This window comes from Bacillus sp. S71 (assembly GCF_016625265.1).
Lineage (GTDB): Bacteria > Bacillota > Bacilli > Bacillales > Bacillaceae_G > Bacillus_A > Bacillus_A cereus.
This window is the reverse complement of record NZ_JACVUW010000002.1, coordinates 230,687-288,357: the sequence shown is the minus strand read 5'-3', so window position 1 is coordinate 288,357 and position 57,671 is coordinate 230,687. Positions and strand designations below refer to the sequence as shown.

The window sequence follows — 57,671 nt, the reverse complement described above, 5'->3', positions numbered from 1 at the left end:
TCCTTCTGTTTTTATATGAAGAGCTTGTGCTGTTCTCCATACATTCTCTCTTTTTTTCGCTTCTTCTATAATAGTAATTTCTTTTCTAACTTCCTTTAAATCTTTTCCTTCCGTTTTCAATCCAAAATGTTCAGCTTTCGTTCGAAAGTGTTGTTCGATTCTTTGTTGCATCTCTTTTTGTTCAGGATTTTCAGCAGCCTTAACTGGATCAGAACTTATTGCTTTTATTAAAATTAAACAAGTCATAATCGCTAATATGTATTTGTACATGTAAAATCCTCCAACCCAATATAAATTACATATTTACTATGTACAACTAGGGCTTGGAAAATTCGTCCACAAAAATTCTTTTTTCCGCTCAAAAACCAATAATATCAAGCGTTCACAACTATTTATTACATTTTATTTACAAAAAAAGCAAACCCTTTTACAAGTTTGCTTTTTCATCTATCTTATAATGCACATTCTTCAATCTCAAATCCTAAATCTGCAATCATACCCCAGTCCGCAGTCGGCTCTTGTCCAGCTGTCGTTAAGTAGTCCCCGACAAAAATAGAATTTGCTGCAAATAAACCGATTGGCTGTACAGAACGTAAATTGATTTCACGTCCTCCTGAAATACGAATTTCTTTTGTCGGGTTTACAAAACGCATCATTGCCAGTACTTTTAAACATTCTACTGGCGTTAACTCTTTTTGCCCTTCAAGAGGTGTTCCCTTTACAGCAACAAGGAAATTACAAGGGATAGAATCTGCATCTATACGTTGTAATTCAAATGCAATTTCAGCACGCTCTTCAATTGTTTCTCCCATGCCAAAAATCGCTCCAGAGCATGGGGAAATGCCCGCTTGTTTCGCTTTTTGAACTGTATCAACACGATCATCATACGTATGAGTTGAACAAATACTATCGTAATTATTTTCATGTGTATTTAAGTTGTGGTTATAACGATGCACGCCCGCTTCCGCTAAACGTCCTGCTTGATCTTCATTTAAGAAACCTAAACAACAACAAATCTTCAAGTCTGTCGTTTCACGAATTTCCTTAACTGCACCAATTACGTGATTTACCTCTTTATCCGTCGGACGACGACCAGACGCTACAATACAATATGTACCTGCTTTACGGCGTATTGCTTCATGTGCCCCTTCTACAATCTTCTCCTGCGTTAACCATGCATATTTATCAATCGGTGCTTCTGAAATAATAGACTGTGAGCAATATCCACAATCTTCAGGACATAATCCAGATTTCGTATTAATAATCATATTCAATTTTACTTTCTTACCAAAGTGATGATGGCGAATAATGTAAGCCGCATTCATAATTTCTAAAACTTCTGTATCATCAGCTTCTAATATCGCTATTGCATCTTCTTTCGTAATCATCTTCTCTTCCACTACGTCGTATGCAAGTTTTTTCCAATCCCTTTTTGTTTGTACTTGTTTCATTTCATCTCTTCCCCTCTTTTGTTATATGTATAAATAAAGCATGATACGTTGCCATTATCCCTTCATTTCCCGTGAAGTCTCTTTCGTATATGCGTAGCATCGCACGAAAGAGTGAGGGACTTTGACAATATGATCCTTCATTGCTATTAGTCGCTCCTACTTTTCGAATAGAATGTAGAAATTCCTTAACTTCTGTAAAACTCTCTATGTAACATGTTTCAGAAACATGCACATCCCCTGTTTCTATCTTGCATATATGAAGCAACTGATCTTTCGAATAAAAACGTTGACCAATCGATGTTTCATTTTTTATATTTCTTTCTTCTTTCGCACGTTGGAACGAAGCATGCAATTCTTGAAATGTTTCATGTCCAAACGTTGAAAAGAGTAATATCCCATCTATAGACAAATGTTGAAATAAATTTCTTAACACTTGTTGTAAATTATTTAACCATTGAAATGTAGCATTTGAAATAATGACATCATATGATTCTTCTAATCGTAATCGCTCAATATCTTCACAGTGAAACGTTACATTTTTTACATTTTGTCTAGTTTGCGCAATTGCAATCATACTTTCAGCAAAATCAACTGCTGTAATATGTGCTTTCGGAAATAACTTTGATAATTGCTCTGTTACATACCCCGTCCCGCACCCCAGTTCTAAAATACGTATTGATGCTGTTTCACTATATCGTTCCTTTAAGATTGAAAGTAATGAATGTGCCATCTTTTTTTGTACATTTGCATATCGATCGTAAGATACGGCTGCCCCATTAAACCGTTTTTGTAGTAACGTTTTGTTGATCATGTCGTATCCCCTCTACAAATTGAATTATCTCATTTGCGCAATATTCAAAATTCGTTACACATAACGCATGCCCTGCATCACTTACTACTTTCAGCTCGCTGCTGCTATTCTCCGTCATACTACGTGCCGCAGACAATGGGCATATTACATCCTGTTCTCCGTGAATAAGTAGTATAGGTACTTTAATTTCTTTTAGTTCTTCTCTCATATCTGTTTCTATTAAATAATCCAAACCTAGTTGTAAAGACTGAATAGAATCACCTTTAAAACGGTCTACAATGTCTTCAAAGTTTTTATTCTCTTTTAGCTCATCTTTCGTAAACATATTTTCATAAAACCGCTTGAGCGTATCTTCTTTCCTTCTCGCCAAATTCCTTTTCAGCCGTTCTACATGCAAAGCATTCCATCCGTTACTATAGTCGCTCGTATTTGTAAATTTAGCAGTACCACCAATTAATACGATGCCTTTTGCCTGAATCTTTTTATAAGCTTCAACTGCTGCTAACGCTCCTAGTGACCAACCAACTAAAATTACGTTGTCGTTATGCGCTACATCTATAATTCGTTCCACAAATTCACTTCGTTCGTTCACATTACGCCAATCTATGCATTGAACAGGATATCCTTTAAAATACGGAATTACTAAATCCCAAATATTCTCTTCCATTCCCCATCCGGGGATAAAAATAACCTTTAGCTCGTTCATACGAAAATCTCCTCTTCTTTCGCAATGTGAATAATTCGGTCAATAGCCCATTTTAAATCAGCTATTGTATGTTGCGATGTAACTGCAAAGCGAATTCGAGAACTATGAACCGGCACAGTTGGCGGACGAATTGCAATGGCCGCAATCCCTGCCTCTTGCAACCTTTTACTAAACCGTAAAGCATGTTCATTTGAACCGACTACAATCGGTACAATATGAGTTGAGCTATTCCCAATATCAAAACCAGCATCCCTTAATTTAGTTCTGAAGTATTCTCCATTTGCTATAAGGTTCTCTCTTCTTTCGTTATCTTCTTTTACAATTTCAATTGCTTTTTGCACTGCTCCTAACGTACTTGGTGGTAAAGCTGTAGTAAAAATAAAGCTTCTCATCATATTTTGTAAATACTCTATATAAATTTCATCACCTGTCAAATACGCACCATAACACCCTAAAGCCTTGCTAAACGTCCCCATATGTATATCAATTTTTTGAGCAAGATTTTTTTCTATATGAGATAACCCAGCTCCGCCGATTCCATATATTCCACTCGCATGTGCTTCATCGACTATAATGATTGCCCCGTATTTCTCTTTCAGCTGTACTAAATCTCTCAAATAAGCAGTATCACCATCCATACTAAAAATTGTATCAGTTACGATTAATTTCCGCTTTTCAGGTGACGCTGTTTTCAACAGCTTCTCTAAATGATCCAAATCATTATGACGATATCTTTTATGCTCTGCCCCGCTTAATATGATTCCATCAACAATACTTGCGTGATTTAACTTATCATTAAAAACAATATCGTGCCGAGAGGCTAAAGAAGATATGGCACCTATATTTGCCGTATACCCACTATTTACAATTAAAGCTCTTTCAGTACCTTTCCAGTCACATATGCTTCTCTCAACCTCTTCATATAATGGATGATTTCCTACAACGAGACGAGAGGCAGTCGCTCCAGTTCCATATCTTTTTGTACAGGCAATAGCAGCTTCTTTTAACCTTTCATCTCCAGCTAACCCTAAATAATTATTTGACGCTAAATTTAACATCCTTTTTTTATCTCGAATAAGCCAAGTCTCTTCTGCCTTCTCTGTTACATATAAATTTCGATACTGCCCTTGCTCATGTAATTGTTGTAATTTAGATTGAAGATGCGCCCGCCACGTTTGATTCATTTTGGATAAACTCCTCTAATTTTGAAATCATAATATGTTCTTTTGCAGATTCTAATACTTCTTCTTTCGTAAACTCACCTTCAAAGAATGGTAATAATCCTAAAACTGGTACCCCGCTCAGCTCTTCAATCATCTCTTTATTTTCTTGCACTCTTTCCATTTCACATTCTTTGCAACCTGATAAAATGACACCCGCTACGGTTAAGCCATGCGCCTTTGCGTAAGCAATCGTTAACACTGTATGATTTACTGTTCCTAATGTAGGACGAGCTACTACAATAAGAGGCAACTGTAATTCTGTTGCAAAATCTATTACTAAAGCATCTTCTGTATATGGGACAGCAAGCCCACCTGCTCCTTCTACAAATAAGCTATTAAACTCTTTTAATAGTTCATTATAGTAATCAGTAATTTCTTTTAACTTTACTACTCTTCCAGCTCTTTTCATGGCAAGTCTCGGAGCAAGTGGTTCTTCAATAGAATAAGGGCAAATTTCATTTTCTTGTGTCGGTACACCTGATAGTACTTTTAACCTTGCCGCATCTCCCTCAGGGTTTGATGCAACATGCCCACTTTGTAACGGTTTATATACCCCTACGTTATATCCTAATTCTCTAAATACACCTGCTATAGCACCTGCAACTACTGTTTTTCCAACTTCAGTATCAGTTGCTGTTATGAAAAAACCACTCATTATTCTCCCTCCGTAACATCTGAGATTGCCTTATATAAAATGCGTAACATATCATCAATCTCTTCAAAAGTAGAAGCAAGTGGTGGCATAAATACAATCGTGTTACCTAGCGGTCGTAAAATCATACCCAGCTCTCTTGAGCGTTTACATACTTGAACACCGACTCTTTCTGTCCAGTCAAACGCTTCTTTCGTTTCCTTATTCTTCACAAGCTCAATACCAACCATTAATCCGCACTGACGAATATCACCTACATGTTTATAGGCAAAGAGCTTTTCTAATTGCGCTGTCACATAATCCGTTTTACGTGCCACTTCTTCTATTAAATTTGTTTTTTCATATAGTTCTAGATTCGCGATTGCTACGGCACACCCTAACGGATTACCTGTGTAGCTATGTCCATGGAAAAATGTTTTTTGTTCTTCATATTCTCCTAAGAAGGCATTATATATTTCATCTGTCGTTACCGTAACTGCAATTGGTAAATATCCACCTGTTAAACCTTTCCCAGCAGTTAAAATGTCTGGCGTCACATTTTCATGTTCACACGCAAACATTTTCCCTGTACGCCCAAATCCAGTCGCTACCTCATCTGTAATAAATAATACATTGTACTTTGTACATAAATCGCGCAGTCCTTTTAAATATCCTTTTGGCATTGTAATCATTCCGCCAGCACCTTGCATTAATGGCTCTACAATGATGGCAGCTACTTCTTCATGCTTTTCTTTCAACAATTCTTCCATTTCTTCTAAATGGCTTTTTACAATTTCCTCCTTATTATTTCCGTAAGGAGAACGATATGTATATGGATACGGCATTTTAATCGCATCAAATAAGAGCGAACTATACACTTGGTGAAACAAGTCTATTGCCCCTACTGAAACAGCTCCAATTGTATCACCGTGATATGCTTCTTTTAATGTAACAAATCTTTGTTTCTTTGGTTTCCCTTTATGCTGCCAATATTGGAAAGCCATCTTAATTGCAATTTCAACAGCGGTAGAACCTGAATCAGAATAGAATACCTTCTTCAACCCATCTGGTACAACCTCAATAATTTTTTCTGCTAATAAAATAGATGGAACGTTAGCAAGTCCTAACATAGTAGAATGAGCAATTTTATTTAATTGCTCACGAATTGCTGCATCTAATTCCGGTACTTGATGTCCGTGAACATTTAACCATATAGATGAAACACCATCCCAATATTCATTACCATTTACATCGTATAGTTTTCTTCCCTCTCCACGTTCAATAATGACAGGATCTTCTTCTAAATAATCTTTCATTTGTGTAAATGGGTGCCATACGTAAGCTTTATTTTTCTCTGCTAATTCTTCATATGTATAAGATGATTTTTCAATTGTTCTACTATTTATTGTCACAACTGTCACCCCTAATGTTAACTTGTTTATAAATATAGTTAACATTAAATCCGAATGACTGTCAATTATTTTAAAATCAAATAGTTCTTAAAAAAGAACAACTTATCATACGATAAGTTGTTCTACTTTCCATGCTGTATCTTTCCAATTTCTAAAATAATTTCTTCATCTTTTTTCCCCTCTGTATCAATTCCAAGTTGCTTAGCGTGCTCAATTAATAAATCATGGCGCTTCTCAAACCTAGCGGTATTTACTTCTTTCGTAACCTCTTCTTTTGTTTTCCCCTCAGTAGAAACTCCTAGTTTTTCTGCTGCTTTTTCCATTGATTTCTTCTCTTCTATTTCTTTTACTTTCTTCACTTCTGACTGTTGTATTTGCTTTTGTTTCAACTGCTCTGATTCAGCCGCAAAAGCTGTGTAAATTCCAGCACTTCCTCCAATAACTAATAAAGTGGTAAAAAGAATTATTTTTTTCTTCACTCTTTCCTCCCCCTTTCAAATTCATTATAACGTACATTTTTACAGCGTTAAAAACAATTCTCCTTTATTTCCCTAAAAAATATTTAATATTTTTATTGACATGTAAGATGAAAATATGATAAAAATTTAACTAACATCATATGAATCGGCGTTGATAGGATTTAGTAGTATTTCGATTTCTGATTTCAGAGAGCTGGTGGTCGGTGCGAACCAGTACAGAGCGAATTATGAATTACCCCCTGGAGCTTCTTTTACGAAACGTGAGGAGTAGTGAAAGACGGTTATAGACCGTTATGTCTAAAGAGTGGTGAAACGACACTGTTTCACAATTTAGGGTGGTACCGCGAATTTTTCGTCCCTGCATATATTGCAGGGGCGTTTTTTATTTTATAAGCGCATATCATATGACCCTTTATTTTGTGATACATTCATTTCACAAGCTAGGGTGGTACCGCGATTTCTTCGTCCCTGCATAATTATATGCAGGGACGTTTTTTTATCCAATCATTTCCGTATCATATAGAAGGACTAACAATTACCGGTAATTTGTCACAAAATTCTAAATTTTAGAAGGAAATATACAATATTGGCGAATTTTATATAAAAAAGAGCTATTTTACATTACTTAGGAGGGGAAAACAATGGTTTCAAAAATTGAGTCTGTTCTTTTAACAACTTTTATCTTTTTCTGTATTGGTTTTAGTGTTATTCAATTAGAAGTTTCACCACACATCCCAATTTTATTTGGTATCGTTCTTTTATTAGCATTTGGATTCCTGAAGAGAATCTCTTGGTCTACTATGGAGAAAGGGATGATCAGTAGTATTTCAGCTGGTATTCCATCTATATTTATTTTCTTACTTGTAGGCGTATTAATTAGCGTTTGGATCGCAGCTGGAACTATTCCAACTTTAATGGTATACGGCTTCCAACTTGTATCTCCAAAAATTTTCGTTCCAACTGTTTTTGTTGTTTGTGCAATTGTTGGAACTAGTATCGGTAGTGCATTTACAACTGCTGCAACTGTAGGACTTGCCTTTATGGGAATGGGTACTGCCCTTGGATACGATCCAGCTCTTATTGCTGGTGCAATTATTTCTGGTGCATTCTTCGGAGATAAAATGTCTCCTTTATCTGATACAACAAACTTAGCGCCTGCTGTAACAGGTGTAGATTTATTTGAACATATTCGTAACATGCTTTGGACAACAGTGCCAGCTTTCATTATTGCATTTATCGCATTTTTCATTTTAGGAAGCGGATCTGGTGGAAACGTTGATTTCTCAGCATTTATTAACACATTAGAAAAAAATGCAACGATTTCTATCGTTACGCTGATTCCTATTTTATTACTGTTCCTATTCGCATTTAAAAAGGTACCCGCAGTTCCAACATTACTTGCAGGAATTGTGGTAGGGATTATTATTCTCTTTATTTTTAAACCTAGCACTTCTTTAGCTGATTTAATAAAAATTATGCAAGACGGTTACGTTTCTAAAACTGGTATCAAAGACATTGACAGCTTATTATCTCGCGGTGGCCTGCAAAGTATGATGATGTCAATTGCTCTTATTTTCCTAGCTCTTTGTATGGGAGGATTATTACAAGGAATGGGTATTATAGCGCAGCTGATGAATATTATCTCTAGCTTCGTAAAAACTAGTACACGCTTAATTATTTCTACTGCTTCAACTGCAATTGGTGTAAACTTCTTACTTGGTGAGCAGTACTTATCCATCGTTTTAACAGGACAAGCATTTGCTAATAAATACGATGAAGTCGGTTTAGAACGTCGTAATTTATCACGAGTATTAGAAGATGCTGGTACAGTAATTAATCCACTCGTACCATGGGGTGTCAGTGGCGTATTCTTAACAAACGTTCTTAGCGTTCCAACATTCGATTACTTGCCATACGCAATCTTCTGTTTAGCGTGTCCAGTCGTAACCATTATCGTCGGCTTTACTGGATTCGGTCTTTCATGGAAAAAAGAAAAAGCAGTACCAGTTTCATAATATAACAAAAAGGATTACCAAATCGGTAATCCTTTTTATATTTCTCGACTATCTATTCGCTTTCTTTCTTCTAAATAACATAAGTAATCCCGCTCCAACAAACGCAAGACCAGCTCCAATTGTAGAAGCAATACTTGCACCTGTTTTCGGTAAATCACGTTCATCTTTTTCAGCTTCTTTATTTTCACTTACAGTTGTTGTTTCTTTTGTATTTTGATCATCTGTTGTAGTTTGTCCAGATCCGGTATTATTTCCATCTTGCTTTGGTTCATTACCATTATTACCTTCTTCTGTTGGTGGTGTTGGGTTTTCTCCATTACCTGTTGGCGGTGTCGTCGGATTTTCTCCACCACCTGTTGGCGGTGTCGTTGGATTTCCTTCACCACCTGTTGGCGGTGTCGTTGGATTTCCTTCACCAGTTTCTTTATCATCATTCTTCTTCGTTATATCAATTGCATATTTAGCAAATTCATTTTCAGATGGTCCAACATATGAAATCTTTCCATCTTTCTTTATATACTTTTGTGCATTTGGTGAAGAATCAAATGTTGTATTTAATTTATCTGCAACAATCGGTTTAAATGTCCAATTTTGATCAGCTGCTGGATCAATATCTTTTATTTTTTGCATATACTTCACAATGATTTGACGTGTTTCATCTTGTGATTGGTATACAACTTCCCCTTTACTTACACCTGGGAACGTTTGGCTACTTCCACGATAGTTATTTGTAGCGACGATGAACTCTTGCTTGTCAGCTACTGGCTTACCTTCATATGTCATATTTACAATACGATTAGCATTTGCATTTACAACTTTTCCATCTTTATCGTATTTCGCCGGTTGTGTTACATCAATTTCGTATTTTAAGCCATCTAAAATATCGAAGTTATATGTAGGATAGCCTATATTTACTAACGGCTGTTCTTCTGTTTTCTTTGGATCAATTTGATTAAACTGACCTGCAGACATTTCAAGCCATTCTTTCACTTGTGCCCCATTTACTTTTACAGCATATAACGTATTTGGATACACGTATAAATCTGCAACGTTTTTAATTGCTAACGTTCCAGCTGGAATATCCGTATAATATGTAGCACCGTTTCGGCCACCTGCTTTAAATGGTGCGCCTGCAGATAAAACCGGAATATCTTTAATCTCTTCGTACTCTGGTTTTTTAAGTTCTTGTTCTACATACCATTTTTGCGCATTTGTCACAATTTGTACGGAAGGATCATCTTGTACTAATGAAAAATAACTATTAATTGGTGCTTTCGTTTTACCTACAGGTGTATTTACATAGTCGATTGTCGCTTGATGCTCATCTTTAATTTCATTAACTAATTTTTGATCAGATTCTACTAATGGGGTACCTTTACTATTAGCAATCGGGCGAAGTTGTGGCTTAGATTGATCTTTTTGTACTTCCCATTTTCCGTTTACCTTTTTCAATTGCATATCAATAATACCTAAGTTACTTCCAAAGACACCAGGCATTACAACTGGAACACCATTAAATACATCCTTCACTTCAGTATGTGAATGTCCCATTAATACTGCATCTACGCCAGGAACTTCTGTCGCTAAATAAAACGATGAATTTTCCATTCCTTCGTTGTATCCACTCTTATCAACACCTGAATGCGCTAGTGCAACTATAATATCCGCACCTTGCGCCTTCATTTCCGGAACTAATTTTTTCGCTGTTTGCACAATATCTTTTGCCTTTACTTTTCCTTCTAAATTCGCTTTATCCCAATTCATAATTTGTGGTGGAACAAATCCCATTACACCAATCTTCACTATTTGTTTTTGGCCTGCTTCATCCACTACTTCTTTCTCTAAAATATGATATGGTTTATCAAAGTAATGCTCGTCATTCTCATCATTACCATCATGGTCATCTCTGTAGACATTCGAGTTAATAACCGGGAAATCCGTTTTTTCAATCACTTTATTTAAATAATCTAAACCGTAGTTAAATTCATGATTCCCAAGAGAGATGACGTCATACTTCATTAAATTCATTACACGATATAATGGATGTGTATAACTAGGATCCACACGATTCTTCGGATCTTTTATTTTATTCGCTACGTAATCCCCAAGCGGTGTCCCTTGTAATGCATCCCCATCATCAAATAGGACAGAGTTTTTCACTTCTTCACGTGCTTTATTAACGAGTGTTGCCGTTTGTACAAGACCTACTTTATTATCTGTTTTCGTTTGATAATAATCGTAATTCATTAAGTTAACGTGAATATCTGATGTTTCTAGAATTCGTAAGTTAACTGTACTCTCCCCAGTGTTCTCATCTGCATGAGCTGTTGCTGGCATTACTTGCGGTGCCATTACACCAATCGCAAGAGTTGCTCCAGCTAGCATTTTTTTTGACTTTTTCACAAAAAATCCCCCTTATACAATTACCAGAAATAATGAAATGAATCCCTATCTGTCTCTAACCACATACCTTTTTTCTTCTATTAGAGACACAATTTTCATTTCACCCTGCGCTAACGAGTAGTCCCCTTAAACGCTCGATTGATGAAGACTAACAATTAATAGGAAATAAAGCTCCCACTAATTAAAATTTCACCTTATCTGACATTATCATATATAAAGTTCTTTCCTATCGTCAATATTTTTTGACAAACTTCAACAAATTTTCTGTAAAGTTATTATAAACTTTTCATAAACATATAATATGCCCTTACATTGCTAATACTGCTGAATATGATACAATTACCAATTACAAGGAGGATGAATTTATGAAAAAAGTCATCTTAACAATTGTTTGTCTCCTCCTTCTGATCATTTCTTATTCTTATTTTGAAAAGAACGACGAGACAAAACAAAATGAACCCGAAGAAAAAACAGAAAAAACATCTGCCCCAAGTTGGATTGATAAGCAAACAAACGATTCCTTTTATCATCTCGTACTAGGTGATTCGCTCGCCAAAGGATATGGATCAACACAAGGTGGATTTGCTGAATTAGCCTCTAAACAAATAGAAGCACAAATTCATAAACCAATTACTGTAGAAAACCTTGGGATAAACGGTCTTACAACAGATCGTCTCGCTAAAAAAGTTCAATCAGAAGATGTAAAGCAAAAAATTAGAGCAGCAAATATCATTACAATTAATATTGGGGGAAATAATTTATTTCGCTTAAATCGTGATGTCGGTGTTATAGACGGTATTAAAATGTTAAATAAAGAAAAAGCTCATTTTGAAGCGGATGTAAAAAATATTGTAAAGACAGTCCGAGATCAAAATCCGGATGCTTTACTCATTCTTTCTGAACTCTATAACCCGTTACAACTCGATGACTCCATCGCAAGTTATGCAGATATGTTTTTAGACGGCTGGAATGAATCCGTTTATTCCATTGCAAAAGTGAATCAACCATCTATCGTTTTGCCAATTCGTAAATTAATATCGAATGATAAAAAAGAATTGCTCTTTGACCAAGTACACCCAAATGATAAAGGCTATACGATTATTGCCGATTCATTTACAAAAAAAGTATTGGCCTACAAATATTAAAATTCCCATGAAACAATTCTATTTTTATAACATGTCTTTTTTGTTACAATGATAGTGGAAGGGGGCCTTTATATGGAATCACGCGAGTGGGAACGTATTGTTGATCATCTTCTTTCGCTAGTGCCTCTTTTTTATCGCAAATTTATGCTTCCTGGAGAATTTTCTTCTCAAAGACATATGCCGCCATCACATACACAAGTATTACTGCTTTTGCATGAAAACGGCACATTAGCAGTTTCCGAAATCGGCAAGCGGCTAGCGATTTCACGGCCTAACATGACACCTCTATTAAACAAACTTATTCAAGAAGAACTAATAGAGCGTCATTATAGCGAAAAAGATCGACGGGTCATTTTAATTTCTCTAACAGCTGAAGGGAAATTATTAGTAAATCAGTATCAGCAATTCATTTTAGACAAACTAAAAGAAAATTTCCAAACATTATCTGAGGAAGAGCGCGAAAAGCTCATTCATTCTCTTCAAACCATTCAAAATTTAATTTTGAAAACAAACGTATAAAGCTGCTTCTAAATAGAAGCAGCTTTATGATTCGTAATAGTTACCATAGTACACATTGGAATATGGCCATGTTGTTAAATATGGTTTTTTTTCCTGTGTAGGCTGTTGTTGTGGTATTTGTGATAATTGCTGTAATTGTTGTTGCCGATATAATTCGTATTGTCTACTCGTATCATAAACCGGATAATAATTTACATATGGATATACTTGAGGTACGTAATAATAATACATTATCCTCTCCTCCTTTTTCTTAAACATATTCAAAGGAGAAAATGAATGTGACATTGTTTATAATTGTACAAGTGGTTCTCTCACTCGTTTCTTCCTTTTCTTCAAGCGTAACTTACGGTTCTTTTCGTATAAATAATGCACAACGAAATATGAAATGAGACCAAACACAACTCCTAAAATCGTCATTCCAATTAATACATACACTTCGCTTTGTAATAAGCTCTTTAATATCGTAAAAATGTGACTTGAAAACAAGTCCGATATCGTAAATGGTTCATGATGAATTTTCTGTACATGAAATGGATAAATCATTTTTCCTAGCGCATACGCAAGCGGAAATAAAAATACTGGGAGAAACGATATTTTCCCAATAATATTGCCAATAACTGCCGCAGGAAAAGATCCCTTTGCTAACCTGACGATTGGATAAAATACTACATATACGAGCGATGCCGTATAAATGACTAACATTTCTAAGCCGAATCCTATAGCAAACCCTAACGATACTTTCTTTGCGCCTTCTGGCGATCGAAGCAACTTATAATATTGAAACTTTAATATTCTCCACATCCGCTGAAAAAACGAATATGTTTTCTTAGTTGTTTTCACCCTCATCATCTCTTTAACTATATTTTTATATGTAGTATGTCCTTACACACTCTGAAAAACAAATTTAGTTTTCTCTTTTATTATAAATGATATCGAAATGGTTAACCAAATATACATCCGACATTTTAATATAAAAAAACCTCCCTTTTAGGAAGGCTCTTCTACATTTTTAAATAAACTCACTAATAACGCTTTTTGAGCATGCAATCGATTACCAGCTTGCTCAAATACGATAGACTGTGGTCCATCTATAATTTCGCCTGTTACTTCTTCTTCACGATGGGCAGGTAAACAGTGTAAGAAACGATATGTTTGTTTCGCATGCTTAACAAGTTCGTTATTGATTTGGTAAGGTTGAAATAAAGAATATTTCTCTTCTTCGCCCTCTTGCCCCATGCTCATCCAAACGTCAGTATAAATGAAATCTGCTTCATTCACCGCTAATTCAGGATCATGCAAAACTTCAATTTCAGCTCCTGTTTCCTTGGCAATCGCTAACGCTTTTTTTACAATCTCTTCATTCGGTTCATATCCTACAGGCGTTGCAACAGTCATATGCATTCCGACTTTTGCACTCGCTAGCAACAATGAATGACATACATTATTTCCGTCACCTACGTAAGCTAATTTTATTCCTTTAAATGTATTTGTTTCTTCATATATCGTCATGAGGTCTGCCAATGCTTGACAAGGATGATGATCATCCGTTAAACCGTTAATAACAGGAATACTCGATTCTTTTGCAAGCTCTTCTACATCCGCGTGTGAGAATGTACGTATCATGATCCCGTCAATATACTGCGATAATACTTTCGCAGTATCTGAAACGGTTTCTCCTCTTCCCATTTGCATCTCTTTCCCACTTAAAAACATACCATGTCCCCCGAGTTGTACCATTCCCGCTTCAAAAGATACACGAGTACGAGTTGAATGCTTATCAAAAATAAGCCCTAATATTTTGCCTTGTAATAAAGGCTCTTGCTTATTCTTTTTTAAATATATAGCGAACTCAATTAAAGAAATAATTTCTTCTTTCGTTAATTCTTCTAGTGTTAAAAGATCTTTCGTATTTAATTTCGGTACTTGTACAGTTGACATGAAACTTCCCCCTTATATGATTGATACGTTTTTTGTACAAACTACTTTTTTTATTATATATACTGCCTGTTCTAACTCTTCATTCGTGACAATGAGTGGCGGTAATAGTCTTATAACATTAGGGCCTGCTTGTAATACGAGAAGTCCTTCGTTTTCTAGTTGTTCTATAAAACTTGCAACTTCATGCTTACACTCAATCCCAATCATAAGCCCCTTACCACGTATATTTTGAATACATTCGACATGCTGTAATTCCTCTTGCAACTTCTCTAATACGTACTCGCCTTTTTCTTGTACTTCTTTTAAAAACGATGGTTTTTTACTCACTTGCAATACTTCTTTCGCTGCAGCCATCGCGATGTAATTCCCGCCAAAAGTTGAACCGTGTGATCCTGCAGTAAACGACGTTCCGAGCTCTTTCCCGCCAATCATCGCTCCGACAGGAATCCCATTCCCAAGTGCCTTTGCAACGGTAACGATATCAGGCTCTATTCCCACTTGTTCATAAGCGAATAGTGTTCCAGTTCTTCCTATCCCCGTTTGTACTTCGTCTATAATAAATAAGGAACCGAACTTATTACATAATGTTTCAATCTCTTTCAAAAAAGATAGATCAGCAGGTATTACTCCTCCCTCTCCTTGAACAACTTCTACCATTACCGCCGCAACTTCTTCATTCATTACTTCCTCTAATGCTTTAATATCGTTAAAAGGGATATGTAAAAAAGATGGAAGTAATGGACCAAATCCTTCTTTCACCTTATCTTGGCCCGTTGCACTCATCGTTCCAAATGTTCTACCGTGAAAAGACTGCTGGCATGTTACGACGAGAGATTTTCCAGTATGCTTACGTGCTAACTTTAAAGCCGCTTCATTTGCCTCTGCCCCACTATTACAGAAAAACACATAATCTAATGCTCTATTTTCTGTTAATAATGACGCAACTTCTTCTTGTAAGCTGTTTGTAAACAGGTTAGATATATGCCATATATCATCAAGTTGCTCTTGTACACCTTTGAGAACAGTAGGGTGACAATGTCCTAAATTACATACGCCAATTCCTGATGTGAAATCTAAATATTCCTTACCGTTATTATCAATAACTTTCGTTCCAGTTCCCTTTACAAACTCAATAGTTCTTCTGCCATACGTTTGAAAAAGATGACTCGTCATGCAATACTCACGCCTTTCGTTACCTTCGTTCCAATACACTCTCCCGTAACCTCAGTAAAATCTTTTGTACCATTCACAATACTTATCTTTTGCACTCCCATTTTTAATGATGCTAGTGCCGCCTGTACTTTCGGAATCATCCCACCTGTAATAACACCTGTTTCTATAAAAGTAGCAATTTCAGATTCATCCGTTTCCTTTACCAAATTCCCTTCATGTAATATTCCATCTACATCCGTAATAAAAATAAGCTCTTTTGCCCCTAACGCGGCCGCAATCCCAGCTGCAGCATTGTCCGCATTTATGTTATAAATTTCATTACCATTTATCCCGATTGGAGCAATAACAGGAATATAATTCATATTCATTAGCCCTTTTAATAAGGACGTTTCGACATAACTTACTTCTCCCACATATCCTATCTCCTCGCTGATAGGTTGAACTTGAAGTAAATTGCCGTCACACCCTGAACAACCTACAGCAAGTAAATTATGCTTTTGTAAATTCATTACGAGTTTTTTATTCGTACTTCCGCATAGCACCATTTGAACAACATCCATAACTTCTTTTGGTGTTACGCGTAATCCATCTCTTTTTTCTACGTTGATGTTACAATCTTTTAATTTGGCATCAATTTCTGGCCCACCACCATGAACAATCACTACTTTATACTTCTGTTGCAATTTCTTTATACAATCAAAAAACACAGCATTTAATTGATTCAACATACTACCGCCGCATTTCACTACAATATAATCGCTCATCTTCTCTCTCCTTATGTACGATAACAAGCATTTATTTTCACATATTCATAGCTTAAGTCACAGCCCCAAGCTGATCCTGTCTCTTCACCTAAGTGTAAGTACACATTAATGACTATTTCATCTTCTTGTAATCTCTCTTTCATTTCTTCTTCAGAAAATATTTGAGGCTCACTATTTTTTAATACCGATATAGATTGAAGAGTAATGTCAATTGTGTTCGGATTAATAGCTACTTCACTTTGTCCAATACTGCTAATAATTCGCCCCCAGTTTGGGTCTTCACCATGTATTGCTGTTTTCACAAGACTCGAACCGACTATTTGCTTTGCAATTTTTTTTGCCTCTTCATTCGTTTGAGCTCCTAGCACATTTACTTCTATTAACTTCTTAGCTCCTTCACCATCTTGCGCAATTTTTTTCGCTAAATCTTCACATACCTTCTGTAAAGCACATACGAAAGTTTCCCAATCTGTATGTTCCATATTTATCGGTCTTGTTTCTGATAATCCACTTGCCATAACGATGACCATATCATTCGTAGAAGTATCTCCATCTACCGTAATTTGATTAAATGTATGATTCGTAATTTGGGATAACACTGTTTGCAATACGTCATGCTCTATATGAGCATCTGTCGTAATAAAACTAAGCATCGTTGCCATATTCGGATGAATCATCCCTGAACCTTTTGCAACACCCGCAATCGCCACTTTCTTCCCATCAATAATCATTTCATAGCAAGTTTCTTTCGTTATAAGATCCGTCGTTAAAATTGCTTCAGAAAAACAATATGCTTCACTTTCTTCCTTCGTTGGTATAAGAGTTGCAACTCCCTTTCGGATTATATCCATCGGCAGTGGAACACCAATTACACCTGTTGAAGCTACTGCAACGTAATTTTCTTTCATCCCAAAATGTTCCGCCCCTAATGCGCGCATCTCGTATGCGTCTTGTAATCCTTTCATTCCAGTACAAGCATTGGCATTTCCACTATTAACGATAATTGCTTGTAACTTCCCTTCTGCCGTTATACTATCCTTCGTTACTTGCAAAGGAGCTGCTTGTATTTGATTCGTTGTATACACAGCGGCACATGATGCAGGTACATCACAAACGATGGCACCTAAATCCTTTTTCTCCTTTTTTAAACCATTTGCAGTACCAATTGCAGAAAAGCCTTTCGGCGTTACAATTGAACCATTTTCTAATTTTGTAATAGACGCTACTTTAATCATCATGTCCCCCTTATAGATAAAGCGGCATATGTTGTAAACCTGTTGTCTCTTCTAGTCCCGCTATTATGTTTGCATTTTGAATCGCTTGCCCAGCCGCGCCTTTCATCATATTGTCTATAACAGAAACGACCGTAACTCTTTCAGCTCTTTCATCGTAAGCTATGCCAATATCACAATAATTTGAGCCTCTCACTTCTTTTGGACTTGGAAATTTCCCTTGCGTACAAATTCGGATGAAAGGCGATTGTTCATACGTTTCTTCATACAATTTTTGAAGTTGCTTTATTTCCATCTTTTGTTTTACTTTTGCATAAAGTGTAATCATGATTCCTCGTGATATCGGTATTAAATGTGTGCTAAATGTAATTGGCTGTGATTCACTATTCCATTCTGTAAGCATTTGCTCAATCTCTGGAACGTGCTGATGCTCATTCACTTTATAAATGTGCAAGTTATCATATAGCTCAGGAAAATGAGTCATTGTTGTTGGTGTTTTACCTGCTCCTGATACCCCTGATTTCGCATCAATAATAATCGAATCTTCTTCAATCATGCCGCTACGTACTAACGGCGCTATCGCTAGCAATGTGGCTGTAGCAAAACATCCTGGGTTTGCAATTAAATTCGCCTTTTGAATCCCAGTCCTTTTCCATTCACTTAACCCATACACTGCTTTTCTAAGAATTTCTTCTTTCGCTGCTGGCCTTTTATACCACAGTTCATATGACGAAGGATCTATCATACGAAAGTCTCCAGATAGGTCAATTACTTTTAAACCTTCTGCTAATAACTTGGGAGTTAACTCCGCCGATACTCCTGCTGGGGTTGCTAGAAATACGATTTCTGCTTCTTTTCCTATCGTCTCCACATCAATTTCTTGTAACGTATGAAAAAGGACATTTCGAAGATGCGGATATACATTTGTTATACACTCACCAACTTGTGAAAAAGAATGGAGAGATGCTATCGAAAAATATGGATGTTGTTCTAATAAACGAATTAACTCAATGCCCCCATATCCAGTGGCTCCAATAATTGCGACTTTCATAAGTTCCTCCTCATATCGATTCTTTAAATTAAGTATGATTATAATATTGTATATTTATAGAGTCAATTAAATATTTATAAATTTTTAAATCTAAAAAAACTTAATTTTATTAGAAAAATAATATACTCAACCGAATTTTTATACAAAAATAGTGCATAGTAGTTTTTTTATTTCACTTCAAGTACAATAAAACAATACATACGTACATACAGGCGGGGAAAAATATGAACGAAAAATTAATTGAGAAAATGATTATAAAAAGTTTTCAACAATATCAATGCAGTCCAATATCAAAAGAAGATCAGGAAATGCTAGTGAAACATATTCAAACGGTGACTCATTCAAATATTGAAATTGATTTATACGAGGAAATTGAGGATATTGTTTATGATTATGTAACTGGAAAACAATAAAAAATAGGAGATTTCCATATGGAAATCTCCTATTTTTTACTTAATGATTTACCTGCTACACGTTCAAATAAACCTGGGAATAAAGCATAAAGTTTCGGGCCAATTCCCATCCACTTCGGTAAGTTTACTTCACGTTTTTTCGTGTGCATCGACTTTACGATTTGTTCTGCTACGTATGTTGGTTTTAACATGTAACGTCCCATATTCTTTACATATGTACCAGATTGATCCGCTATTTCAAAAAAGTTTGTATCTATCGGACCTGGATTAATTGCTGTAACATAAATATCTGTATTGGCTAATTCCATGCGTAAACTATTCGTAAATCCTAATACGGCATGTTTCGTTGCTGCATAAGCACTCGATTTCGGAGTTGCAATTTTTCCAGCAAGTGAAGCGATATTAATAATATGTCCTTCATTCTTGTTTACCATATAAGGTAGTACCGCTTTCGTACATGCTACTAATCCAAATACATTTACTTGGAACATATCTTTTACTTCACCCATTGACGCATCTTCAAACGTTTTAAAAATACCAAATCCCGCATTGTTTACTAATATATCAATACGTCCCACTTCTTGTAATACCTTTGAAAAAACAGACTGTACTTCCATCTCATCACTTACATCTAATACATAATAATAGCAAGGCATATTATAAGTTTCTTTAATTTTGTCTACTAACGCTTGTAGTTTCTCTTCTGTTCGAGCCATTAATACTGGAGTCGCTCCCTGTGCTGCAACTTGCATTGCAACTTGCTCACCAATCCCACTAGAAGCACCTGTAATGACGATTACTTTATTTTGTAAACGTCCTGTCATTGCTGTCACCTACTTTGCATAATAAATCAATTGTTGCGATGACTCATCAATCATCACTTGTTGATTATATGCTAAATAGTCCAATTGTCCAACCGTTTCTGAAATAGTAAGTGGTAATTGTTCTTTATATAATACCGGAAATAGTTTTACACATACTTCAAATGCTGTCATTGGTTTTTCCTTTAATAACTCAAGTACTTTAAAAGCACGTGTTTCTTGCTTTTGTAATCTCGTTTCAATAAGTTGTTTCACATTTAGAACATCTTCCCCATGCCCTGATAAAATGCGTGAAATATTCATTTCGCTTAAACGCTGTAATGTTTGATTATATTGTAGTAATGGGCGTGCCCGTTCTGTTTGCCCTTCATATGGTGGTTCTAGTATTGGATTCGAAGAAATATGACTAATGAGAGCATCTCCACCAATTAATATTCCATCAGATTCTCTATATAAAGAAATATGAGTAGAAGCATGACCTGGTGTTTCAAGCACTGTAAATCCAGGCAAAGAATTAATACGATCTCCTTCTCTCACAGTATGCGTTAACGATCTATTACAAGAATATTTAAGTGTCCTCGTCGTCAATAACGACTCATCTTTCAAAAATGCTACTGGCACACCAAACTGTAAGGCCGTCTCTCTAAAAAATTCATGATACCGCTTTAAAAACTCTGGATTTTGTGTGATCCAAGGCTCATTCCAAGGATGTCCAATAATATTCGTCTTCTCAGAAAATATATTTAAAAGTCCACAATGATCTGCATGATGATGCGTAATGACTACTGTTTCAATATCTTCTATCGTATGTCCTAATGTACCTAATTGACTTTCTAACGCATTTCTTGCCTCTTCTGTATTCGTCCCTGTATCAATTAATGTTAATGTCTCCCCCTCAACTAAAAACACATTCACAGTTTCCACTGCAAATGGTACAGGAATCTCCATTCGGTGAATCGCCGTCATGCTTAGCCCCCCTGTCTCTTTCCGGTTCAAAAATGAATACTTCTTCAGTTTACAACTTCTATATATATTTGTCATTATTTTCAGATAAAAAGAGGTGTTTCCTATAAAAAAACGAATGTATGTACATTTATAAGAATTTCTAACCAAAATTAAAGGAGGAACATCATGTCTATTCAAAACATTTCCTTTCTAGGTGCAGGCTCTATTGCTGAAGCTATTATTGGTGGCTTGTTACATGCAAATGTTGTTAAATGTGAACAAATTACTGTAAGTAATCGTTCTAACGAGACAAGATTACAAGAGCTACATAAAAAATACGGTGTCAAAGGTACTCATAATAAAAAAGAATTACTTACTGATGCAAATATTCTTTTTCTAGCAATGAAACCAAAGGATGTTGCAGAGGCGCTTATCCCTTTTAAAGAATACATAAATAATAACGTGCTTATTATTTCATTACTAGCAGGTGTTTCTACTCACTCAATTAGAAAACTACTTCAAAAAGACGTTCCAATTATTCGTGCAATGCCAAATACATCCGCAGCCATTTTAAAATCAGCTACCGCTATCTCTCCTTCGAAACATGCAACAGCGGAACATATTCGCACTGCAACATCTTTATTTGAAACGATTGGTCTCGTCTCTGTTGTAGAGGAAGAAGATATGCATGCTGTCACTGCATTATCCGGAAGTGGACCTGCTTATATTTATTACGTAGTGGAAGCTATGGAAGAAGCTGCAAAAAAAATTGGTTTAAAAGAAGATGTTGCAAAATCACTTATTCTTCAAACGATGATTGGTGCTGCTGAAATGCTAAAAGCAAGTGACAAACACCCTTCTATTTTGCGAAAGGAAATTACTTCTCCTGGCGGAACTACCGAAGCAGGTATTGAAGTATTACAAGAACATAAATTTCAACAAGCACTTATTTCTTGTATTAAACAGGCAACGGAACGATCACATAATCTTGGAAAAACATTAGAACAACTAACAAAAGAAAAATAAAAAAAGAGCTCAAGTTTATTTGAGCTCCTTTTTCTATAATTACACTTAGTTATTGTTCTTCCCAAAAATCTCTTCTTGCAGGCGACGACCAGTCGGCGTTGCTGCAAGTCCACCTTCCGCTGTTTCACGAAGTGCTACTGGCATCGTTTGTCCGATTCTAAACATTGCCTCAATTACTTCATCACATGGAATTGTACTCGTTACACCAGCTAATGCTAAATCTGCTGAAATCATCGCATTTGCAGCTCCTGCTGCATTACGTTTTACACAAGGTACTTCTACAAGTCCTGCAACAGGATCACACACTAAACCAAGCATGTTCTTTAATGAAATTGCCATCGCTGTAGCTGCTTGATCTTGTGTTCCACCAGCCATCTCAACTGCAGCTGCAGCCGCCATTCCACTTGCTGAACCAACTTCAGCTTGGCATCCTCCTGCAGCACCAGAAATACAAGCGTTATTCGCAACAACCATACCGAAAGCTCCTGCTGTAAATAAGAATTCAATCATTTCTTCACGTGTAGGCTGCAATTTTTCTCTTAGCGCAAATAGTACACCTGGCACTGTTCCAGCAGACCCTGCTGTTGGTGTTGCACAAATAATTCCCATCGCTGCGTTTACTTCATTTGTTGCAACAGCTTTGCTTACTGCATCCAAAATCGTATCTCCAGATAAGCCTTTTCCACTCTTCATATACGCTTGAACTTTTACAGCATCTCCACCAGTTAAACCAGTTGGTGATTTCACGCCGCGAATACCACGTTCTACTGCTTGTTCCATCACGACTAAGTTCTTTTCCATACCAGCAATTACTTCTTCACGTGAAATATTTCTTGTTTCCATTTCACATTGAATCATAATTTCTGCGATTTTTACATTTTGTTCTTTAGCTTGCGCCACTAGTTCCGCTGCGTTCCGAAACATGGTGTGTCCCCCCTGCAATTAATCCATAATAGTTACTTGACAAATATTTTGTTGCGCTTTTATTTCTTCAATCACTTCATCTGCTAATAATTCATCTGTTTCAATAACCATAAGCGCTCTTCTTCCTTTTTCTTTACGAGAAACACTCATTGTACTAATGTTAATCTCGTTTGTAGCAAGGATTGAAGCTACTGCTGCAATAGCACCAAAGCGATCGTTATTTACAATAAGTAGTGCTGGACTTGTGCCTGATAATTGAAGATCGAATCCGTTTAATTCTACAACTTCAATTTTACCGCCACCAATTGAGCAAGCAACAACTTCAATTTCTTCTTCACCTTTATACAAACGAATTTTCGCTGTATTTGGGTGAGGTGCATTGGCATCTTCTTCAATGAATTCCACTTCAATTCCGCGCTCTTTTGCTATTTCTAGCGCCTCTGGAATACGTAAGTCATCTGTTTCAAATCCTAATATTCCACCGATTAGTGCTACATCCGTACCATGCCCTCGATACGTCTTTGCAAATGATCCATATAACGAAATGCTTACTCTTTCTGGTTCATGACGAAACAGCTGGCGAGCAACTTGCCCCATTCTTGCCGCGCCTGCTGTATGTGAACTTGATGGTCCAATCATAACTGGACCGATAATATCAAATACTGAGCGATACTTCATCATAACTCCCCCTAAACCTCTATGCAAAAATTTATTCTACTATTCTATTAACCTGCTACATCTGTCGCTTTTCCAGTTGTACCACGAATTTGTTCTGCTGTATGAATTGGATAATTTTTAAATAAAAGTAATCCAATATAACCTGAAATAATACCAGTTATAATAATACATAAGAATCTTAGCATTATTTTCATTAAAAAATGATATAAGATAATCCACAATAAAGTCTGGTAGCAATCCAAAGTTTAACACAGAAGCCATTGCAAGGATAGCATAAACAAGCGATATCTTTCCTATTATAATTCTCATGTTACTCTCTCATGGTTTAGTCAACTTCACTTGTTACGATAATAACTAAAAAGCATGTGACTTATCATAAATTATAATCTGCCCTCATTATAGCTTGTTTTTTATAAAACGCTTACTTTTGTTGAATTTTAAAAGTTCTGAATAAAAGTCCATTCCTGCTATTTGTATCACTTGTATGTCATCTGACTTATATAACAGTTTTTCTAAATAATCATTATTTCGTATTTTTATCGTATATATTCAAACCATTCTAATTTTCTGTATCATCCAAGTATAAGTATAAAATAATAACAGTTTTATTTTTAAATTTTTTTAGACATAAAAAAATGGCAACCCATCGTTACCATTTTTTACAAAATTATTATTTTTCTACTGGGAATGATTTCAAATCTGTCGCTATTTCTGTATTAGAAAACAACTCTCTTGCCTCTTTCAATAATTCCTTATATGTATCTCCTTGATAGCGAGAACTAATGTGAGTTAAGATTAATCGCTTCGCATTTGCCTGAAGTGCAATGCTCGCAGCTTGCTTAGATGTGGAATGAAAATAATCATGCGCTTGTTGCTCATCTTCTGCTGCGAAAGTCGCTTCATGGACAAGTACATCTGCATCTTGCGCAAGCTCCCTACTCGCTTCGCAATATCGCGTATCACCTAAGATAGTAATAATTCTTCCTTTTTGAGGTGGGCCGATAAACTCATTTCCATTTAATATCGTGCCATCCTCTAATTCAACTACTTCTCCATCCTTTAAACGTTTAAAGATTGGACCTGGTTTCACACCCATCTCAAGCAACTTATCAACTAAAAGAGCACCTTGTATATCTTTCTCTACAATACGATATCCAAAACATTCTATACCGTGTGACAATCTTTTCGTTTCTACATAAAATTCATTATCTTCAAATACGGTACCTGCTTCTGTTATCTCCACAACTTCAAGTGGATATTTCACATGTGTCGTACTTACCGATAATGCCACTTCAATAAATTGTTTAATTCCTTTCGGTCCATACACCGTTAAAGGCGTAGTTCCTCCTTGAAATGAACGGCTACCTAATAAACCAGGCAATCCAAAAATATGATCGCCATGTAAATGCGTAATAAATATTTTTTCAATGCGGCGCGGACGTACAGATGTATGTAATATTTGATGTTGCGTGGCCTCGCCACAATCAAATAACCAAGTTTGTCCTCGTTCTTCTAACAATTGTAAAGCAATTGCTGAAACGTTCCTTCCTTTTGAAGGAACACCTGCACCAGTTCCTAAAAATACAAATTCCACTTTCTTTCCTCCAGCTCTAAATATACTCTATCTCTCATCTTACGGAATGTTATTTCAAATGGCAAATTGAATTTACATAACCAATCATCTAGACAACTATATAACACGAACATTATACTTAAAAAATTTAGCAATCGTTCGTGTTTTGTGTTAAAATGATTATACTACATTTTAAGGGAGCGTTTTATTATGAAAGAAGTATTTCGTTTACAAACTGATTTTTCATCTTCATTTGATCGCTGGGTAAGTTCTTTCGTGTCTGATCACCCAGCACAATTAGAATGGACAACTTTAAAGGAATTAATCCATGAATATACAACATCACATACAAATGATACGTTACCAGCATATATTTCTTCAGCTTTAACATATTACGCCCAACGCGTTTCAACTACAAACAGTTCAGAGATTGTTATTTTTGAAAACCCTACCATCTCGTAATCTATAATAAAAAAGCACTGGTTACAGTGCTTTTTTATTTATACTTATTTAGCAAATGATTATATTCCGTCCAAAAGTCTGTATACATACTTTGATCAAACTCATCTAAAATTATCTTTTCACTTGATTTATTGAATAATTCTTTTGCTTGTAGCGCAAAAGAAACAATTTGTTTTCTATATTCATTTTCATTTACTTCTATATGAAGCCCTTCATAGTATATAGCCTTTTGATCAGTAGAAATAACTTTGACAAAATCCTTTAAAACCACATTTTCACCTATATGGTTTATAGTCCAATGAATTAAAATTGGGCATCCTAACATGAGCATAGTGCCACATCCGTGCAAAATAAGCCCCTCTTCATTTTCAATATCACAAATATATTCTTTATCTAAAGTTCGTAACAGAGCTAAAGCTGATTCACTTATTCCCCATTCCTCATCCATACCTGTTTGTGTAATAATCGTTCCATCCACATTTAAATAAATTTCCCCGTGAGAACATAAATCTTCCTGCTCATTAAACAACCACTTTTGATTCTCAATATTTATAATAAAATTTTGTGGTACCATTACAAATTCCCCTTTTATAAAAATATTTATTTTCCACATTATTTATAATTAATATCATGCATTTCATCCCATATATCTATTATAAATCCATTTAATATTTTAAAAACACAGATAAAAAAGATATTGACACTACGATTTTACAGTGCTAACATTCAACATGTAATTGAATATGGTCTCTGTTAGGTGAGGCTCCTGTATAGAGAAACGCTGCTGCCCAAAAATGTCGAGAGACGCCAATGGGTCAACAGGAAAGGTCGGAATGAAGGCCTTTTTTAACGTAGCTGGTTTCAGTACCTATGCTATACAGTGCTAAAACTCAACGAGGGAGAGGTGCATGTATTTTGTCATACACAAAAACTGTTTTTATTTATGTCTACTAGCAGTCTTTGTTGTGGACTCTTTTAACTGCGAATTCAGACCTTTACTCGTTTTGAGTAAAGGTCTTTTTACGTCTATATGCACCTTACTATGAAACAAACATAGCATATTCAGAAACTACTAAATTGTACGGAGGTGAGGAACAGTTGGCAATTGATGATTCGGCCCAGATACCCATACGTTTTACATTCATATTTCATCATGTAGGTAGGAAAGAAACTGTTCCTCACCATTTCAAATAGTTAGGTAACAGATTGTTTCCTCCTTCATGACAGAGGAGGAACTACCGATGTTTAATTTACAAAGACAAGAAACAAAGCATGCTTATGAGCAAGATAGCATGAAAACAAATAACGAATTATTAGTGGAGGTTGCAACACAAGATATAAGCTCTGCGTTAAAACTTTTAGAAACATCTCAAGATGGATTATCTAAACAAGAAGCGTCTCGTAGACTTTCTTTATATGGCCCGAACGAAATAGCTCATAATAAAATGGCACCGTGGTACATTCAGCTTCTGTTAGCATTTAAAAATCCATTTATTTTCGTTTTATTAGCTCTTGGAGCACTCTCCTTTTTCACGGATGATATGCAAGGAACAATTGTCGTATCTGTAATGGTCCTACTTAGTGCAACGATTCGGTTTTCCCAAGAATTTCGTTCTCAAAAAGCTGCCGATAAGTTAAAAGCTATGGTTCGAACAACTGCGAGCGTATTTAGAATAGATGGATTTGTACATGAAATAAAAAATGTAACGAATTTAAATCGAAATTACACAACAGAAATTCCAATTGAGGAACTTGTACCTGGCGATATTATTTCCCTTTCAGCAGGTGATATCGTTCCAGCCGATGTGCGTATTGTATCCGCTAAAGATTTATTTGTTAATCAATCTTCTTTAACAGGGGAAGCACTTCCTGTAGAAAAATACGAAAACTGCTACCATACAGAAAATAAGCATATCTTACCGAAAAACATGAAAAAAAATTACAATCCACTCGATATGGAAAACCTTTGCTTCATGGGAACAAATATTGTAAGTGGTAGCGCAAAAGCTGTTGTCATCTCAACAAGTACTGATACGTATTTCGGCTCTTTAGCAAATAAGGTAATCGGAAAGCGGGTAGAAACAAGCTTTGATAAAGGTGTAAACAAAGTAAGCTGGCTCTTAATTACATTCATGCTTATTATGGCGCCTATTGTCCTTCTCATTAACGGATTCACAAAAGGAGATTGGCAAGAAGCTTTCTTCTTCGCTATTGCCGTGGCTGTTGGCCTTACACCTGAAATGTTGCCAATGATTGTAACTGCTAATTTAGCTAAAGGTGCCGTTAACATGTCTAAACAAAAAGTAATTGTGAAGCAACTAAATTCTATTCAAAACTTAGGTGCTATGAATATTCTTTGTACAGATAAAACCGGAACTTTAACAGAAGATAACGTTATCCTTATTCGTCACTTAGATCCTAATGGAAATAAATGCAATCGCGTCTTGCAATTTGCCTATTTAAATAGTTTCTATCAAACTGGATTGAAAAACTTAATAGATAAAGCTGTTATTAAGCATACAGAGGAAAACAATACATTTGACCCATCAGCTTTTCAAAAGCTAGATGAAATTCCATTCGATTTCGCCCGCCGGCGTATGTCAGTCATCGTAAAAGATATTTCAGGTGAACATACAATGGTTTGTAAAGGTGCCGTAGAAGAAATTTTATCAATTTGCAACTACACTGAAGTGGATAAAAAAATCGTTACACTCACTGAGGAAATACGCTCAAATGTCAAAAAACTAAGCGAGACATTGAATAGTGAAGGTATGCGGGTTATTGCTGTGGCTTATAAAAAAGATAGAAACATAAATGATAAAGAGTACGCAGTAAAAGACGAAACTGATATGATTCTCGCTGGATATATCGGCTTTTTAGATCCACCGAAACCATCTGCAGCAGCTGCAATTCAAGCATTACAAAAGCATGGTGTACAAGTAAAAATTTTAACTGGCGATAACGAAATTGTTACACGAAAAGTTTGTAAAGAAGTTGGATTAGATATCGGCGAACCAATCCTCGGTTACGAGATTGATTCTTTACCAGATAAAGCATTAGCAAAACTTGCTGAAGAAACGACTGTATTTGCGAAGCTTAATCCAATGCAAAAATCTCGCATTATACACGCATTACAAGGAAACGGACACACTGTAGGTTACATGGGAGATGGCATTAACGATGCTGTAGCATTACGTGAAGCTGATGTCGGAATATCTGTTGATACTGCTACTGATATTGCGAAAGAAGCTTCTGATATTATTCTACTCGAAAAAAGTTTAACTATATTAGAAACCGGGATTTTAGAAGGACGTACTACATTCGGAAATATTTTAAAATATATTAAGATGACAGCTAGCTCTAACTTCGGTAATGTGTTTAGCGTGTTAGTAGCAAGTGCTTTCATTCCTTTTTTACCGATGCTTGCCATTCATCTTTTAATTCAAAACTTACTTTATGATATTTCACAACTTTCTATTCCATGGGACAAAATGGATAAAGAGTTTCTAGAAAAACCCCGAAAATGGGATACTGCAAACTTACGAAACTTCATTATTTGTATCGGCCCAATTAGTTCCATATTTGATATTATCACATACGTAGTCATGTGGAATGTATTTGGCGCAAATACACCGAGCGAGCAATCATTATTCCAGTCCGGTTGGTTTGTGGTTGGATTGTTAACACAAACTTTAATTGTTCACATGATACGAACACAGAAGATTCCATTTATTCAAAGTGCTGCATCAACACCCGTCGTTTTATTAACCGCTCTTATTATGGCAATCGGGATTTATATTCCATTCTCACCACTTGGTGCAGCCGTTGGTTTACAAGCATTGCCACTTAGCTACTTCCCTTGGTTAGTAGGAATACTATTAGGCTACGCTTTTTTAACACAATTCCTGAAAAAGCTTTATATTAAAAAGTTTCATAGCTGGTTGTAAAAATAAGAATGAGTGGGTATTCCCCGCTCATTCTAAAAGACATAACACATATTTATATATGGAGGTGACCATGATGGTATGGTACGATATTATATTCAGATTAGTTATAGCAATTATTGTAGGAGCTTGCATCGGAATGGAAAGACAATGGAGACATCGAATGGCTGGGTTACGGACAAATGCTCTCGTATCACTTGGTGCCTGTATATTTGTTTTATTATCCGTCATGCTTGATCATGATGCTAGCCCCTCACGCATTGCTGCTCAAGTCGTTAGTGGCATTGGTTTTTTAGGGGGTGGCGTTATTATCCGCGATGGTTTTAGTATTAGAGGGCTAAATACGGCAGCTACTTTATGGTGTGCAGCTGCTGTCGGTACTCTTACAGGCGCCGGTTTCCTCGTTGCAGCTATATTAGGTGCAGCCGGCGTGTTACTAGCAAATATACTTCTTCGCCCAATTGCTCTTTTTATGAATAAAAAATCAAAAGAAGAATCACCTGAACAAACGAACTACTTACTTTCCCTTACTTGTTCAGAAGAAACTGAAGCACATATTCGTTTTTTACTTATGCATATGGTAAGTACAGAAGGGCTCAGTTTAAAAGAGTTGTATAGTGAAGATGTAGATTCTAATCAAAAAGTTTGTATACAGGCTACATTACATTGCAAGACAAATGCGGCTATCTTAATTGAAAAAATAGTAAGTAGAATGCTATTAGAATCTGGCGTTACTGGAGCTGGATGGAAGACTTCTTTAAATTTAGAAGCGAGTTAACTAGGAAAGGTGTCATGATTTTACTACTTCATGACACCTTCTACATAAACTTATTTTCTAACTTTTGTTGAAACGACTTCTCTTGCTTACGTAGTAGTTGACTACCTCGTTGTAAAATCGGTGTTCCATACTTATCGTTAATTTGATCAATGACAGCAAGTAGTGGTTCTTTTTTCGCATCCTCTTCAAATGAAAATAAATCTAATTGTTTCACCGATTCTGTCTTCCACTCTATTTCAGTAGCTGTAACACCTAGTAAACGAACGGAATCACCATCCCAATGTTGCTTCCATAAACGGGATGCTGCTTGAAAAATATCGCGTTCTTCCCAAATCGCATTTTTCAATTGCTTACTCCGTGTTACTGTTCGCCTATCATGGTATTTAATCATAATTTGAATATTATAGCTGACAAGGGTTCGCTTTTGTAACCTTTTACTCACTGACTTTGATAAACGTTCTAACATATCAAGTAATTCTTTCTCTTCATCCATATCCTTTGAAAAAGTCATCGAGTTACCGACACTTTTATGCTGTCCCATTTGACTCGGATCCACTTCCCTATCATCCATACCCTTTGCACGCCTTTGCAAATCAACACCGTGCTTGCCAATTTTAGCGCGAATGATATGCTCGTCTCCCTTTGCCAACTGTTCAATTGTCTGTATATGAATATCATTTAATTTTTCAGCTGTTTTCTCACCAATTCCATGCATTGCTCCAACTGGACGTGGCCAAATCAGTTCTGGAATATCGCGTTTTCGAAGCACGGTAATACCAAGTGGTTTTTTCATATCTGAAGCGGTCTTTGCTAGGAAAAGATTTGGAGCGATTCCAATACTACACGGAAGCTGCAACTCTGTTAATAGTGCTTGTTGAATCATCTTTGCTATTTCAAGAGGAGAACCAAGTGCGTAGCAATCTGTAATATCTAAATATCCTTCATCTATTGAGACTGGTTGTATCTTTTCTGTAAAACGGGAAAGGACTTGAAACATTTGAAATGAAGCTTCGCGATATAATGTGAAATTAGGACGCCTTACAACTAATTGCGGGCATAACCTTTTCGCTTCCCAAAGGGGCATCGTCGTACGTATTCCGTATTCTCTCGCCTCATAACTACATGTTATAATAATTCCTTTTCTCTCTTTTTCATTTCCAGCAACCGCTAATGGCTTTCCTTGTAATGATGGATCATGAGCAATTTCAACAGATGCGAAAAAGCAATTCATATCTACATGTAAAATTACACGACCATTTTTCGGATACATTTCTCGCATAGTACTCACCCCCTAATCAGAACGTTCGTTCTTTTATTATATCAAATTTTGCACAATAGTTATAATAATTACTTGTTCTTTTTTATAATCCATATAAAGAGGATACACATGTGAGAGAGGCTGATTATGGTGAAATTAACTATATGTTCCTTGTAGTTATATTAATCATCATAATTATTTACTCCTTCCAATTTTCAACATGAATACGTTTGGATTTTTCTCTCGTCTAATATTATATACTGCTATGATTTTTCTTGTATTGGCTTATACGCCTTGTAAAAACAATCGAATCAAAATAAAAAGCGTGTAAATCACAATTGATTTACACGCTTTTTCTATTCTATTACTTCGCTACTTCTTCAATAATTGCAACAACTAATTCTGCTGTTTTTGCTAACTCTTCAACAGGAATCTTCTCGTTTGTTGTATGAATTTCTTCATAACCAACTGCCAAGTTAACTGTTGGGATACCGTGTCCTGCAATTACGTTTGCATCACTTCCGCCACCACTTTGGTGAAGAGAAGGTGTACGACCAATTTTTTCAGCTGCACGTTTTGCAACTTCTACAACGTGATCGCCATCAGCAAATTTAAATCCTGGGTACATAACGTTTACTTCAACGTCTGCATGACCACCCATTTCTTTTGCAGTTGTTTCAAATGCTTCTTTCATTTTCGCAACTTGTGCTTCCATTTTCTCATTGATTAAAGAACGAGCTTCTGCAAAGATTTGTACATGATCGCAAACGATATTCGTTTGTGTACCACCTTCAAAACGTCCAATGTTTGCAGTCGTTTCAGAGTCAATGCGACCAAGTGGCATCTTCGCAATTGCTTTCGCTGCGATAGTAATTGCAGATACACCTTTCTCCGGTGCTACACCAGCGTGAGCTGTTTTCCCGCGAATAATTGCGTTCACTTTCGCTTGTGTTGGAGCTGCAACAACGATTTCACCAACTTTTCCATCGCTATCTAATGCGTAGCCATACTTCGCTGTAATACGCTCACGATCTAAAGCTTTTGCACCAACAAGACCTGATTCTTCTCCGACTGTAATAATAAATTCAATTTTACCGTGAGAGATATTTTTCTCTTTTAAAACACGGATTGCTTCGAACATTGATGCTAATCCAGCTTTATCATCCGCGCCCAAAATTGTTGTACCATCTGATACGATATATCCATCTTTAATAGAAGGCTTAATTCCATTACCAGGAACTACTGTATCCATATGAGAAGTAAAGTAAATTGTATCAACACCATCTTTTGTTGCTGGTAAAGTACAAATTAAGTTACCTGCACCATGACCAGTTACAGCCATTGTGTCATCTTCAAATACTTCTACACCTAAATCTGTAAATTTCTTCGTTAATACTTTGCAGATTTCTGCTTCAAATTTCGTTTCAGAATCTACTTGTACTAATTCCATAAATTCATTTACTAAACGTTCTTGATTAATCATAAGACTGCGCCTCCTGCACTACCATTATGTATGTAACACTATTAATTATAACAGAATTTCGCAAAAGTTTCGAAATACAAGACAAAAAACAGATGGTTTACATGTCTAGATAACCATCTGCTTTCTATTACTCATTTAACAATACCCAGCGCATATGATCCTCCCACACGCCATTTACCATTAACATCTTCCTAGACACGCCTTCATATTGAAAGCCTATCTTCGTCACTACTTGTATAGATGCTAAATTACGAGGCATAATCGGAGCTTCTATACGATGTAACTGAAATCCCTCAAAAGCAACTTGAATTGCTTTTCTAAGCGCTTCTGTCGTATACCCTTTGTTTAACTCTGCTTTATCTAATTTATAACCGAGTACACAAGATTGATAAATGCCACGAACGATTAAATTAAATGAAATACACCCAATTATTTTCGTATCATCACCCTTTTTAAAAATCCATAGTCTGATGATTTTCCCTTCTTCGAACTCTTTTCTATCCTTTTGCAACTTTTTCTTTTGATAATCTAGCGTAAAAAAATCATCCGGTCTATACTCTTCCCAAGCTTTTAAAAACTCACGATTTCTGTCGTAATATTGAAGAACTGTTTCAGCATACGACTCATCAATTTCCTTTAAATATAAACGATCTGTTTCGTATATTTTCATCATCGTATCTCCATTCTTCAGCTTGCCCAACTAAAAATTAACAATATACCCTTTTACTATATTCTCTACACACACTCAAATTTCCTGTTATATTTTGCAACCCCTTCCCGAATTTTGTCCTTACTCTCCCCTTGTCCATAATTTCATTTCTCGTTACAATGAAATTGTACTGATTTGCAAGGAGGTATAACGATGCATAAAAAAGCTCAAAAAATTATGGTTTATGTGATGCTAATTTCTATGCTTGTAACAACATTACTTGCTGGCGCGAGTATGTTTTGGTAAAAAGGGCGATGTGTTCGTCCTTTTTTTACTTTTTACACATGACAAAATAAACCATCTCGACATCGAGATGGTTTATTTTATATAAAACACAATTGCTACAATACTAAAGGAAAATGACATTACAAGTGCTATTACAAAACTTGTATATTGTTTCTGCTGAAATGCCCCAATAACAAAAGTGAGATTAAGTAATGCCATACATACAATCGCTACAAGATAAGAACATATATTAAAAGTTGCCAATATGAATGTAATAACAAATAGAAATCCCATAAAAAACTGCATATACGAAAGTTTTGGATTCAAGTACATATGAGCAACCCCTTTATCTAATTTTATCTTTCTATACTTTCATTAACGCATGGTTATGTACACATGTCAAGACAACTTATTACAATAGAAAAAGCCAACCTTTTCGTTGGCTTCTTCATATGCAACGGCTCCTTTTTCTTTTGCCAATTGCTGAAATGATTTTTTCGATTTCACAATCCATACTTTCGTTCCAATTGGAATACGATCAAACAAATATTCCACATCGTTTTTCTTCATTCTTATACATCCTTGTGAAATATACTTTCCAATTGAACTCGGTTGGTTTGTTCCATGTATTCCATATTTACTTCCATCAGTTCCTCTTGCATTAAATCCAATCCACCTTGATCCAAGTGGATTTTTTGGCGATCCACCTGGAATATCCTTCGCAATGTAATACGGATCCTTCGCTTTCATTACAACATCAAAAGTTCCTTCTGGAGTTAATTCATTCGTTTTCCCTGTCGCTACTGGAAAAACCTTTTGAATCTTTCCATCGTCAATGTAAGCTAATTTATTCGTTGCTTTATTTACAATAATAAAAGGATCTCCGGCACGTGGATTATCCCCAAGAGGCCAAATCGGCGATAAAGAAAGACATAATATGATAGAGAGAAGATACGGCATAGATAATTCCTACCTTCTATATAAGTTCTTTTATATTATCCTTTCCCTTAAAGCGACTTTTAATGAGTAAATATTGTTCCATTTCATACACAAGTTGAACAAGTTTCGCACGTATCTCAAATTCTTCGCGTGTAGCTGGCAATGGCATGTCTCTAAATAATTCCCTCATTTCTTGAAGCTGCCTTAAGGAAATAACGCCTGTACTTTCAGGGCTAATAGCATTACCAATGTTTTCAACAACATCTGCAATCATGTCAGCTTGTTCATACGTCCACGATAAAGAAGCTGCTAATGGTATCATTCGCTCTAAAATTTCAAATTGTTGCATACGCATATTAAAATAACGATAGTAATAATCATCTTCTCGCATAAATGCATTCTCAAGTTTTTTAAACGATAAATCTCTTGCTTCATTTAACATATTCTCGGTTTCAATGAGTTCTGCTCCACTCCAACTACTTTCTCGATTTCGTAAATACACAACCATTTCAAACAAAATCGTTTTAAAATTACTCTCTATTTTATCCTGATACTCTTTTAGCTTATTTTCACTACTCGGCATATACATATTTACTAATAACGCCACGCTAATTCCTATTGTTAATATAGCAATTTCATTTCCAACTATAAGCCATGTAATTTGCTTCAATGAATATAGATGCATAACAATAACTGAACTCGTGACAATACCTTCTTGAATTTTAAGCATTACTGCAGTCGGAATAAATGTAAGTAACAATATGCTAATTGCAAGTGGTGTATAGCCGATCGTTTCAAAAATACAAAACGCGAATACCATTGATAATACACACGCTAGAAAACGATGTAACGACACTTGAAGCGATTTGCGCTTCGTATTTTGTACACATAAAATAACTAAAATACCTGCTGAACTATAAAATTCTAATCCTAATAACTGAGCAATAAAAACTGCCGCGCCTGTCCCTATTGCTGTTTTTACTGTACGGTATCCAATTTTGAACATATCATTGCTCCTATATGTATAAACGTATTTACAGCTAGTATAAAAAAAGGATGACACAATGTCATCCTTTTCTACTTATTATTCACATAACCTTTTCATATTACAATATTTTTTGTAAAAATTGTTGCGCACGTTCACTTTTCGGCGCTGCAAAAAATTCTTCTGGCGCACTATCTTCTACAAGCTTTCCTCCGTCCAAGAAAAGAACACGATCTGCCACTTCTTTTGCAAAGCCCATTTCATGTGTAACGATAGCCATCGTCATTCCTGTCGTAACTAACGATTTCATAACTTCTAACACTTCTTTCACCATCTCTGGATCTAGCGCCGATGTCGGTTCATCAAATAACATAACTTCCGGTTCCATCGCTAACGCTCTTGCAATTGCTACGCGTTGCTTTTGTCCTCCCGACAAACGATTCGGATACGTATTTTTTTTATCTACTAATCCAACCTTTTCTAAAAGTTTCTCAGCTTTCTTTTCAGCTTCTTGCTTCGTTACCCCTTTTACATTGATAGGAGCATACGTAATATTTTCTAATACAGTCATATGAGGAAATAAGTGAAAATGCTGAAATACCATACCGACATTTTCACGAACATGCATAACATTCGTTTTCGGATTCGTTACTTCTTCCGTTCCAATCCAAATGTGACCATCCGTTGGTGCTTCTAACATATTCATACAACGTAAAAATGTTGATTTTCCTGATCCAGAAGGTCCTATAATTGCAACTACTTCCCCTTTTTCAATCGTTGTTGTAATTCCTTTTAATACTTCGTTTTTACCAAATGATTTATGAAGGTTTTCAATTTTAATCACTTTTCTTCATTCTCCCTTCAATTGCCTTCCCGACTAATGTAAGAATAATGACTAACATATAATAAATCAATCCAACAAAAAGTAATGGTTCAAGATATTTAAATGTCTCACCGCCTACAATGTAAGCACGACGCATTAAATCAGTCGCGCCTATTACTGTTACTACAGCTGATTCTTTCGTAAGTGTCGCAAATTCGTTCACAAGCGCTGGTAATATATTTTTTAATGCTTGAGGGAAAATAATATTTCTCATCATTTTTCCGTATGGTATCCCTAAAGCCATAGCTGCTTCTGTTTGTCCTTTATCAACTGCTTGAATACCAGCACGAATTACTTCTGACATGTATGCACCTGAATTCAAGCTAAATGCAAGTACAGCTGCTAAGAATGCTGGTATTTCATAACCAATTATTTGCGGGACACCGAAATAAATAATCATTAATTGCAATACAAGTGGTGTACCACGAAAAATTGATGTATAAAAATCTGCTGCTATATTTAATGCTCGTATTCTAGCAATTTTACAAAGTGCTAATAACGTTCCTAAAATAAATCCTGCTAAAGCTGATACCGCTACAATTTTCAAAGTAACTTCTAAACCTTTTAGTATATATGGTATCGAAGGCGTAATCGCCGAAAAATCTAAGTTCATTCTTTTCATTCCCCTCACAGAAAAGTGAAAGGCAGCTTATTTTCCGCTGCCAAACCATTTCTTCACTAATTTATCCATTTCTCCATTTTCTTGCATTTTTTTAATTACTTTATTAAATTCAGCTGTTTTATCACTGTTTTTCGGAAGGGCAATTGCTGCTCCAACTTCTTCTGGCGCTTCTTTAATTTCAATTCCTTGTAAATCTTTCATTTTCTCTAAATAATTTTTAGCAACTGTGTCTTCTATAATTGCAGCGTCAAAACGACCAGCTTTAATTTCTTGTACGATTTCTGGTATACGGTCACGTCCCTCAACTTGGAAATCTACTTGTTTTTTAAATTCTGCTGCTTTCTCTTCTTGAATAGATCCTGTTTGTACCCCTACTTTTTTCCCTTTTAAATCCTCTACAGATTTAATATTAGAATCCTTTTTAGAAACAACCATATTTTTCGCAACAAAATAAATATCTGTAAAATCAACATTATTTTTACGCTCTGCAGTTGGCGTCATGCCTGCCATTACGAAATCAACTTTTCCTGAACTAAGAGATGCTAATAAACCACCAAAATCCATATCTTTCACTTTCACTTCATACCCAAGTTCTTTTCCGATATATTTAGCAACATCAACATCAAAACCAATAATTTCATCACTTTTTGAAGCTTCCACGTATTCATATGGTTTATAATCTGCTGAAGTCCCCATTACGAGTACTTTCTTATTTCCTTTTGTTTCTTTCGATTCCCCATTACTACAAGCGCTGAATATACTTACAATTAAAATAAGTGCAAACGATATTGATACTAACTTCTTCATCTTTCTTCCCCCTAATAATGTATATTTAAAAGTTTAATAGAATATTTATTCGATGTTTGTATTGTATCAGCACTTTTATTTTTATGCAATATATAAAATAAAAATAAATAATAAAACAATATAAATGCTATTTGTTATGTATAAAATAATGCATAAAATAACATAACTATGCATATCTCTGAAATTTTAATAATAAATAAAAAAGGCGGCACATCCACTTGATTGTGGACGTGCCGCCTTTTCTCTTATTTTTTATAGTTCTTCACAATTCTCTTCAAAATATGATTGTAGTTTCGCAATAACTTGCATCGGTTCATGACCTTCAATTTCATGACGCTCTACCATCGTTACAATTTTTCCATCTTTTAATAAAGCAAATGATGGAGAAGAAGGTGGGTACCCTTCGAAATATTCACGCGCTCTTGCTGTCGCTTCTTTATCTTGACCTGCAAACACCGTTACAAGGTGGTTAGGACGTTTATCATAATGTACGGAATGCGCAGCAGCAGGACGAGCAATACCACCTGCACAACCACATACAGAGTTTACCATTACAAGTGTTGTTCCATTTCTTTTAAACGCTTCTTCTACCGCTTCTGGCGTCGTCAATTCTGTATATCCAGCAGAGACAATCTCTTCACGCGCTTGGCGGACAACATCATTCATAAAAAAGTTAAAATTAATCACTCTTTTCCCTCCTCTAAAACTACCTATTTGTATCTTACCAGTTAATGTTTATGAAATACAAGTAAGTTTACTTGTATTTAAGTATAGAAAAGGTGTTAGAGCAATTGCTCTAACACCTTTTCTTTAATGACCACGATGTTTTTGCTTTGCTTTTTGTACTTTAATTAAACGTCTTCTTTCTTTTTCAGCTTCTCGCTTCTCCTTAGACTGCACTTTCTTTTCTTGTTTATGCAATTCATAAGATAAACTAATCGCCTCTTGCGCCTTAGTAAAACGTTTAACATTTGTTTCTTTTGCTGCTTGTCGTATGATACGCTTTATGTTTTTAGGACGCTGTTTTTCTTTAACTTCTACACCACATTTTGCAAAATACTGAAAATGCTCTAAAAGTGAACTATTCACAAACATAAGCACGTCTTCATCTGACGGTTCCGCTCCAAAAATATACCTCGCTCCATACAATTTCCCTTGTTCTTTACATGTAATGATTCCAACAAAAAATTGGCCATCGTGATATACTGTCAACTCCATTGACAGCCCCTCCTTTAAAAAATTAGAAATACGGGACATCCCGGAGGGGAAGGTTACTGACATGAAATCATGCGTCTGGACTACCAACCAGAGCTGTGTTTTTGTATTTCTTTCACTTTTTGTATTTCTTTCACTTTTATTATATCTTTTTTTCCATAATCTTCATATATTCAACAATCATTTTTTTATGCGATCCTACAATATAGTCAGGTAGTTCTGTTACTGAAAAGAATTTAAGCTGAACTGCTTCTTCTTTATTCATAACAAAATCCCCTTCGTATTCATCCGTATAATAGGCGGTTGTTACAGATTGAAATTCATCACCGTTTTCTAATTTTGTAAAGTAGTTCGCTCCAGAAAATACATTGATTAGTCGCAAGTTCTTCACTTTTATTCCTGTCTCTTCATATACTTCACGATAAGCTGTTTCTTCTGGTGATTCACTAAGCTCCATTAGCCCGCCAGGTAGCCCCCATTTTCCGTACGGCTCTGTCCGCTGCTGCAATAAAACATATCCATTTTCATTTATAACGAGTACAACAGCACCAACTAAAATTAAAGGGCGATGACCAACTATTTTTCGTAATTCTTCTACATATCCCACCGTATCGCCTCCTTTTTCGTTGTCCACACTATTGTATCATATGTACGAAACGACAAAATGCGTATATTTTTCATTTTTTTAACAAAATATTTATTTTATGTGATTCATCTACTGTAGCTAACATAATAGATTCGACTTCTGTACTCTCCTCTAGAAATTCTCTCGCCCACGCTTCTGTTTTTCCTAATAATGCAAGAACATCTTTCTGTATCCTCCCATCCTTTACTAATACAAAAGAAACTGGAGATTTTTTTCCCGCCACTTTAAGATCAAGCCGCGAAACTGCTTCATATTCTGGATACCGAAATATAGAAACGACACCGTTTGCTTCCCATAATGCTAATTTAATCGTTTGAATATCGCTCACATTTCGCATACGAAGTTCCGAAAACAAATATTCCAAGGTAATTCTCGCCTTTTTCAAATTGCTAAAATTAATGGAACCATTGTGTATAAGAATAATAGGTGCAGGCTCTAAAAAACGTCTCCATCTATCCCATTTCAGCATTAAAACTGAGCTTATAATATGAAGTACAACAAGTATGAACGTTGTAATCATCGATCCCAGTAACCCTACTTTTTCATCAGACAATGCGTTAGAAATATTCCCACCAAGCAATAACACTAATACAACATCTAAAAAACGAAGTTGTGCGATAGACCTTTGCCCCATCGCTTTCGCAACTAATATTAAAAATATGTATGCTATAATAGCCCGAATAACCCATTCACTATTAGAAAGATGTCGTGCTCCTTCAAAAATATGCATATGCATCACTTTGCACTCCTTACCCGTCTCAAACTGCTATCCTGTTTTAGTTTGCAACGTTTATGAGCATATATGTAAAAAAGCTGGTTCGTTTAAAAACGAACCAGCTTTTTTTACTTAACTGAAAACATATATTTTTTATACGTTTTCCGTACCGATAATATGAGCCCCATCATAATCATATTTGAGAATAAGGAACTTCCCCCATACGATAAGAAAGGTAATGCAATACCTTTTACAGGCATTAACCCAACGATCATACCGATGTTTTGGAATATTTGAACTGTTAATATACCGATAGATCCAGCGCATAATAATGTACCAAATAAATTATCAGCGGAATAACCAATAATAATTGTTCGATATAGTAGCAACAGGAACAAGAAGACAACTAACGCTGCTACGATAAATCCACCTTCTTCGGCAATTGTAGCGAAAATAAAGTCAGTATGCTTCTCTGGGATATAGACGCTGCCTCCCCCAAACCCTTTACCTTCCATTCCTCCACTACCTACAGCTAAAATCGATTGCTGTGTTTGATAGCCTTGATCTGTATGTTCAAATGGGTCCAACCAACCTAAAATACGTGACTGTTGGTGAGGTTTTAGTAATGTAACTAAATTATTATAGAAAAAATCCTGATACTTAAAGTAAATAAACATTAACACAGATAATATCGTCACCGGAATAACTGTGCATATTGCTATCAATTTCTTCTGAATACCTGACATAAATAAAATACATGCAATAGCAGCAGCATATAAGAACACCATACCTGTATCCGGTTGGCTATATACAATTGCCGTAGGAGGAATAGATACTAGCATAATCTTTCCTACTAATATTAAGTCTGTTTTAAATGTTCGAACCATATGCTGTGCATTATGCTTTACGGCTAAATTTGCTACTAACATAACCAGTGCAATTTTGAAAAACTCTGACGGCTGAATAGATCCAATTAGTGGAAATCTAAACCATCTTTTTGCTCCTAGTATCTCCGGTGTAAAGGTTGAAACCGGTAATATTTTTAGTAGAATAATTGACAAAAACGTTGCAATATACAATGGCCATGATAATTTTTGTAGCTGATCTGAATCAACACTTGCAACAAGAAGTAACATTACAATTCCAATTATGTAGTTAATACCTTGTTTCAAAGCAAAATTCTCAGCCCCATATTGGCCAGTTTGCTGACTGCTATATATAGCAGCTATACTCGTCACACATAGTGCACACAAAATTAAAATTAATTTTACATCTAAACTTTTTAGAAACTCGGTACTTCTTTTCATGACATCCTCCTGAAACATTGTTACGGCAAAAATAAAAAACCAGGAGTCAACATTCTTCATGTTTTGACGACTGATTACACATTATCTATAAAACACTTATATAGAATAACTCTCTTTTTCATACAATACAATATATTATACTACAGTTTCATCAGTAAGATTTGCCAAAAAAATTATTCTTTTCTTATTTTATATCCATATACCATATATCAGCAATGTATTTTCGTAAATTCCTAATACATAATCATTTATTGTAAGATTACTGGGAAAGGTATTTATACATATAGTAGGATGTAGATGAAGAAATAAGATAATAAAAAGCTCGCATAAGCGAGCTTTTTATTAATATACAGATGTATTATTTTCTGACATGTTTTCTAAAATTTCTTTAACACGCCCTAAGAACTTACCACAAATTAAACCATCAAGTACTCGGTGATCAAGTGATAAACATAAGTTAACCATATCACGAGCACCGAACATACCGTTATCCATAATTACTGGGCGCTTTACAATTGATTCAACTTGTAAAATAGCCGCTTGTGGGTAATTAATAATACCCATAGATTGAACAGAACCGAATGATCCTGTGTTATTAATTGTAAATGTTCCACCTTGCATTTCGTCTGCTTTTAACGATTTCGTACGTACTTTTCCTGCAAGTTCTGTAATTTCACGAGCGATACCTTTAATTGTTTTCTCGTCCGCTTGCTTAATTACTGGTACAAATAGTTCTTCCTCTGTTGCAACAGCGATAGAAAGGTTAATATCTTTCTTCTGAACAATTTTATCGCCAGCCCACATTGAATTAATTTGAGGATACTCTTTTAACGCTTGTGCTACTGCTTTTACGAAGAAAGCAAAGAACGTTAAGTTAAAGCCTTCACGCTTCTTAAAGTCACCTTTAATTGAGTTACGGTATGACACAAGGTTTGTCACATCTACTTCAATCATCATCCAAGCATGTGGTGCTTCGTGTTTACTACGTAACATGTTTGCTGCGATTGCTTTACGCACACCTGTTACTGGAATTTCGATATCTCCAGGCATTGTAGGTACAGAAACTGGTTTCGCACCTTCTACTTTTTGCGCTACTGGTGCTGCTTTTGGTGCTTCTGGGCGAGCTTCTACTACTGCCGCTACAGCTTCCTCTTTCTTCGCCGCACCTGCTTGTGGGATATTTCCAGATTCCACTAGCTTTAAAATATCTTTACGAGTGATACGGCCGTTTGCTCCCGTACCTTCTACTAGATCTAAATCAACGTTATGCTCACCCGCAAGCTTTAACACAGCTGGTGAAAAACGTGGTTTTCCATCAGTTGGTTGTTTTACTTTCGGTGCTTTTCCAGGCGTAATTGCTGCTGCCTTTGGTTCTTCTTTCGTTTTTTCCTCAACAGCTGTTGCTGCTACTTCGTCTGCGCCTTCTACTTGAATCACACAAACTACTTCACCTACAGCTAACGTATCACCTTCACCAGCGATTAACTCTTTCACAATACCAGTGAAAGAAGATGGTACTTCAGCATTTACTTTATCAGTCATTACTTCTGCAAGCGGATCATACTTGTTTACGTGATCGCCAACATTAACGAGCCATTTACTAATTGTGCCCTCTGTAACGCTCTCCCCGAGCTGAGGCATTGTAATATTTTCTACAGCCATGTATAGTCCCCCCGATTAAAATTCCGCAAGTTCACGCATTGCTTTTTCAACTTTATCTGGATTTACCATAAAGAATTTTTCCATTGTTGGTGCATATGGCATTGCTGGAACGTCTGGACCTGCAAGACGTGCGATTGGCGCATCTAAATCAAATAGACAGTTTTCAGCAATAATTGCTGCCACTTCACTCATAATGCTTCCTTCTTTATTGTCTTCTGTTACAAGAAGAACTTTACCTGTTTTAGAAGCTGCTTCAATGATTGCTTCTTTATCTAATGGATATACAGTACGTAAATCAAGAATGTGTGCAGAGATGCCATCTTGTGCTAACTTTTCAGCTGCTTGAAGAGCAAAATGAACACATAATCCGTACGTGATAACTGTAATATCATCACCTTCACGTTTTACATCTGCTTTTCCGATTGGTAATACGTAGTCATCCTCCGGCACTTCACCTTTAATTAAACGATATGCACGTTTATGTTCGAAGAATAATACTGGATCTTCATCACGAATGGCTGCTTTTAATAAGCCTTTTGCATCATATGGTGTAGAAGGGATAACGATTTTTAAACCTGGCTGGTTTGCAAACATCGCTTCTACAGATTGTGAATGATACAATGCACCGTGAACACCTCCACCAAATGGTGCACGGATTGTAACTGGACAAGTCCAATCATTATTAGAACGATAACGAATTTTTGCTGCCTCAGAAACAATTTGGTTTACTGCTGGCATGATGAAATCAGCAAACTGCATTTCAGCGATTGGACGCATACCATACATTGCTGCACCAATTGCTACCCCAGCAATTGCAGATTCTGCAAGCGGTGCATCAAGCGCACGATCTTCACCAAATTGATCATACAAACCGTGTGTCGCTTTAAACACGCCACCTTTTTTACCAACATCTTCTCCTAAAACGAATACTTTCTCATCGCGTTCCATTTCTTCGCGCATTGCTAATGTAATAGCATCAATATAAGACATTACAGCCATGAAACGTTCCCCCCTATTCTGCGTATACGTGCTTCAATGCATCTTCAGGTGCTGCATACGGAGCATTTTCTGCATATTCTGTTGCTTCATTTACGATATGCATAATTTCGTCTAACATTTGTTTTTCCGATTCCTCAGTTAACACACCAGCTTCTTTTAAATAAGCCGCGAATGTTATAATTGAATCTTTTTTCTTTGCTTCTTCTACTTCTTCTTTATCACGATAAACACGATCATCATCGTCACTAGAATGTGCTGTTAAACGATATGATACTGTTTCAATTAAAGTTGGGCCTTCACCACGACGACCGCGATCTGCTGCTTCTTTTACAGCTTTATATACTGCAAGCGGATCGTTTCCGTCTATTGTATATCCAGGCATACCATAACCAATTGCACGATCTGATACGTTTTTACATGCTAATTGTTTTTCAACCGGAATAGAGATTGCATATTTGTTATTTTCACACATAAAAATAACAGGTAGTTTGTGTACACCAGCAAAGTTTGCCCCTTCATGGAAGTCACCTTGGTTTGAAGAACCTTCTCCAAATGTAACGAACGTTACTAAATCTTTCTTCTCCATTTTTCCAGCTAGTGCAATACCAACTGCATGTGGTACTTGCGTTGTTACTGGAGATGAACCTGTAACGATACGATTTTTCTTTTGACCGAAGTGACCAGGCATTTGACGACCACCAGAGTTTGGATCTCCAGCTTTCGCGAAAGCAGACAACATAAGCTCTTTAGCTGTCATACCAAATGCTAGTACAACACCCATATCACGATAGTATGGTAATGCATAATCTTTCTCTCTATCAAGAGCGAACGCCGCTCCAACTTGTGCAGCCTCTTGTCCTTGACAAGAAATTACGAATGGAATTTTACCAGCGCGGTTTAATAACCACATACGTTCGTCGATTTTACGTGCAAGTAACATCGTACGGAACATTTCTAATACTTGCTCATCACTTAAGCCAAGCTCTTCATGGCGCTTTTCTTTTACTTCTGCCATTTTTCATAACCTCCTAAATCCACATTTTTATGCGTGTAACGCTCTTCCATCTACAGCAAGTGCTGCTTCACCAATCGCCTCAGATAATGATGGATGCGGATGAATTGTATGTGCTACTTCCCAAGGTGTTGCATCAAGTACTCTTGCAAGACCAGCTTCAGAAATCATATCTGTTACATGCGGTCCAATCATATGAACACCAAGAATGTCATTTGTCTCTTCATCAACTACAAGTTTTACGAAACCATCTGATTCTCCGTATACAAGTGCTTTTCCGATTGCGCGGAATGAGAACTTACCTACTTTTAACTTATAGCCTTTTTCTTTCGCTTCTTGTTCTGTTAAACCGACAGAAGCAACTTCTGGACTGCTATATACGCATTTTGATACCATAGAGTAATCAATTGGTGTAACTTCTTTCCCTGCAATATGTTCTACTGCAGCAATTCCTTCATGAGAAGCAACGTGAGCAAGTTGCAGGCCACCGATTACATCTCCAATTGCGTAAATATGCGATTCTTTCGTTTGATAAAACTCATTTGTTTGAATGTATCCTTTTTCCACAACGATATCTGTGTTCTCTAAGCCAATATTTTGCGTATTCGCTTGTCTTCCTACAGATACAAGCATTTTTTCTGCTTTAAATTCTTTATTTTCACCGTTGTGTTCAGCTTGGATTGTTACTCCATTATCTTTTACCAATGTTTCTGGTAATACTTTTGCACCAGTTACCACTTTAATACCTTTTTTCTTGAATAGACGTTGCATTTCTTTTGAAACGTCTTGATCTTCTAGTGGTAATATCGTTTTTGCATACTCTAATACTGTAACTTCTACACCGAAGTCAGCAAGCATAGATGCCCACTCAATACCGATTACACCGCCACCAACGATAATAATCGAACTAGGAAGCGTTTCCATTTTTAGGGCATGATCCGAAGACATTACGTATTCTCCATCTAATTCTAAACCTGGTAATGAATTTGGACGAGAACCTGTTGCAACAAGTACATTTTTTGGAATTAACATTTCATTCTCTTCTCCACTTGCAAGTTCAACTGAAATTGTCCCTGGCATAGGAGAGAAAATAGACGGGCCAAGAATACGACCAATACCTTCAAACACATCAATTTTACCTTGTTTCATTAAATGTTGAACGCCTTTATGAAGCTGCGTTACAATCTTCTCTTTACGCTCTTGTACTTTTGCAAAGTTTAGTTCTACATTGCTTGCAATAACTCCGAACTCTTCGCTTTTTTTAGCAGTTGCATATACTTCCGCACTACGTAAAAGAGCTTTACTAGGAATACATCCTTTGTGTAAACAAGTACCACCAAGATTTTCTTTTTCGACTAGTGCTGTTTTTAAGCCTAATTGTGATGCACGAATTGCAGCAACATATCCACCAGTACCGCCGCCAACGATGACTAAATCATATTCTTTTGCCATTATCTCAACCCCTAGCTACCGTTTCTTTTTCACGTACAACGTATTCTTTTGGAGCTTCTTCTTCACGTAATACACGAAGTGCTCCTTCTGCTAACGCTTCTAACTCATCTTCGCCTGGATGTACGATAACATCTGCAATCCAGTCCACTCGCTCTTTTATTTCATCGACAAGAATTTTACTGTATGCCAGTCCACCAGTTAATACGATTGCATCGATTTTCCCGTGAAGTACAGCGCTAGCTCCGCCAATCTCTTTTGCAACTTGATATGCCATTGCTTTATAAATAAGAGTTGCTTCAGGATCACCTTTTTCAACCATTTGCTCTACTTTAATCGCATCATTTGTACCGATTAAACTTACAAGTCCACCTTGTCCGACAAGTTTTTTAATCATTTCATCACGGTAATACTCACCAGAGAAACACATTTCTACTAGTTGCCCTACTGGTACTGTACCAGCGCGCTCTGGACTAAATGGTCCTTCTCCGTTTAAACCGTTATTCACATCGATTACTCTTCCTTTTTTATGAGCACCAACTGTAATACCGCCACCCATATGTGTAACTAATAAATTTAAATCCTCGTATTTGTGATTTAACTGTTCAGCTACTTTACGAGCAACTGCTTTTTGATTTAATGCATGGAAGATACTTTTGCGTTCCATACCAGCAATGCCACTTATACGAGCAACCGGCTCCATCTCATCTACAACGACAGGATCTACAATGAATGCAGGAATGTTTAATCCAGAAGCAATTTCATATGCTAAAATGCCTCCAAGGTTTGAAGCGTGATGACCGCTAAAGCCATTTTTCAAATCTTCTAACATCGCATCGTTTACTGTATACGTACCGCCTTCGATTGGACGAAGTAATCCACCACGCCCACAAACAGCGTTTAATTTTGAAATGTTAATACCATGAGAATGTAGAACTTCTAAAATCGTTTCTTTTCGAAACTCATATTGGTCGATAATTCTCTTATATTTTCCAATCTGTTCTACGTCATGACGAATCGTTTCTTCTAGAACGGGTCTTTCATTATCAAAAACACCAATTTTTGTGGATGTACTACCTGGGTTAATAACAAGAATTCGATTTACAGACAATGTTGCTACCTCCACTAATAAATTCAAAAGGAAGTGGAAACCTCATAAGAGGTAACCACACCTTTTGTAAAAGTTATATATGAATGATTAGCGACGGCTAATAATATCGTGACCGTTGCGTAAGTAAGTGCTACGAGAATTCTTCAAGCTTGCAATGCGCTCTTCAGCTAGACGATCTGCCGCTACATAAGTTGCTATGCCATCGCGTTTTGAAATTTCGATTACTTTTGCAATCGTGTCATAAATAGACTCAACACGTTTTAGTGCACGTTCTCTATTGTATCCATATAATTCGTCTGCTACGTTAATTACGCCACCTGCATTAATTACATAATCTGGTGCGTATACAATACCCATTTCATGAATGATGTCACCGTGACGATCTTCTTTTAATTGGTTATTTGCAGAACCTGCGATTACTTTTGCTTTAAGTTGTGGAATAGTTTCATCATTAACTGTTGCGCCTAATGCACATGGTGCGTAAATATCGCATTCCACACCGTAAATTTCATTTGGTTCAACTGCTGATGCACCGAATTCTTCTACAGCACGTTGTACAGCTTCTTTATTAATATCTGTAACGATTAATTTTGCTCCTTCAGCGTGTAAATGTTTGCATAGATGATATGCTACGTTACCAACGCCTTGAACAGCAATTACTTTTCCTTCTAAATTGTCAGTACCGAAAGCTTCTTTTGCAGCTGCTTTCATACCACGATAAACACCGTATGCAGTTACTGGAGATGGGTTACCAGAAGAACCGAATGATGGTGAGATACCTGTTACAAAGTCAGTTTCTTCGTGGATAATATCCATATCATCTACTGTTGTACCAACATCTTCAGCTGTAATGTATCGTCCGTTTAGTCCTTGGATATAACGTCCTAGTGCACGGAACATTGCTTCGCTCTTATCTTTACGAGGATCACCAATAATTACTGTTTTCGCACCACCTAAGTTTAAACCAGCTGCTGCGTTTTTGTATGTCATCCCTTTTGCAAGACGCAATGCATCTTCAATCGCCGCTTCTTCAGAATCATATGTCCACATTCTTGTTCCACCAAGAGCCGGTCCAAGTGTTGTATCATGAATTGCAATAATTGCTTTTAAACCAGATTCTTTATCTTGACAAAATACCACTTGCTCATAATCATATTTTTCTAAGTATTCGAAGATTTCTAATGTCATTGTCGTTTCCCCCTAATGTTTTACCCTTTTTGGTTTATTTTGAAGCAGTCGCAACTGCCAATGCTAATGAATATACTTTTGTTTCTGCTGAATCAGCACGAGATGTTAAAACAATCGGTGCTTTTGCGCCAGCAATCATTGCTCCTACTTTTGCATCCGCAAAGTATACGAGTGATTTATATAGCACATTTCCAGCTTCAATCGTTGGGACGAGTAAAATATCTGCCTTACCTGCTACATCACTTACTATGCCTTTATGCTCTGCTGCAATTTGTGATACTGCATTATCTAAAGCAAGTGGTCCATCAACGATACAATCTTTAATTTGTCCGCGGCGATTCATTTGTGTTAACATCGCTGCATCAATTGTCGCCTGCATCGCTGGATTCACAACTTCTACTGCTGCAATTGGTGCCACTTTTGGCAAGTCGATTCCTATTGCCCGGGCAACTTCTACAGTATTTTGTATAATAGCAGCTTTTTGTGTTACATCAGGTGCGATGTTCATCGCTGCATCTGTAACGAAAATAAGACGATCATAATTTGGAACTTCAAATGCTGCTACATGTGAAAGTACGCTACCTTTACGTAGGCCCCACTCTTTGTTTAACACAGCCTTCAAAATATTCGCTGTTGGGATGTTACCCTTCATAAGCACGTCTGCCTCACCATTTCTCACAGATTTAACAGAAAGTTCTGCAGCCTCTGCATTAGACATTGCTGCAATCACTTCAACATGTTCTGAAGTTTGTAAACCATGTTCTTGTAGCATCCCCATTATTTTTTCTTGATTTCCATATAGACGAAATTGAGCTAGCTGTAATTTAATTGCTTTCGCTACAGCTTCAATTACTTCATGATCTTCAGCTACTGCTACAGCTACAGTTTTTTTAGGCTGTCCCGCTGCTTGATCAATTAAGTATTCTAACTTCATATTTTGTAATCAACCCTTTCCGTCGTCCCTCGTCTATTTATAAAGCAAATACCGTGCCAACTTTTAAAAGTGGTCTTACCAATAATGAAAACGCATTCAAAATGCAGTAAAATCAATACTTTGGAAAATAACAAAAGATTCTGTCTTATTTTGTCACTTTTTGTATACCATGCAATAAATTGCACGGTACGCAATTTATTGCATGCTATTTTTTGCATGGTCATACTTTTCTAGCTTATAATATAAATTTCGAACGGAAATTCCTAACGCTTTTGCAGTTTGTGTTTTATTCCCATCAAATCTCTCCAAATATTCATGAATAATATTCCCTTCAAACTCTGTTACTAAATGTTCAAGTGGCTTTTCTTCTAATTCAGGTAATAAATGAGATTGCTTTGACTCCACCTGCTCTTCATTATGTAATGGTGGTAAATGTTGTACATCAATATAGATCTCGTTATAATTCATAAAAATAATCGCTCGTCCTAAAATATTTTCAAGTTCTCTCACATTTCCTGGCCATTCGTATGATTGTAAATATAAAATAGCTGAATCAGTGAGCCCTTCTACATTACGACCATAATCTTGATTAATTTTTTGAATCAACCTGTCCGCAATTTTCGGTATATCTCCTTTACGTTGACGAAGAGATGGAATTTGAATTGGAATTTTATTTAATCGATAATATAAATCCTCCCTAAACTTCCCTTCTAGAATAGCCTTTTCTAAATTCACATGTGTCGCTGCAATTACTCGAACATTAATGGGTATCGCTTTCGTCCCACCAACTTTTACAATTTCTTTTTCCTGCAATACACGAAGGAGTTTCGCTTGTGTATTTGCAGATAACTCCCCTATTTCATCTAAAAAAATACTACCGTTATTCGCTTCCTCAAAGAACCCACGTTTCCCGCCTCTTTTCGCTCCAGAAAACGCCCCTTCCTCATAACCAAATAATTCACTTTCTAACAACGTCTCCGAAATGGCCGCACAGTTTACACGGACGAATTTATTGTATTTTCGATTACTTCCATTATGGATTGCATGTGCAAACAATTCTTTACCAGTCCCAGATTCACCGCGTAACAGTACCGTTGCTGGTGTATTCGCTCCTAGCTTCGCCTGTTCGATAGCTGCCGTTGTTTCATCTGAATTTCCGACAATATCATCAAATGAATATTTTGCTTCTAATGTGCGAATAATTTGCCTTGCTCTATTCAATTCATTTGTTAACTTTTGAATTTCCGACACGTCACGGATAACGCCAACGCTTCCTTTCAATATTCCATCCACAATAACTGGCGCTACGTTTACAATTACATCGCGCTTTTTTTGCCCAATCTTCATATGTATTCCGCGCACCGCACGACGCGTTCGAAGTACTTTCATATGCATACTTTCGCCTTCTACAATATCAGTTGTAGCAGGCTTCCCAATAATATCTTCTTCTGTTAGACCCGTTAATTTCGTATATGCCGGGTTAATGACTAAACCTCTTCCTTTTTCATCCACAACCGAAATCGCTTCTTCAGATGAGTTGATAATTGCCTCTAATAGTGTTTGAATTTCTTTTAAGTCTGTAACTTCTTCCGCTAAATCTACAACTTCTGTTATATCTTTAAAAATTGCAAATGCCCCTTGTACCTCTCCGCCTTCTTTTAATATCGGTATACGCGTTGTAATAATTTTCTTTCCATTCTCTAATGTTAGTTCATAATTTACTTCTATTTGTTTCGTACGTATAATGCGAAGTAATTTACTAGTGGGAATGACTTCTAAAATATATTTTCCTATCGCCTCTTCTTTTTTATATCCGATAATACGCTCCGCACTTTTATTAAAAAGACGAACTTGTCCCTCTCGATCAATTACGATCATGCCGTCATGCGTAGAATTTAAAATTAATTCTCCTTGTTGCGTTTGTTCCTCTAACCGCCCAATTAACCCTTCCTTCTCATGCGCTAATCCTGTAACAATTTTTGCAATATCACCTGGTATAAGAAGAGTGTCTTTTTTCTTTTTTTCCAATAAAACTTTATGTACATCATCTTCACCTGTCATATCAAATATTACATCGATATGCATAGAAAGAAATGGAGTTACACTTTCTCCAATTGCAATTCCATATTCCTTAGCAATTTGTAATCCTTTTGCCAACGGATTTATATCAATAATCCCTATAATTTGAAATATATTCGAACTATGTAACAGATTCAGCAGTGCGCTCCCGCCTTCACCTGCACCAACAATTAATACTTTTTGTTTCATATATTACACTTCCTCTCGAAGTAACTCTGCAAATTTTTTCACACCCTTATCTTACTCGTTCAGCACCCTCTTGACAAACCCCCTTTCCGTATAACATCATTAAAATATACGAAATAATCTGAAAAGGAGAGTTATGTATGCAGCGTTACGTTGCTCTACTATTAGCACTCATCCCTATTTCATTAGCTGTGTTTGGTATAAAGTTAATGAGAGATACTGTATTCGGGATTCTATTTCCACCAATCTCTATACTGTGGTTACAATTTTTAATCGGTGCTCTCTGCTTCGGGCTCGGGTTTTATATCTTCGGTGGCTTCGTCTTGCACCGAGACCGTAAACGAAATAAAGTACAGGCTCGCTTTAGAAGATAGGAAGGCCCCACTATTTATAAATAAAAAAATGAGACCGTTACACGCGGTCTCATTTTTTTATTGGCAACAACGTTCTTGCCGTTTCAGGGTAATCAGTAATAATCGCCGATATATTCATATCAAAATATTTACGCATAAGCGTTTCTTCATTAATTGTATAAGGGCGAACCTCTACACCACTTTCCATCGTTAGTTCGGCAATAGCATCTTGAAGGTAACGATAATTCGGATGTACTGCTGTAGCCCCCATTTTTTTCGCGTATGCCCACGGACTATGCAAACCTTCGCGATATAAAATTGCTGTTTGAATATCAGGAGCCATCATATGACACCGTTTCATGCTGTAGTGATTAAACGAAGAAAATATAACACGATCCTCTAAACTAAATTTCCGTACAAGCGTTATAACTTCTTCCTCTAAACCTCTGTACGGAATTTTATTATTTTTAAGTTCAATATTAAGTAGCAAACTCGTTCGTTCAAGCCATTCTAATACCTCTTCTAAAAGTGGTATTTTACAAAACCCTACTTTATCACCAAATTTATAACTTGCATCTAACTTGCATAAATCCTCATATACATAATTCCGAACCGCACCTTTTCCATTTGTTGTCCGGTCCACCGTTTCATCATGAATGACGACAACTTTTCCGTCTTTCGTTAATTGAACATCAAGTTCAATTCCATCCGCTCTAAAAGACTCAGCCGCTTCAAATGAAATCATTGTATTTTCTGGGTACGTTCCAGCCGCACCACGATGTGCAAATATAAGAGTCATCCTCACTCCCCCAATCTTATGCTATACTATACGAAAAAGGAGGTACTTCTATGAGACCATTACAAATTTCTCCAGATACTGCAGTCCGCTTATCAAAAGCACTAGGTGTTCCACTTGAACAACTCATGCATATGCCGCAGCACATTTTAATTCAAAAGCTAGTTGAATTAGAAAAACAAAATAAAGACGAAGAGTAATACAGTCCTGTTTTGCAGGGCTTTTTATATTTTCTATTATATCACGGATGACTTCCTTGCTAAAATCCCTTACCGGATATACTATGATCCCATTTAATCTTTTCTTCAAACATTTAAATGAAGCCCCCTCTTTTAACAAAAGAGGGGGCTTCTCATTACTCGTTTTAGTTACTCAAATTATGCGTTTTTCTTTTCTTTGTTAAAAATCATAAACACTTTATACAATCCTAAAGAAGCTGGAATATTCATAAATGCAAATGCTTCATACGTATAATGAGGAGCTGTTTCCCATAGTAACAAGAAAGTAAATACCCCTAATGCACTAATCATCGCAATTCGTATAACTTCCGATTCATTTTCATCTTTCTTTTTATAAAGAATAACAGCCGCCAAAACAGCTATATAAACAAATAATTTGATAATATACGAATATATAGTAACGATTTTATACTTCGTTGTACTATAATTCGATACGTAATTAGTTACCATGTCATTCTTCTGTTCAAACCATTGCCCAATACGGTACATGGAGAACTGACTTGATACCCATTCTCTAGTTATTTTTTCATTCAAATGTTGCACATAACCCATTACACCAAGTTCACTGAAACGTTGCACTATAACTTCTTGATTGTGCTCATTCAAATCTCTCGTATTCTTTATGTTTTCATCATCAATATAATCTGCATCTGCCTGATTCCACACACCATACGTATCTTTGTTCAGGCCCATTTTCACCCAATGAGTGAATGGAATTTTTTCAATTTCATTATCGGTACTGAGATTTAGCTTTGTCGTTATACCTTTAAAACTTACAATAAGGATTAAACAAAATAAAACACTACTTAACACCTTTACAGAGTATTCCTTACGAAACTTAAAAATATTTTCAATTAAAATCGCTAACGCTACGGTTAATGCTGTCGGTCTTATAATATAAGTACAAGCTGCGAAAACCCCTAATAAAATCCATAAAATAATCTTCATTCTTTTTGTTTCCGCCGTTTTCAAGCACAAATATGTATACATTGTTGCTGAAATAAAAAATATTACCAATGTATGAGTATAGAAAACTGGTGCCTGCCAATATATAAAAATATTTAGCACAGATAACACAATCGATATGTGAGCAACTTTAAAGTTTGTAATTTTCCTTACAATCAATACATTTAAAATAATACTGCCTGTTATACAAGCTATTGGTAATATTTTTATCGCTAAATCTACGCTCCCTATCAATTTAGCAAAATATCCTCCTATTAATACAACATGTGTATTATACGGATAAAATAAAAGCTGTCCCATTTCTAAAAATTGATTATCTCCATTAAACACAGAGACAATTCCTTGTTTAAGGATAGCATAATCCCCAACAACAGGGTTAAATGCTATGGAAGTAATAATTATTTCCATCGTCAAAATGATTATGATACCTAAAGCAATCATAATATTTGTATACGTTCTTTTCATTTTATTAATAACCAATTTATAATACATAAAGAAGAGCACAAATAAAAGCAACGTCAACGCTATAACAGCAGCGACTTTTTTGGGAGTATACTCCTCAGTCGGATAAGGAAATTCACCCCTCATCAAAATTGTTTTTGGGATAAAAAATTTACTTACTATCATTGAAAATATAGATAAAAACACCGTCATGACAATGATTGGGTACGCTCGATTTACTATTTTTTTTAAAGTCATTCATCCATTCTCCTATATCTCTAACTTTTCCAAATCAATGATACGTTATAGAGATTATGATGTCAAATCCACTTATTTTCTGTACATATCCGTATTTTCACTGCATTTTTCTATATAAATATGTATTCCTTCAAAATCCTTAAATGGAGGTAAATAAAAAACTCATTGATTTTAAATTTACTATCGAGTATAAATTGCAAGAATTATTAAGCTTTACTATAACTTAAATCCCTTACTATTCCTACTCTCAGCTTATCCGCAACCATTGCGATAAATTCAGAATTCGTAGCTTTGCTTTTGACATGGATACTGTATAACCATCGCTATATCAAGGCATTGTATATTTCATAACTATCATTAAATGCTTCTATTTATTGGTGCCCATCCTCAAATTGATAGGTCAACTTAATAAGAGTTCATCATTTTCTTCTATTTAGATGCTTTGCATCGCAATGAAGTAAAAAGTTTTCTACATTCATCTGAAAGTTATTCATACAACAAAAAACCTCCTAGCTATTGGAATCAAAATTTCAATCCAATAAATAGAAGGTTTTTAAATTAACCGCCAATTACCTATGTACTTTATTGCCTACATACGTAATTCGTTGGTTATTAAATTTTATTATGAAATACGCTTAACACCTTGATACTACAGCGCTTACGAAGCCTTATGTTCAAGTCTCAGCTTATCCGCAACCATTGCGATAAACTCAGAGTTCGTAGGTTTTGCTTTTGACATGGATACTGTATAACCGAATAAGGACGAAATAGAATCAATATTGCCACGGCTCCAAGCTACTTCAATCGCGTGACGAATTGCTCGCTCCACACGGCTTGCTGTGGTATTATATTTCTTTGCGATATCTGGATACAATACTTTCGTAATCGATCCTAATAATTCGATATCGTTGTATACCATGGAGATTGCTTCTCGTAAATACATATATCCTTTAATATGAGCGGGTACACCAATTTCATGAATGATACTCGTAATACTCGCATCTAAATTTTTCGGTTTTCCATCTACTGTTGTTGCTGATCGGAATGATGGTAGTGGACGTTTAATCATAGCATTTGCTTTACCACTCACTTGACGAATATGACTCGTTAAATTCTCCATATCAAATGGTTTTAATATGAAATATGAGGCACCTAAGTCAACTGCTTTTTTCGTCACATCTTCTTGCCCGAATGCTGTCAACATAATTACGCTAGGCTGTTTTAACCTTTCAATATGTCGCATTTTTTCCAATACAGCTAAACCATCTAAGTGTGGCATAATAATGTCTAAAACGAGTACATCAGGTTGCTTATCTGTTAATAAGTTTAAACACTCTTGACCATTATAAGCAGTACCGATTACTTCCATATCATCTTGAGCAGCTACATAGCTCTCTAACATTGATACTAGTTCTTTATTATCATCCACAAGACATACTTTAATTTTCTCCACAGCTTTTCCTCCCTTACCGAATCGATTCTCCGACATGTGTATCCTTCTAGGCTACATGAATTGTTCGACAATTGTGTGAAAATTCCCTTTTAAAGTTTCTTACTTTCCGATAAAATCACAAAAAAATATGTTTATCGTTCATTTATTCCCTTTCGCAACACATTCCATCATAGAAATACAACGAAACGTTCAACCCTTTTCTTTTATTTTACAACAAAAAACACCTCTTGCGGA

Annotated in this window: 59 protein-coding genes, 1 pseudogene, 1 riboswitch and 1 other annotated feature (1 of these 62 cut by a window edge); of the genes and pseudogenes, 11 read left to right on the top strand and 49 right to left on the bottom strand. The window is 36.0% G+C overall.

Translation table 11 applies throughout. The features are described 5' to 3' along the window. From IBT51_RS04970 to IBT51_RS04935, 8 genes are all read right to left on the bottom strand, one after another. Positions 1 to 270: the 5' portion of a hypothetical protein gene (locus IBT51_RS04970; RefSeq protein WP_000280032.1), read on the bottom strand. It extends 51 nt beyond the left edge of the window; only the first 270 of its 321 coding nucleotides appear in the window; it begins with the start codon at positions 268 to 270; its stop codon lies off the left edge, out of view. 182 nt (positions 271 to 452) lie between these two features. After that, positions 453 to 1,451 (bottom strand): biotin synthase, encoded by a 999-nt coding sequence (bioB, locus tag IBT51_RS04965; protein ID WP_000815858.1) that lies wholly within the window; start codon positions 1,449 to 1,451, stop codon positions 453 to 455. Between the two features lies 1 nt (position 1,452). Next, complete coding sequence (gene bioC, locus IBT51_RS04960) at positions 1,453 to 2,262, bottom strand: malonyl-ACP O-methyltransferase BioC (RefSeq protein WP_000608911.1); 810 nt, start codon at positions 2,260 to 2,262, stop codon at positions 1,453 to 1,455. Next, a complete protein-coding gene (locus IBT51_RS04955; RefSeq protein WP_200458052.1) occupies positions 2,228 to 2,968 on the bottom strand; it encodes an alpha/beta fold hydrolase in 741 nt (246 codons plus the stop codon). Before IBT51_RS04955 ends, bioC begins: the two co-directional genes overlap by 35 nt. Next, positions 2,965 to 4,152: an 8-amino-7-oxononanoate synthase gene (gene bioF / locus IBT51_RS04950; RefSeq protein ID WP_200458053.1), complete on the bottom strand. Its 1,188-nt coding sequence runs from the start codon at positions 4,150 to 4,152 to the stop codon at positions 2,965 to 2,967. The genes IBT51_RS04955 and bioF overlap by 4 nt, the downstream gene beginning before the upstream one ends. After that, positions 4,118 to 4,846: a dethiobiotin synthase gene (gene bioD, locus IBT51_RS04945; RefSeq protein WP_053563696.1), complete on the bottom strand. Its 729-nt coding sequence runs from the start codon at positions 4,844 to 4,846 to the stop codon at positions 4,118 to 4,120. The genes bioF and bioD overlap by 35 nt, the downstream gene beginning before the upstream one ends. After that, positions 4,846 to 6,279, bottom strand: a complete 1,434-nt coding sequence (bioA, locus tag IBT51_RS04940) for an adenosylmethionine--8-amino-7-oxononanoate transaminase (protein ID WP_140155617.1) — start codon at positions 6,277 to 6,279, stop codon at positions 4,846 to 4,848. Before bioA ends, bioD begins: the two co-directional genes overlap by 1 nt. 77 nt (positions 6,280 to 6,356) lie before the next feature. Then, positions 6,357 to 6,713, bottom strand: a complete 357-nt coding sequence (locus tag IBT51_RS04935) for a hypothetical protein (protein WP_000726902.1) — start codon at positions 6,711 to 6,713, stop codon at positions 6,357 to 6,359. A 142-nt stretch (positions 6,714 to 6,855) separates the two neighbouring features. Then, positions 6,856 to 7,076, top strand: a binding site (T-box leader). A gap of 278 nt (positions 7,077 to 7,354) precedes the next feature. Here IBT51_RS04935 and nhaC point away from each other — a divergent pair. Further along, positions 7,355 to 8,728 carry a Na+/H+ antiporter NhaC gene (gene nhaC / locus IBT51_RS04930; protein ID WP_069356173.1) on the top strand — a complete coding sequence of 458 codons (1,374 nt, stop codon included), beginning with the start codon at positions 7,355 to 7,357 and terminating at the stop codon, positions 8,726 to 8,728. Positions 8,729 to 8,776: 48 nt separating this feature from the next. On the opposite strand, the gene cpdB is transcribed toward nhaC, so the two are convergent. After that, the gene (gene cpdB, locus IBT51_RS04925; RefSeq protein WP_200458054.1) at positions 8,777 to 11,131 is read right to left on the bottom strand and encodes a bifunctional 2',3'-cyclic-nucleotide 2'-phosphodiesterase/3'-nucleotidase; all 2,355 of its coding nucleotides are present in this window, start codon (positions 11,129 to 11,131) and stop codon (positions 8,777 to 8,779) included. Between the two features lie 365 nt (positions 11,132 to 11,496). Here cpdB and IBT51_RS04920 point away from each other — a divergent pair, with 365 nt between their 5' ends. Beyond that, positions 11,497 to 12,276, top strand: coding sequence for a GDSL-type esterase/lipase family protein (locus IBT51_RS04920; protein ID WP_078400490.1), 780 nt, complete (start codon positions 11,497 to 11,499; stop codon positions 12,274 to 12,276). 72 nt (positions 12,277 to 12,348) lie between these two features. Then, complete coding sequence (locus tag IBT51_RS04915; RefSeq protein ID WP_000445819.1) at positions 12,349 to 12,795, top strand: MarR family winged helix-turn-helix transcriptional regulator; 447 nt, start codon at positions 12,349 to 12,351, stop codon at positions 12,793 to 12,795. 24 nt (positions 12,796 to 12,819) lie between these two features. Here IBT51_RS04915 and IBT51_RS04910 read toward each other — a convergent pair whose 3' ends face one another. The 7 genes from IBT51_RS04910 to argC all read right to left on the bottom strand — a co-directional run bounded on the left by IBT51_RS04910 (position 12,820) and on the right by argC (position 18,953). Next, positions 12,820 to 13,026: a hypothetical protein gene (locus IBT51_RS04910; protein ID WP_016125819.1), complete on the bottom strand. Its 207-nt coding sequence runs from the start codon at positions 13,024 to 13,026 to the stop codon at positions 12,820 to 12,822. 57 nt (positions 13,027 to 13,083) lie between these two features. After that, on the bottom strand, positions 13,084 to 13,644 hold the full coding sequence (locus IBT51_RS04905) for a DUF2062 domain-containing protein (protein WP_053563692.1): 561 nt from the start codon (positions 13,642 to 13,644) through the stop codon (positions 13,084 to 13,086). Between the two features lie 138 nt (positions 13,645 to 13,782). Further along, entirely contained in the window at positions 13,783 to 14,733 is a 951-nt protein-coding gene (argF, locus tag IBT51_RS04900) for an ornithine carbamoyltransferase (RefSeq protein WP_000108861.1), read from the bottom strand. A gap of 12 nt (positions 14,734 to 14,745) precedes the next feature. Beyond that, positions 14,746 to 15,906 (bottom strand): acetylornithine transaminase, encoded by a 1,161-nt coding sequence (locus IBT51_RS04895; RefSeq protein WP_000200552.1) that lies wholly within the window; start codon positions 15,904 to 15,906, stop codon positions 14,746 to 14,748. Further along, complete coding sequence (gene argB, locus IBT51_RS04890; protein WP_200458055.1) at positions 15,903 to 16,670, bottom strand: acetylglutamate kinase; 768 nt, start codon at positions 16,668 to 16,670, stop codon at positions 15,903 to 15,905. The genes IBT51_RS04895 and argB overlap by 4 nt, the downstream gene beginning before the upstream one ends. A gap of 11 nt (positions 16,671 to 16,681) precedes the next feature. Beyond that, on the bottom strand, positions 16,682 to 17,905 hold the full coding sequence (gene argJ, locus IBT51_RS04885; protein WP_050844495.1) for a bifunctional glutamate N-acetyltransferase/amino-acid acetyltransferase ArgJ: 1,224 nt from the start codon (positions 17,903 to 17,905) through the stop codon (positions 16,682 to 16,684). A gap of 10 nt (positions 17,906 to 17,915) precedes the next feature. After that, on the bottom strand, positions 17,916 to 18,953 hold the full coding sequence (gene argC, locus IBT51_RS04880; protein WP_078400493.1) for an N-acetyl-gamma-glutamyl-phosphate reductase: 1,038 nt from the start codon (positions 18,951 to 18,953) through the stop codon (positions 17,916 to 17,918). Positions 18,954 to 19,177: 224 nt separating this feature from the next. Here argC and IBT51_RS04875 point away from each other — a divergent pair, with 224 nt between their 5' ends. Beyond that, entirely contained in the window at positions 19,178 to 19,366 is a 189-nt protein-coding gene (locus IBT51_RS04875) for a YqzH family protein (RefSeq protein WP_001003222.1), read from the top strand. Positions 19,367 to 19,395: 29 nt separating this feature from the next. Here IBT51_RS04875 and IBT51_RS04870 read toward each other — a convergent pair whose 3' ends face one another. After that, positions 19,396 to 20,190: an SDR family NAD(P)-dependent oxidoreductase gene (locus tag IBT51_RS04870; protein ID WP_200458056.1), complete on the bottom strand. Its 795-nt coding sequence runs from the start codon at positions 20,188 to 20,190 to the stop codon at positions 19,396 to 19,398. A 9-nt stretch (positions 20,191 to 20,199) separates the two neighbouring features. Then, positions 20,200 to 21,153: an MBL fold metallo-hydrolase gene (locus IBT51_RS04865; protein WP_000125135.1), complete on the bottom strand. Its 954-nt coding sequence runs from the start codon at positions 21,151 to 21,153 to the stop codon at positions 20,200 to 20,202. 165 nt (positions 21,154 to 21,318) lie between these two features. Here IBT51_RS04865 and proI point away from each other — a divergent pair, with 165 nt between their 5' ends. Further along, positions 21,319 to 22,158 carry a pyrroline-5-carboxylate reductase ProI gene (gene proI / locus IBT51_RS04860; protein ID WP_200458057.1) on the top strand — a complete coding sequence of 280 codons (840 nt, stop codon included), beginning with the start codon at positions 21,319 to 21,321 and terminating at the stop codon, positions 22,156 to 22,158. A gap of 45 nt (positions 22,159 to 22,203) precedes the next feature. Here proI and sdaAA read toward each other — a convergent pair whose 3' ends face one another. The 4 genes from sdaAA to rnz all read right to left on the bottom strand — a co-directional run bounded on the left by sdaAA (position 22,204) and on the right by rnz (position 25,354). Next, entirely contained in the window at positions 22,204 to 23,082 is an 879-nt protein-coding gene (gene sdaAA, locus IBT51_RS04855) for an L-serine ammonia-lyase, iron-sulfur-dependent, subunit alpha (RefSeq protein WP_075677923.1), read from the bottom strand. Between the two features lie 18 nt (positions 23,083 to 23,100). Beyond that, a complete protein-coding gene (gene sdaAB / locus IBT51_RS04850) occupies positions 23,101 to 23,760 on the bottom strand; it encodes an L-serine ammonia-lyase, iron-sulfur-dependent subunit beta (RefSeq protein WP_000877449.1) in 660 nt (219 codons plus the stop codon). A gap of 47 nt (positions 23,761 to 23,807) precedes the next feature. Beyond that, complete coding sequence (locus IBT51_RS04845) at positions 23,808 to 23,945, bottom strand: hypothetical protein (RefSeq protein WP_000943432.1); 138 nt, start codon at positions 23,943 to 23,945, stop codon at positions 23,808 to 23,810. A gap of 485 nt (positions 23,946 to 24,430) precedes the next feature. After that, complete coding sequence (gene rnz / locus IBT51_RS04835; RefSeq protein WP_200458058.1) at positions 24,431 to 25,354, bottom strand: ribonuclease Z; 924 nt, start codon at positions 25,352 to 25,354, stop codon at positions 24,431 to 24,433. 189 nt (positions 25,355 to 25,543) lie between these two features. Between rnz and IBT51_RS04830 the strand changes: the two genes are divergently transcribed. Then, positions 25,544 to 25,795, top strand: a complete 252-nt coding sequence (locus IBT51_RS04830) for a DUF3932 family protein (RefSeq protein WP_000665709.1) — start codon at positions 25,544 to 25,546, stop codon at positions 25,793 to 25,795. Between the two features lie 34 nt (positions 25,796 to 25,829). Here the strand turns inward: IBT51_RS04830 and IBT51_RS04825 are convergent, their stop codons facing one another. Continuing rightward, on the bottom strand, positions 25,830 to 26,369 hold the full coding sequence (locus tag IBT51_RS04825) for a hypothetical protein (protein ID WP_048563888.1): 540 nt from the start codon (positions 26,367 to 26,369) through the stop codon (positions 25,830 to 25,832). A gap of 168 nt (positions 26,370 to 26,537) precedes the next feature. Next, positions 26,538 to 26,705, top strand: a riboswitch (M-box (ykoK) riboswitch). Positions 26,706 to 27,036: 331 nt separating this feature from the next. Between IBT51_RS04825 and mgtA the strand changes: the two genes are divergently transcribed. Both mgtA and IBT51_RS04815 read left to right on the top strand, forming a co-directional pair. Continuing rightward, positions 27,037 to 29,742, top strand: coding sequence for a magnesium-translocating P-type ATPase (mgtA, locus tag IBT51_RS04820; protein ID WP_200458059.1), 2,706 nt, complete (start codon positions 27,037 to 27,039; stop codon positions 29,740 to 29,742). A 73-nt stretch (positions 29,743 to 29,815) separates the two neighbouring features. After that, a complete protein-coding gene (locus tag IBT51_RS04815) occupies positions 29,816 to 30,517 on the top strand; it encodes an MgtC/SapB family protein (protein WP_200458060.1) in 702 nt (233 codons plus the stop codon). Positions 30,518 to 30,557: 40 nt separating this feature from the next. On the opposite strand, the gene IBT51_RS04810 is transcribed toward IBT51_RS04815, so the two are convergent. The 3 genes from IBT51_RS04810 to IBT51_RS04800 form a co-directional block, all read right to left on the bottom strand. After that, entirely contained in the window at positions 30,558 to 31,796 is a 1,239-nt protein-coding gene (locus tag IBT51_RS04810; protein WP_200458061.1) for a DNA polymerase IV, read from the bottom strand. Positions 31,797 to 32,139: 343 nt separating this feature from the next. Continuing rightward, on the bottom strand, positions 32,140 to 33,258 hold the full coding sequence (locus IBT51_RS04805) for a tripeptidase T (RefSeq protein WP_000609816.1): 1,119 nt from the start codon (positions 33,256 to 33,258) through the stop codon (positions 32,140 to 32,142). Between the two features lie 127 nt (positions 33,259 to 33,385). Further along, positions 33,386 to 33,931, bottom strand: coding sequence for a GNAT family N-acetyltransferase (locus tag IBT51_RS04800; protein ID WP_025118231.1), 546 nt, complete (start codon positions 33,929 to 33,931; stop codon positions 33,386 to 33,388). Between the two features lie 189 nt (positions 33,932 to 34,120). Here IBT51_RS04800 and prli42 point away from each other — a divergent pair, with 189 nt between their 5' ends. Beyond that, positions 34,121 to 34,213 (top strand): stressosome-associated protein Prli42, encoded by a 93-nt coding sequence (prli42, locus tag IBT51_RS04795; RefSeq protein WP_000549037.1) that lies wholly within the window; start codon positions 34,121 to 34,123, stop codon positions 34,211 to 34,213. Positions 34,214 to 34,285: 72 nt separating this feature from the next. Here the strand turns inward: prli42 and IBT51_RS04790 are convergent, their stop codons facing one another. The 19 genes from IBT51_RS04790 to IBT51_RS04700 form a co-directional block, all read right to left on the bottom strand. Then, positions 34,286 to 34,525, bottom strand: coding sequence for a DUF3894 domain-containing protein (locus tag IBT51_RS04790; RefSeq protein ID WP_000281167.1), 240 nt, complete (start codon positions 34,523 to 34,525; stop codon positions 34,286 to 34,288). A 66-nt stretch (positions 34,526 to 34,591) separates the two neighbouring features. Further along, positions 34,592 to 35,152 carry a L,D-transpeptidase gene (locus tag IBT51_RS04785; protein ID WP_001146564.1) on the bottom strand — a complete coding sequence of 187 codons (561 nt, stop codon included), beginning with the start codon at positions 35,150 to 35,152 and terminating at the stop codon, positions 34,592 to 34,594. Between the two features lie 16 nt (positions 35,153 to 35,168). Next, positions 35,169 to 36,137 carry an aromatic acid exporter family protein gene (locus tag IBT51_RS04780; protein WP_000472671.1) on the bottom strand — a complete coding sequence of 323 codons (969 nt, stop codon included), beginning with the start codon at positions 36,135 to 36,137 and terminating at the stop codon, positions 35,169 to 35,171. A gap of 100 nt (positions 36,138 to 36,237) precedes the next feature. Continuing rightward, positions 36,238 to 36,960, bottom strand: coding sequence for an amino acid ABC transporter ATP-binding protein (locus IBT51_RS04775; protein WP_000590203.1), 723 nt, complete (start codon positions 36,958 to 36,960; stop codon positions 36,238 to 36,240). After that, entirely contained in the window at positions 36,953 to 37,612 is a 660-nt protein-coding gene (locus tag IBT51_RS04770) for an amino acid ABC transporter permease (protein WP_001046915.1), read from the bottom strand. The genes IBT51_RS04775 and IBT51_RS04770 overlap by 8 nt, the downstream gene beginning before the upstream one ends. Before the next feature lie 36 nt (positions 37,613 to 37,648). Then, positions 37,649 to 38,428 (bottom strand): transporter substrate-binding domain-containing protein, encoded by a 780-nt coding sequence (locus tag IBT51_RS04765; protein ID WP_000737678.1) that lies wholly within the window; start codon positions 38,426 to 38,428, stop codon positions 37,649 to 37,651. Between the two features lie 252 nt (positions 38,429 to 38,680). Next, positions 38,681 to 39,094, bottom strand: coding sequence for a BrxA/BrxB family bacilliredoxin (locus tag IBT51_RS04760; protein WP_001979317.1), 414 nt, complete (start codon positions 39,092 to 39,094; stop codon positions 38,681 to 38,683). A gap of 144 nt (positions 39,095 to 39,238) precedes the next feature. Then, on the bottom strand, positions 39,239 to 39,646 hold the full coding sequence (locus IBT51_RS04755; protein WP_200458062.1) for a YjdF family protein: 408 nt from the start codon (positions 39,644 to 39,646) through the stop codon (positions 39,239 to 39,241). Positions 39,647 to 39,785: 139 nt separating this feature from the next. Continuing rightward, positions 39,786 to 40,250, bottom strand: coding sequence for an NUDIX domain-containing protein (locus IBT51_RS04750; protein ID WP_200458063.1), 465 nt, complete (start codon positions 40,248 to 40,250; stop codon positions 39,786 to 39,788). 70 nt (positions 40,251 to 40,320) lie between these two features. Further along, a complete protein-coding gene (locus IBT51_RS04745) occupies positions 40,321 to 41,025 on the bottom strand; it encodes a DUF421 domain-containing protein (RefSeq protein WP_000550964.1) in 705 nt (234 codons plus the stop codon). 107 nt (positions 41,026 to 41,132) lie between these two features. After that, on the bottom strand, positions 41,133 to 42,311 hold the full coding sequence (locus IBT51_RS04740) for an FtsW/RodA/SpoVE family cell cycle protein (RefSeq protein ID WP_200458064.1): 1,179 nt from the start codon (positions 42,309 to 42,311) through the stop codon (positions 41,133 to 41,135). Positions 42,312 to 42,653: 342 nt separating this feature from the next. Then, entirely contained in the window at positions 42,654 to 43,973 is a 1,320-nt protein-coding gene (locus IBT51_RS04735) for a dihydrolipoamide acetyltransferase family protein (RefSeq protein WP_200458065.1), read from the bottom strand. A 15-nt stretch (positions 43,974 to 43,988) separates the two neighbouring features. Beyond that, a complete protein-coding gene (gene bfmBAB / locus IBT51_RS04730; RefSeq protein ID WP_000290071.1) occupies positions 43,989 to 44,972 on the bottom strand; it encodes a 3-methyl-2-oxobutanoate dehydrogenase subunit beta in 984 nt (327 codons plus the stop codon). Positions 44,973 to 44,985: 13 nt separating this feature from the next. After that, positions 44,986 to 45,987, bottom strand: coding sequence for a 3-methyl-2-oxobutanoate dehydrogenase subunit alpha (gene bfmBAA / locus IBT51_RS04725; protein WP_000852551.1), 1,002 nt, complete (start codon positions 45,985 to 45,987; stop codon positions 44,986 to 44,988). Between the two features lie 27 nt (positions 45,988 to 46,014). After that, on the bottom strand, positions 46,015 to 47,436 hold the full coding sequence (lpdA, locus tag IBT51_RS04720; RefSeq protein ID WP_001051295.1) for a dihydrolipoyl dehydrogenase: 1,422 nt from the start codon (positions 47,434 to 47,436) through the stop codon (positions 46,015 to 46,017). Positions 47,437 to 47,440: 4 nt separating this feature from the next. Further along, complete coding sequence (gene buk, locus IBT51_RS04715; protein WP_000115781.1) at positions 47,441 to 48,544, bottom strand: butyrate kinase; 1,104 nt, start codon at positions 48,542 to 48,544, stop codon at positions 47,441 to 47,443. Positions 48,545 to 48,631: 87 nt separating this feature from the next. Then, on the bottom strand, positions 48,632 to 49,732 hold the full coding sequence (locus tag IBT51_RS04710) for a leucine dehydrogenase (protein ID WP_000171355.1): 1,101 nt from the start codon (positions 49,730 to 49,732) through the stop codon (positions 48,632 to 48,634). 34 nt (positions 49,733 to 49,766) lie between these two features. Next, positions 49,767 to 50,666 (bottom strand): phosphate butyryltransferase, encoded by a 900-nt coding sequence (yqiS, locus tag IBT51_RS04705; protein WP_053563676.1) that lies wholly within the window; start codon positions 50,664 to 50,666, stop codon positions 49,767 to 49,769. Positions 50,667 to 50,861: 195 nt separating this feature from the next. Further along, positions 50,862 to 52,934, bottom strand: a complete 2,073-nt coding sequence (locus IBT51_RS04700; RefSeq protein WP_023522991.1) for a sigma-54 interaction domain-containing protein — start codon at positions 52,932 to 52,934, stop codon at positions 50,862 to 50,864. 137 nt (positions 52,935 to 53,071) lie between these two features. Here IBT51_RS04700 and IBT51_RS04695 point away from each other — a divergent pair, with 137 nt between their 5' ends. Continuing rightward, positions 53,072 to 53,305 (top strand): DUF2627 domain-containing protein, encoded by a 234-nt coding sequence (locus tag IBT51_RS04695; protein ID WP_001190211.1) that lies wholly within the window; start codon positions 53,072 to 53,074, stop codon positions 53,303 to 53,305. Between the two features lie 49 nt (positions 53,306 to 53,354). Here IBT51_RS04695 and IBT51_RS04690 read toward each other — a convergent pair whose 3' ends face one another. After that, the gene (locus IBT51_RS04690; protein WP_071729682.1) at positions 53,355 to 54,083 is read right to left on the bottom strand and encodes a glycerophosphodiester phosphodiesterase; all 729 of its coding nucleotides are present in this window, start codon (positions 54,081 to 54,083) and stop codon (positions 53,355 to 53,357) included. Positions 54,084 to 54,133: 50 nt separating this feature from the next. Here IBT51_RS04690 and IBT51_RS04685 point away from each other — a divergent pair, with 50 nt between their 5' ends. After that, on the top strand, positions 54,134 to 54,280 hold the full coding sequence (locus tag IBT51_RS04685) for a YycC family protein (RefSeq protein ID WP_001247671.1): 147 nt from the start codon (positions 54,134 to 54,136) through the stop codon (positions 54,278 to 54,280). 177 nt (positions 54,281 to 54,457) lie between these two features. Here IBT51_RS04685 and IBT51_RS04680 read toward each other — a convergent pair whose 3' ends face one another. From IBT51_RS04680 to spo0A, 3 genes and pseudogenes are all read right to left on the bottom strand, one after another. Next, a complete protein-coding gene (locus tag IBT51_RS04680; protein ID WP_200458066.1) occupies positions 54,458 to 55,984 on the bottom strand; it encodes a glycosyltransferase family protein in 1,527 nt (508 codons plus the stop codon). 206 nt (positions 55,985 to 56,190) lie between these two features. Then, positions 56,191 to 56,303, bottom strand: a pseudogene (locus IBT51_RS27370) (hypothetical protein); the annotation flags it as partial. A gap of 339 nt (positions 56,304 to 56,642) precedes the next feature. After that, on the bottom strand, positions 56,643 to 57,437 hold the full coding sequence (gene spo0A, locus IBT51_RS04675; RefSeq protein WP_011110369.1) for a sporulation transcription factor Spo0A: 795 nt from the start codon (positions 57,435 to 57,437) through the stop codon (positions 56,643 to 56,645). Positions 57,438 to 57,671: the final 234 nt, after the last annotated feature.

What these genes read in the sequence shown, in the direction of transcription:
- bioB (WP_000815858.1), bottom strand. Translation starts at nt 1,451, where the DNA reads ATGAAACAAGTACAAACAAAAAGGGATTGGAAAAAACTTGCATACGAC.
- bioC (WP_000608911.1), bottom strand. Translation starts at nt 2,262, where the DNA reads ATGATCAACAAAACGTTACTACAAAAACGGTTTAATGGGGCAGCCGTA.
- IBT51_RS04955 (WP_200458052.1), bottom strand. Translation starts at nt 2,968, where the DNA reads ATGAACGAGCTAAAGGTTATTTTTATCCCCGGATGGGGAATGGAAGAG.
- bioF (WP_200458053.1), bottom strand. Translation starts at nt 4,152, where the DNA reads ATGAATCAAACGTGGCGGGCGCATCTTCAATCTAAATTACAACAATTA.
- bioD (WP_053563696.1), bottom strand. Translation starts at nt 4,846, where the DNA reads ATGAGTGGTTTTTTCATAACAGCAACTGATACTGAAGTTGGAAAAACA.
- bioA (WP_140155617.1), bottom strand. Translation starts at nt 6,279, where the DNA reads ATGTTAACTATATTTATAAACAAGTTAACATTAGGGGTGACAGTTGTG.
- nhaC (WP_069356173.1), top strand. Translation starts at nt 7,355, where the DNA reads ATGGTTTCAAAAATTGAGTCTGTTCTTTTAACAACTTTTATCTTTTTC.
- IBT51_RS04920 (WP_078400490.1), top strand. Translation starts at nt 11,497, where the DNA reads ATGAAAAAAGTCATCTTAACAATTGTTTGTCTCCTCCTTCTGATCATT.
- IBT51_RS04915 (WP_000445819.1), top strand. Translation starts at nt 12,349, where the DNA reads ATGGAATCACGCGAGTGGGAACGTATTGTTGATCATCTTCTTTCGCTA.
- IBT51_RS04910 (WP_016125819.1), bottom strand. Translation starts at nt 13,026, where the DNA reads ATGTATTATTATTACGTACCTCAAGTATATCCATATGTAAATTATTAT.
- IBT51_RS04905 (WP_053563692.1), bottom strand. Translation starts at nt 13,644, where the DNA reads ATGATGAGGGTGAAAACAACTAAGAAAACATATTCGTTTTTTCAGCGG.
- argF (WP_000108861.1), bottom strand. Translation starts at nt 14,733, where the DNA reads ATGTCAACTGTACAAGTACCGAAATTAAATACGAAAGATCTTTTAACA.
- IBT51_RS04895 (WP_000200552.1), bottom strand. Translation starts at nt 15,906, where the DNA reads ATGACGAGTCATCTTTTTCAAACGTATGGCAGAAGAACTATTGAGTTT.
- argB (WP_200458055.1), bottom strand. Translation starts at nt 16,670, where the DNA reads ATGAGCGATTATATTGTAGTGAAATGCGGCGGTAGTATGTTGAATCAA.
- argJ (WP_050844495.1), bottom strand. Translation starts at nt 17,905, where the DNA reads ATGATTAAAGTAGCGTCTATTACAAAATTAGAAAATGGTTCAATTGTA.
- argC (WP_078400493.1), bottom strand. Translation starts at nt 18,953, where the DNA reads ATGAAAGTCGCAATTATTGGAGCCACTGGATATGGGGGCATTGAGTTA.
- IBT51_RS04875 (WP_001003222.1), top strand. Translation starts at nt 19,178, where the DNA reads ATGAACGAAAAATTAATTGAGAAAATGATTATAAAAAGTTTTCAACAA.
- IBT51_RS04870 (WP_200458056.1), bottom strand. Translation starts at nt 20,190, where the DNA reads ATGACAGGACGTTTACAAAATAAAGTAATCGTCATTACAGGTGCTTCT.
- IBT51_RS04865 (WP_000125135.1), bottom strand. Translation starts at nt 21,153, where the DNA reads ATGACGGCGATTCACCGAATGGAGATTCCTGTACCATTTGCAGTGGAA.
- proI (WP_200458057.1), top strand. Translation starts at nt 21,319, where the DNA reads ATGTCTATTCAAAACATTTCCTTTCTAGGTGCAGGCTCTATTGCTGAA.
- sdaAA (WP_075677923.1), bottom strand. Translation starts at nt 23,082, where the DNA reads ATGTTTCGGAACGCAGCGGAACTAGTGGCGCAAGCTAAAGAACAAAAT.
- sdaAB (WP_000877449.1), bottom strand. Translation starts at nt 23,760, where the DNA reads ATGAAGTATCGCTCAGTATTTGATATTATCGGTCCAGTTATGATTGGA.
- IBT51_RS04845 (WP_000943432.1), bottom strand. Translation starts at nt 23,945, where the DNA reads ATGCTAAGATTCTTATGTATTATTATAACTGGTATTATTTCAGGTTAT.
- IBT51_RS04830 (WP_000665709.1), top strand. Translation starts at nt 25,544, where the DNA reads ATGAAAGAAGTATTTCGTTTACAAACTGATTTTTCATCTTCATTTGAT.
- IBT51_RS04825 (WP_048563888.1), bottom strand. Translation starts at nt 26,369, where the DNA reads ATGGTACCACAAAATTTTATTATAAATATTGAGAATCAAAAGTGGTTG.
- mgtA (WP_200458059.1), top strand. Translation starts at nt 27,037, where the DNA reads ATGTTTAATTTACAAAGACAAGAAACAAAGCATGCTTATGAGCAAGAT.
- IBT51_RS04815 (WP_200458060.1), top strand. Translation starts at nt 29,816, where the DNA reads ATGGTATGGTACGATATTATATTCAGATTAGTTATAGCAATTATTGTA.
- IBT51_RS04810 (WP_200458061.1), bottom strand. Translation starts at nt 31,796, where the DNA reads ATGCGAGAAATGTATCCGAAAAATGGTCGTGTAATTTTACATGTAGAT.
- IBT51_RS04805 (WP_000609816.1), bottom strand. Translation starts at nt 33,258, where the DNA reads ATGATTAATCAAGAACGTTTAGTAAATGAATTTATGGAATTAGTACAA.
- IBT51_RS04800 (WP_025118231.1), bottom strand. Translation starts at nt 33,931, where the DNA reads ATGATGAAAATATACGAAACAGATCGTTTATATTTAAAGGAAATTGAT.
- prli42 (WP_000549037.1), top strand. Translation starts at nt 34,121, where the DNA reads ATGCATAAAAAAGCTCAAAAAATTATGGTTTATGTGATGCTAATTTCT.
- IBT51_RS04790 (WP_000281167.1), bottom strand. Translation starts at nt 34,525, where the DNA reads ATGTACTTGAATCCAAAACTTTCGTATATGCAGTTTTTTATGGGATTT.
- IBT51_RS04785 (WP_001146564.1), bottom strand. Translation starts at nt 35,152, where the DNA reads ATGCCGTATCTTCTCTCTATCATATTATGTCTTTCTTTATCGCCGATT.
- IBT51_RS04780 (WP_000472671.1), bottom strand. Translation starts at nt 36,137, where the DNA reads ATGTTCAAAATTGGATACCGTACAGTAAAAACAGCAATAGGGACAGGC.
- IBT51_RS04770 (WP_001046915.1), bottom strand. Translation starts at nt 37,612, where the DNA reads ATGAACTTAGATTTTTCGGCGATTACGCCTTCGATACCATATATACTA.
- IBT51_RS04765 (WP_000737678.1), bottom strand. Translation starts at nt 38,428, where the DNA reads ATGAAGAAGTTAGTATCAATATCGTTTGCACTTATTTTAATTGTAAGT.
- IBT51_RS04760 (WP_001979317.1), bottom strand. Translation starts at nt 39,094, where the DNA reads ATGAATGATGTTGTCCGCCAAGCGCGTGAAGAGATTGTCTCTGCTGGA.
- IBT51_RS04755 (WP_200458062.1), bottom strand. Translation starts at nt 39,646, where the DNA reads ATGGAGTTGACAGTATATCACGATGGCCAATTTTTTGTTGGAATCATT.
- IBT51_RS04745 (WP_000550964.1), bottom strand. Translation starts at nt 41,025, where the DNA reads ATGCATATGCATATTTTTGAAGGAGCACGACATCTTTCTAATAGTGAA.
- IBT51_RS04740 (WP_200458064.1), bottom strand. Translation starts at nt 42,311, where the DNA reads ATGAAAAGAAGTACCGAGTTTCTAAAAAGTTTAGATGTAAAATTAATT.
- IBT51_RS04735 (WP_200458065.1), bottom strand. Translation starts at nt 43,973, where the DNA reads ATGGCTGTAGAAAATATTACAATGCCTCAGCTCGGGGAGAGCGTTACA.
- bfmBAB (WP_000290071.1), bottom strand. Translation starts at nt 44,972, where the DNA reads ATGGCTGTAATGTCTTATATTGATGCTATTACATTAGCAATGCGCGAA.
- bfmBAA (WP_000852551.1), bottom strand. Translation starts at nt 45,987, where the DNA reads ATGGCAGAAGTAAAAGAAAAGCGCCATGAAGAGCTTGGCTTAAGTGAT.
- lpdA (WP_001051295.1), bottom strand. Translation starts at nt 47,436, where the DNA reads ATGGCAAAAGAATATGATTTAGTCATCGTTGGCGGCGGTACTGGTGGA.
- IBT51_RS04710 (WP_000171355.1), bottom strand. Translation starts at nt 49,732, where the DNA reads ATGACATTAGAAATCTTCGAATACTTAGAAAAATATGATTATGAGCAA.
- yqiS (WP_053563676.1), bottom strand. Translation starts at nt 50,666, where the DNA reads ATGAAGTTAGAATACTTAATTGATCAAGCAGCGGGACAGCCTAAAAAA.
- IBT51_RS04700 (WP_023522991.1), bottom strand. Translation starts at nt 52,934, where the DNA reads ATGAAACAAAAAGTATTAATTGTTGGTGCAGGTGAAGGCGGGAGCGCA.
- IBT51_RS04695 (WP_001190211.1), top strand. Translation starts at nt 53,072, where the DNA reads ATGCAGCGTTACGTTGCTCTACTATTAGCACTCATCCCTATTTCATTA.
- IBT51_RS04690 (WP_071729682.1), bottom strand. Translation starts at nt 54,083, where the DNA reads ATGACTCTTATATTTGCACATCGTGGTGCGGCTGGAACGTACCCAGAA.
- IBT51_RS04685 (WP_001247671.1), top strand. Translation starts at nt 54,134, where the DNA reads ATGAGACCATTACAAATTTCTCCAGATACTGCAGTCCGCTTATCAAAA.
- IBT51_RS04680 (WP_200458066.1), bottom strand. Translation starts at nt 55,984, where the DNA reads ATGACTTTAAAAAAAATAGTAAATCGAGCGTACCCAATCATTGTCATG.